The sequence below is a fragment of the Streptomyces sp. NPDC052079 genome (genome assembly GCF_040680275.1).
In the GTDB taxonomy this organism is placed as follows: domain Bacteria; phylum Actinomycetota; class Actinomycetes; order Streptomycetales; family Streptomycetaceae; genus Streptomyces.
In genome coordinates this window covers 1-57,671 of record NZ_JBFAWL010000011.1, presented here as the reverse complement: position 1 = coordinate 57,671, position 57,671 = coordinate 1, and the positions used below count along the sequence as shown (strand labels likewise).

At 71.0% G+C, this 57,671-nt stretch carries 46 protein-coding genes, 2 tRNA genes and 2 pseudogenes (1 of these 50 running past the window's edge); 9 read left to right on the top strand and 41 right to left on the bottom strand.

Features of this window, described 5'->3' with window-relative positions:
* From AB0L56_RS18265 to leuS, 8 genes are all read right to left on the bottom strand, one after another.
* A protein-coding gene (locus tag AB0L56_RS18265) for a DUF6415 family natural product biosynthesis protein (protein ID WP_365424468.1) crosses the window boundary here: on the bottom strand, positions 1-119 show its 5' portion. It extends 289 nt beyond the left edge of the window; the window shows 119 of its 408 coding nt (coding positions 1-119); the start codon lies at positions 117-119; the stop codon falls past the left edge of the window.
* Positions 116-310: a hypothetical protein gene (locus AB0L56_RS18260; protein WP_365424466.1), complete on the bottom strand. Its 195-nt coding sequence runs from the start codon at positions 308-310 to the stop codon at positions 116-118. Before AB0L56_RS18260 ends, AB0L56_RS18265 begins: the two co-directional genes overlap by 4 nt.
* A 147-nt stretch (positions 311-457) precedes the next feature.
* The gene (locus AB0L56_RS18255; RefSeq protein WP_365424464.1) at positions 458-1,642 is read right to left on the bottom strand and encodes a helix-turn-helix transcriptional regulator; all 1,185 of its coding nucleotides are present in this window, start codon (positions 1,640-1,642) and stop codon (positions 458-460) included.
* Positions 1,643-1,724: 82 nt separating this feature from the next.
* Complete coding sequence (locus tag AB0L56_RS18250; protein ID WP_365424462.1) at positions 1,725-4,295, bottom strand: ComEC/Rec2 family competence protein; 2,571 nt, start codon at positions 4,293-4,295, stop codon at positions 1,725-1,727.
* The gene (locus AB0L56_RS18245; RefSeq protein WP_365424460.1) at positions 4,292-5,560 is read right to left on the bottom strand and encodes a ComEA family DNA-binding protein; all 1,269 of its coding nucleotides are present in this window, start codon (positions 5,558-5,560) and stop codon (positions 4,292-4,294) included. Before AB0L56_RS18245 ends, AB0L56_RS18250 begins: the two co-directional genes overlap by 4 nt.
* 130 nt (positions 5,561-5,690) lie before the next feature.
* On the bottom strand, positions 5,691-6,536 hold the full coding sequence (locus AB0L56_RS18240; protein ID WP_361023105.1) for a DegV family protein: 846 nt from the start codon (positions 6,534-6,536) through the stop codon (positions 5,691-5,693).
* A gap of 92 nt (positions 6,537-6,628) precedes the next feature.
* Positions 6,629-7,384: a hypothetical protein gene (locus AB0L56_RS18235; protein ID WP_365424458.1), complete on the bottom strand. Its 756-nt coding sequence runs from the start codon at positions 7,382-7,384 to the stop codon at positions 6,629-6,631.
* 176 nt (positions 7,385-7,560) lie between these two features.
* Complete coding sequence (leuS, locus tag AB0L56_RS18230; protein WP_365424456.1) at positions 7,561-10,443, bottom strand: leucine--tRNA ligase; 2,883 nt, start codon at positions 10,441-10,443, stop codon at positions 7,561-7,563.
* 481 nt (positions 10,444-10,924) lie between these two features.
* Here leuS and AB0L56_RS18225 point away from each other — a divergent pair, with 481 nt between their 5' ends.
* The gene (locus AB0L56_RS18225; protein ID WP_361023114.1) at positions 10,925-12,175 is read left to right on the top strand and encodes a cytochrome b/b6 domain-containing protein; all 1,251 of its coding nucleotides are present in this window, start codon (positions 10,925-10,927) and stop codon (positions 12,173-12,175) included.
* Positions 12,172-13,782, top strand: coding sequence for an NADH-ubiquinone oxidoreductase-F iron-sulfur binding region domain-containing protein (locus tag AB0L56_RS18220; protein WP_365424454.1), 1,611 nt, complete (start codon positions 12,172-12,174; stop codon positions 13,780-13,782). The genes AB0L56_RS18225 and AB0L56_RS18220 overlap by 4 nt, the downstream gene beginning before the upstream one ends.
* A gap of 115 nt (positions 13,783-13,897) precedes the next feature.
* On the opposite strand, the gene AB0L56_RS18215 is transcribed toward AB0L56_RS18220, so the two are convergent.
* The 9 genes from AB0L56_RS18215 to AB0L56_RS18175 form a co-directional block, all read right to left on the bottom strand.
* A tRNA-Ala gene (locus tag AB0L56_RS18215) sits at positions 13,898-13,970 on the bottom strand.
* Between the two features lie 115 nt (positions 13,971-14,085).
* Positions 14,086-14,319, bottom strand: a complete 234-nt coding sequence (locus AB0L56_RS18210) for a hypothetical protein (RefSeq protein ID WP_019523121.1) — start codon at positions 14,317-14,319, stop codon at positions 14,086-14,088.
* 3 nt (positions 14,320-14,322) lie between these two features.
* Positions 14,323-14,496 (bottom strand): hypothetical protein, encoded by a 174-nt coding sequence (locus AB0L56_RS18205; protein ID WP_365424451.1) that lies wholly within the window; start codon positions 14,494-14,496, stop codon positions 14,323-14,325.
* Positions 14,497-14,698: 202 nt separating this feature from the next.
* A tRNA-Ala gene (locus tag AB0L56_RS18200) sits at positions 14,699-14,771 on the bottom strand.
* Between the two features lie 159 nt (positions 14,772-14,930).
* Positions 14,931-15,605 carry a histidine phosphatase family protein gene (locus AB0L56_RS18195; RefSeq protein ID WP_361023418.1) on the bottom strand — a complete coding sequence of 225 codons (675 nt, stop codon included), beginning with the start codon at positions 15,603-15,605 and terminating at the stop codon, positions 14,931-14,933.
* Positions 15,596-16,042, bottom strand: coding sequence for a ribosome silencing factor (gene rsfS / locus AB0L56_RS18190; RefSeq protein ID WP_361023123.1), 447 nt, complete (start codon positions 16,040-16,042; stop codon positions 15,596-15,598). The genes AB0L56_RS18195 and rsfS overlap by 10 nt, the downstream gene beginning before the upstream one ends.
* Before the next feature lie 91 nt (positions 16,043-16,133).
* A complete protein-coding gene (locus tag AB0L56_RS18185) occupies positions 16,134-17,873 on the bottom strand; it encodes an LCP family protein (protein ID WP_365424449.1) in 1,740 nt (579 codons plus the stop codon).
* Positions 17,874-17,889: 16 nt separating this feature from the next.
* Positions 17,890-18,528 carry a nicotinate-nucleotide adenylyltransferase gene (nadD, locus tag AB0L56_RS18180; RefSeq protein WP_361023129.1) on the bottom strand — a complete coding sequence of 213 codons (639 nt, stop codon included), beginning with the start codon at positions 18,526-18,528 and terminating at the stop codon, positions 17,890-17,892.
* Between the two features lie 64 nt (positions 18,529-18,592).
* Positions 18,593-18,757, bottom strand: a complete 165-nt coding sequence (locus AB0L56_RS18175; RefSeq protein WP_361023132.1) for a hypothetical protein — start codon at positions 18,755-18,757, stop codon at positions 18,593-18,595.
* A 271-nt stretch (positions 18,758-19,028) separates the two neighbouring features.
* Here AB0L56_RS18175 and AB0L56_RS18170 point away from each other — a divergent pair, with 271 nt between their 5' ends.
* Positions 19,029-20,144 carry a M48 family metallopeptidase gene (locus tag AB0L56_RS18170; RefSeq protein ID WP_361023135.1) on the top strand — a complete coding sequence of 372 codons (1,116 nt, stop codon included), beginning with the start codon at positions 19,029-19,031 and terminating at the stop codon, positions 20,142-20,144.
* A gap of 21 nt (positions 20,145-20,165) precedes the next feature.
* On the opposite strand, the gene AB0L56_RS18165 is transcribed toward AB0L56_RS18170, so the two are convergent.
* The 5 genes from AB0L56_RS18165 to proB all read right to left on the bottom strand — a co-directional run bounded on the left by AB0L56_RS18165 (position 20,166) and on the right by proB (position 25,057).
* Positions 20,166-21,239: a hypothetical protein gene (locus AB0L56_RS18165; RefSeq protein ID WP_365424446.1), complete on the bottom strand. Its 1,074-nt coding sequence runs from the start codon at positions 21,237-21,239 to the stop codon at positions 20,166-20,168.
* Positions 21,240-21,326: 87 nt separating this feature from the next.
* The gene (locus AB0L56_RS18160) at positions 21,327-21,914 is read right to left on the bottom strand and encodes a hypothetical protein (protein ID WP_365424444.1); all 588 of its coding nucleotides are present in this window, start codon (positions 21,912-21,914) and stop codon (positions 21,327-21,329) included.
* Positions 21,915-21,981: 67 nt separating this feature from the next.
* Positions 21,982-23,268 carry a glutamate-5-semialdehyde dehydrogenase gene (locus AB0L56_RS18155; protein WP_365424442.1) on the bottom strand — a complete coding sequence of 429 codons (1,287 nt, stop codon included), beginning with the start codon at positions 23,266-23,268 and terminating at the stop codon, positions 21,982-21,984.
* Positions 23,269-23,330: 62 nt separating this feature from the next.
* Positions 23,331-23,789, bottom strand: a complete 459-nt coding sequence (locus tag AB0L56_RS18150) for a hypothetical protein (RefSeq protein WP_361023421.1) — start codon at positions 23,787-23,789, stop codon at positions 23,331-23,333.
* A gap of 140 nt (positions 23,790-23,929) precedes the next feature.
* A complete protein-coding gene (proB, locus tag AB0L56_RS18145) occupies positions 23,930-25,057 on the bottom strand; it encodes a glutamate 5-kinase (protein ID WP_365424440.1) in 1,128 nt (375 codons plus the stop codon).
* A 313-nt stretch (positions 25,058-25,370) separates the two neighbouring features.
* Here proB and AB0L56_RS18140 point away from each other — a divergent pair, with 313 nt between their 5' ends.
* A complete protein-coding gene (locus AB0L56_RS18140) occupies positions 25,371-27,389 on the top strand; it encodes a hypothetical protein (RefSeq protein WP_365424644.1) in 2,019 nt (672 codons plus the stop codon).
* A 69-nt stretch (positions 27,390-27,458) separates the two neighbouring features.
* Here the strand turns inward: AB0L56_RS18140 and galE are convergent, their stop codons facing one another.
* Positions 27,459-28,427: a UDP-glucose 4-epimerase GalE gene (gene galE / locus AB0L56_RS18135; RefSeq protein ID WP_365424642.1), complete on the bottom strand. Its 969-nt coding sequence runs from the start codon at positions 28,425-28,427 to the stop codon at positions 27,459-27,461.
* 333 nt (positions 28,428-28,760) lie between these two features.
* Here galE and AB0L56_RS18130 point away from each other — a divergent pair, with 333 nt between their 5' ends.
* Positions 28,761-30,992 carry a CDP-glycerol glycerophosphotransferase family protein gene (locus AB0L56_RS18130; protein ID WP_365424438.1) on the top strand — a complete coding sequence of 744 codons (2,232 nt, stop codon included), beginning with the start codon at positions 28,761-28,763 and terminating at the stop codon, positions 30,990-30,992.
* A 25-nt stretch (positions 30,993-31,017) separates the two neighbouring features.
* Positions 31,018-34,581, top strand: coding sequence for a bifunctional glycosyltransferase family 2 protein/CDP-glycerol:glycerophosphate glycerophosphotransferase (locus AB0L56_RS18125; protein WP_365424436.1), 3,564 nt, complete (start codon positions 31,018-31,020; stop codon positions 34,579-34,581).
* An 88-nt stretch (positions 34,582-34,669) separates the two neighbouring features.
* On the opposite strand, the gene AB0L56_RS18120 is transcribed toward AB0L56_RS18125, so the two are convergent.
* From AB0L56_RS18120 to AB0L56_RS18080, 9 genes are all read right to left on the bottom strand, one after another.
* On the bottom strand, positions 34,670-35,782 hold the full coding sequence (locus tag AB0L56_RS18120; protein WP_365424434.1) for a glycosyltransferase family 2 protein: 1,113 nt from the start codon (positions 35,780-35,782) through the stop codon (positions 34,670-34,672).
* Between the two features lie 196 nt (positions 35,783-35,978).
* A complete protein-coding gene (gene obgE / locus AB0L56_RS18115) occupies positions 35,979-37,424 on the bottom strand; it encodes a GTPase ObgE (RefSeq protein WP_361023158.1) in 1,446 nt (481 codons plus the stop codon).
* Positions 37,425-37,565: 141 nt separating this feature from the next.
* Positions 37,566-37,820, bottom strand: a complete 255-nt coding sequence (rpmA, locus tag AB0L56_RS18110; RefSeq protein WP_006132816.1) for a 50S ribosomal protein L27 — start codon at positions 37,818-37,820, stop codon at positions 37,566-37,568.
* Between the two features lie 14 nt (positions 37,821-37,834).
* Complete coding sequence (gene rplU / locus AB0L56_RS18105) at positions 37,835-38,155, bottom strand: 50S ribosomal protein L21 (RefSeq protein WP_010041937.1); 321 nt, start codon at positions 38,153-38,155, stop codon at positions 37,835-37,837.
* Positions 38,156-38,349: 194 nt separating this feature from the next.
* Positions 38,350-39,411: an iron-containing alcohol dehydrogenase family protein gene (locus AB0L56_RS18100; protein WP_365424431.1), complete on the bottom strand. Its 1,062-nt coding sequence runs from the start codon at positions 39,409-39,411 to the stop codon at positions 38,350-38,352.
* Positions 39,399-40,151, bottom strand: a complete 753-nt coding sequence (locus AB0L56_RS18095; protein WP_361023165.1) for a phosphocholine cytidylyltransferase family protein — start codon at positions 40,149-40,151, stop codon at positions 39,399-39,401. The genes AB0L56_RS18100 and AB0L56_RS18095 overlap by 13 nt, the downstream gene beginning before the upstream one ends.
* 174 nt (positions 40,152-40,325) lie before the next feature.
* Positions 40,326-44,540 carry an Rne/Rng family ribonuclease gene (locus AB0L56_RS18090; RefSeq protein WP_365424429.1) on the bottom strand — a complete coding sequence of 1,405 codons (4,215 nt, stop codon included), beginning with the start codon at positions 44,538-44,540 and terminating at the stop codon, positions 40,326-40,328.
* Between the two features lie 262 nt (positions 44,541-44,802).
* Positions 44,803-45,579, bottom strand: coding sequence for a TIGR03936 family radical SAM-associated protein (locus tag AB0L56_RS18085; protein WP_361023171.1), 777 nt, complete (start codon positions 45,577-45,579; stop codon positions 44,803-44,805).
* Between the two features lie 48 nt (positions 45,580-45,627).
* Positions 45,628-46,674, bottom strand: coding sequence for a hypothetical protein (locus tag AB0L56_RS18080; protein ID WP_361023174.1), 1,047 nt, complete (start codon positions 46,672-46,674; stop codon positions 45,628-45,630).
* A gap of 265 nt (positions 46,675-46,939) precedes the next feature.
* Here AB0L56_RS18080 and AB0L56_RS18075 point away from each other — a divergent pair, with 265 nt between their 5' ends.
* Complete coding sequence (locus AB0L56_RS18075) at positions 46,940-47,719, top strand: DUF2637 domain-containing protein (protein ID WP_365424426.1); 780 nt, start codon at positions 46,940-46,942, stop codon at positions 47,717-47,719.
* Between the two features lie 237 nt (positions 47,720-47,956).
* Positions 47,957-49,570: a recombinase family protein gene (locus tag AB0L56_RS18070; protein WP_365424424.1), complete on the top strand. Its 1,614-nt coding sequence runs from the start codon at positions 47,957-47,959 to the stop codon at positions 49,568-49,570.
* Between the two features lie 189 nt (positions 49,571-49,759).
* Here the strand turns inward: AB0L56_RS18070 and AB0L56_RS18065 are convergent.
* The 4 genes and pseudogenes from AB0L56_RS18065 to AB0L56_RS18050 all read right to left on the bottom strand — a co-directional run bounded on the left by AB0L56_RS18065 (position 49,760) and on the right by AB0L56_RS18050 (position 53,236).
* Positions 49,760-51,272, bottom strand: a pseudogene (locus tag AB0L56_RS18065) (replication initiator).
* Between the two features lie 126 nt (positions 51,273-51,398).
* Positions 51,399-51,588: pseudogene (locus AB0L56_RS18060) on the bottom strand (hypothetical protein).
* Positions 51,585-52,886, bottom strand: coding sequence for an FtsK/SpoIIIE domain-containing protein (locus tag AB0L56_RS18055; protein WP_365424640.1), 1,302 nt, complete (start codon positions 52,884-52,886; stop codon positions 51,585-51,587). Before AB0L56_RS18055 ends, AB0L56_RS18060 begins: the two are co-directional and overlap by 4 nt.
* Entirely contained in the window at positions 52,886-53,236 is a 351-nt protein-coding gene (locus tag AB0L56_RS18050) for a hypothetical protein (protein WP_365424422.1), read from the bottom strand. The genes AB0L56_RS18055 and AB0L56_RS18050 overlap by 1 nt, the downstream gene beginning before the upstream one ends.
* 164 nt (positions 53,237-53,400) lie before the next feature.
* Between AB0L56_RS18050 and AB0L56_RS18045 the strand changes: the two genes are divergently transcribed.
* Positions 53,401-54,180: a GntR family transcriptional regulator gene (locus AB0L56_RS18045; protein ID WP_365424420.1), complete on the top strand. Its 780-nt coding sequence runs from the start codon at positions 53,401-53,403 to the stop codon at positions 54,178-54,180.
* Between the two features lie 222 nt (positions 54,181-54,402).
* Here AB0L56_RS18045 and AB0L56_RS18040 read toward each other — a convergent pair whose 3' ends face one another.
* The 5 genes from AB0L56_RS18040 to AB0L56_RS18020 form a co-directional block, all read right to left on the bottom strand.
* On the bottom strand, positions 54,403-54,702 hold the full coding sequence (locus AB0L56_RS18040; protein ID WP_365424418.1) for a hypothetical protein: 300 nt from the start codon (positions 54,700-54,702) through the stop codon (positions 54,403-54,405).
* Positions 54,703-55,025: 323 nt separating this feature from the next.
* The gene (locus tag AB0L56_RS18035) at positions 55,026-55,583 is read right to left on the bottom strand and encodes an ATP-binding protein (RefSeq protein WP_365424416.1); all 558 of its coding nucleotides are present in this window, start codon (positions 55,581-55,583) and stop codon (positions 55,026-55,028) included.
* A gap of 173 nt (positions 55,584-55,756) precedes the next feature.
* A complete protein-coding gene (locus AB0L56_RS18030; RefSeq protein WP_365424414.1) occupies positions 55,757-56,032 on the bottom strand; it encodes a hypothetical protein in 276 nt (91 codons plus the stop codon).
* Between the two features lie 119 nt (positions 56,033-56,151).
* Positions 56,152-56,562 carry an IS110 family transposase gene (locus tag AB0L56_RS18025; RefSeq protein ID WP_365424412.1) on the bottom strand — a complete coding sequence of 137 codons (411 nt, stop codon included), beginning with the start codon at positions 56,560-56,562 and terminating at the stop codon, positions 56,152-56,154.
* Positions 56,459-57,223 carry a transposase gene (locus AB0L56_RS18020; protein ID WP_365424639.1) on the bottom strand — a complete coding sequence of 255 codons (765 nt, stop codon included), beginning with the start codon at positions 57,221-57,223 and terminating at the stop codon, positions 56,459-56,461. The genes AB0L56_RS18025 and AB0L56_RS18020 overlap by 104 nt, the downstream gene beginning before the upstream one ends.
* Positions 57,224-57,671: the final 448 nt, after the last annotated feature.

The window sequence follows — 57,671 nt, the reverse complement described above, 5'->3', positions numbered from 1 at the left end:
AAGCGGGCGACGTCGCCGTGACGCGGGAGGGTGGGCCGGTCGATGAACCAGGAGGCGACGGCGCGCATGGAGCCGATGCCGGCCGGTCCGGCCTCCGTGCCCGGGTGGTTGGTGTTCACCGGGTCACCGCCTGCCCGGCACGGTGGCGGGGGCATGCGCAGGGCGGCCAGTTGTGTCCGAGAGGGATGGGCCCTCGGCCGTTCGTGACGCACACGGTCCCCCGGTCCTCGATCACCCGGCCGCACTGGTTCACGGTGAAGACCTCGATGGTCATCTTGACGCCGAGTTTTCTGCGGGCTGTAGCGTTCATGGTGTCGACGCTCCTATGCAGCGTTGGCCACCCCCCGGGGCCGCTCGCAGCGCGGTCGCCGGGGTGCCTTCGTAGCCAGAGTGCCGACGCGAGGAGGCCCTAACTATCAGTCTTGGCTGATAGTTAGGGCCAGTAGCTAACGGTCCGTCACATACCGAGCCAAGAGCCGAAGTTGCCGAAGCTGTCCGGCATCTGCCGCCTTGCCGCGTCCAGGCCGGCGTACGTCTCCCGGACAGTCGGGTGGTAACGGGTCTGTTGGGGTGCCAGCTTCCGCGCGGCCAGCAGGCTCTTGAATGCCGCGTCGGTCTGGCCGGTCCACATCTGGGCCCGCGCGACCTCCGCCTGGTGGTGGGCGAGTCGTGAGGGCGGCCACCCGTCGGGGAGGGTCATGCTCTGCGCCTGGCGGACAGCCTCCGAGTACAGGTCCAGCTCCGCCAGCACGCTGACTCGGTGCACCTTAACGTTCGTCGGCCCGAAGCTCAGCCAGTGCGTCTTCTCCGCCGGCCCGGTGCGCTCCGCGATCCGGGCCGCCTCGCTGAGGTGCCCTTCCGCTTCGTCCTTGTTCTTGTCCCGGCCGGCGAGGACGGCAGCCCCCAGGTGCAGTTGCCCAGTGACGACATCCAGGACGCGCCCGGACTCCGCCTGCTCCAGAGCGGCCATGCCCAGCACTATCAGTCGCTTGCCGGTCTTGTAGTCGCTGGCCCGCAGGTAAGCGAGTGCCCGCAGGTACTGGCGCATGCCGGACAGCACGGGGTCGGACGCCCGCCGGGCTGCCCAGTCCATGCGGTCCAGGGCGACGGTGCACAGGTCCGGGTAGCCCAATTTGGTCGTGACGTCGTACGCGGTCCGATAGGTGCTGGCGAGCAACTGCCAACTGCGGTCGTCCGCCGCCAGGTGCGCGTTCGTGGTCACCTCGTGGATGAGGCCGGGGAGGTCGGCGGCGACCTGCTTGATGTTCGTGGCGCGGACCAAGGCACAGAGCCGCTCCGCGTGCTCCTCCAGCTCGCCGACCGGGCGGGGGCTCACGTCCGGGTCGGGGCCGAGGTCGTAGATGTTCAGCGCTTCCCGGATCGGGTTGATCAAGCCGTCGAGCTGGTCCTGGCGCAGCTCGTCGAGATACGGCTGCCCGGTGAGGTCCGTGACGGGCAGCGACAGGGTCCGGGCGAGCGCTCCGAGGACGGAAGGGCTGGCAGGCATGATGCCCTGCTCAACCTTCGTCAAGGTGCTGTAGGAGACATGCGACAGGTCGGCCAGCTCGCGCTGCGTCAGTCGGCGGAGTTTGCGGGCATGCGCGATGCGTGCACCCGCGCGTTCTTCAGTGGACGGGGGCATACGGAGCTCCGTTCTGAACTCGACACTCGGAACGGTACCCCCCCGACCACGTCCCGGAGGCCCGCTCAGCGGCGCTAGCCCCTTACGGGCGACGGCTGTTGCCGTGTCGGGTCACCGCCAGGTGGTCCTTTCCGGTGCCGGTTACCGCCAGGGCGCCGTCCTGGTCCGTGCGTAGGACCGTCGCGCCGTCGGTTGTCAATGCGGTGATCGTGGCCGGGGACGGGTGGCCATAGGTGTTGTCCTTTCCTGTGCTGATCAGGGCCAGTCGGGGGGATGCGCGGCGGATGAGGTCCGGGGACTGGTACGAAGAGCCGTGGTGGGGGACCTTGAGGACGTCCACGTCGGTCAGGCGGTCGGATGCCGGGGATCTTGCCAGGGCGCTTTGGGACGGGGGTTCCAGGTCGCCGAGGAGCAGCAGGCGGAGGCCCGCCGTGCGGACCAGCATGGCCACGCTGGAGTCGTTCGGGCCCTCCGCCGCCGGATGGGCGCCCGGCGGCGGCCACACCACCTCCCAGGACAGCCCGCCCGTGCGTCGCTCCTCGCCGGCGACGGCGTGCGTCACCGGGATGTGGTGGGCGGCCGCGAGTCTTCGTACGAACGCGGCCTGGTCGGCGGGCTCTTCGAACGCCGTGATCCCGATGCCGCCCACCTCCCGTCCGCGCAGGACCCCCGGCAGGCCCGCCACGTGGTCGGCGTGGAAGTGGGTCAGGACGACGAGCGGGACGCGGGTGATGCCCAGGGAGCGCAGGCAGCCGTCCACGAGGGCCGGGTCGGGACCGGCGTCCACGACCACGCCGGAGTCCTCGCCGGCCGCCAGCACCAACGCGTCGCCCTGACCGACATCGCACATCACCATGCGCCAGCCGGGCGGCGGCCAGCCCGTGACGGCCCGGGTCAGGGGCCGTGGCTGCACCACCAGGAGGAGCAGGAGCAGTGCGCCGGCAGCGCACCACCAGGGGTGGCGCAGCAGACGGCGGCCCAGGAGCAGTGCGACCACGGTGACGGCGCCGAGGGCCGCCGCTCCGGTCCAGCTCGCGGGCCAGTCCACGCCCGCGCCGGGCAGCGCGGCCCCGGTCCTGGCGACCTGCGCGATCCACTCCACGGGCCAGCTCGCGCACCAGGCCAGTGCCTTCGCCGCCGGCATCGCGACGGGCGCGGTGGCCAGGGCCAGAAAGCCGAGCACCGTGGCGGGTGCGAGCGCGAACTCCGCGAGCAGGTTGCACGGGATCGCCACCAGGCTCACCCGCGCGGCGAGCACGACCACCACCGGCGCGCACAGTGCCTGCGCGGCCCCTGCGGCGGCCAGCGCCTCCGCGAGACGGGGCGGGACGCCGCGCCGGCGCAGGCCCGCGCTCCAGCGCGGCGCGAGGGTGAGCAGGGCGCCGGTGGCCAGCACGGAGAGCAGGAAGCCGTAACTGCGGGCCAGCCAGGGGTCGTACAGCACCAGGAGCAGTACGGCCGTCGCCAGGGCCGGGATGAGGGATCTGCGGCGGCCGGTGGCGAGGGCGAGCAGGGCGACCGATCCGCAGGCGGCGGCCCGCAGCACGCTGGGGTCGGGCCGGCACACGACGACGAAGGCGAGGGAGAGCACGGCTCCCAGGAGGGCCGTCGCGCGTAGGGAGATGCCCAGGTGGGGGGCCAGGCCGCGGCGCTCGGCGTGCTGGGCCAGGCCGGGAGGGCCGAGGAGCAGGGCGAGGAGAATGGTGAAGTTCGCGCCGGAGACGGCGAGCGTGTGCGTGAGGTCGGTCTCCCTGAACGCCTCGTCCAGCTCCGGAGTGAGGCGCGCGGTGTCGCCCACGACCAGGCCGGGCAGCAGGGCACGCGCGTCCTCCGGCAGTCCGTCGGTCGCCTCCCGCAGTCCGGCCCGCAGCCGGCCCGCCAGCCGCTGGGGGTCGGACGGCCCGTGCACCGTCTGCGGTCCGTCCTCGCCCTTCACCCGCAGGACGGCCGCGAACCGGTCGCCGCCCGCCCTCGCCGGGGCCAGCCGTGCCTCGACCCGCAGTCGGGTGGAGGGCAGCAGGCCCAGCCAGGGCGAACTCCCTTGGTTCGTCGACGCGCTCGTCCGTCCGAGCGGATGCGCGTCGATGATCAGGAGGACGGGGGCCCGAGTCGTCCGCGCCGCTCCGTCAGGCCCCTCCACCCGTCGCACGTCCGCCTCGATCAGCACGGACGGCCGGGCCATGTGGTTTCCGCTGACCCTGGGCCGGCTGAGCCGGGGATCGACCGTGATCTCGACCTCGGCGGTGGCCTGGGCGTACTCCCGCGCCAGCTCGGGCACCGGGCCGCGCCGCAGGTCCGCGCCGTGCAGCCCCGCCGAGCCGGCGGCAGCGGCGGCGCAAAGCAGCGCGGCGGCTGCGGCGTGGGCCGTGGCGCGTCCCCGGCGCGTCAGGCGGCTCCGTGTCCCGAGGAGTGCGGCCGCGGTCAGCAGGGGCAGGATCACGGCGCCCGCCACCAGGGAGGGCGGTGCGTGCAGTATCAGCGCCGCCGTGGCCCACGCGATCAGTGCGGGCGGGACCAGCCGGAGGTCCGTGGGTCCTTCCTGTCTCGGATGCGCGGCGCCGAGCCGTTTGCCGGACGCAGCGTGCACGGGCCGGCGGGCGATGGCTTCCGGGGGTGGTGGGGCCTGCGCCTGGTCCGTCGTGCCGGTGCTCATGGCCGTACGAGGTTCCGCAGATCCGCGAAGCGGCGGTCGCCGATGCCATTGACGTCGCGCAGTTCGTCCACCGAGCGGAAGCCGCCGGTGCGGGTGCGGTGGTCGACGATGTGCTGGGCCAGCACGGGGCCGACTCCCGGGAGGGCGTCGAGCTGGTCCAGGGTGGCGGTGTTCAAGGACACCGGGGTCGGGGGGCCGGCCGCCGCCGTGCCGGTGCCGGGGGCGGGTGCGGGGGCTTGGGACGCCCCGGCGGGGGCCGGGCCTCCTACGACCAGTTGTTCGCCGTCGACGAGGAAACGGGCGCGGTTGAGGGTGTCGGTCTTCGTGCCGGGACGCACTCCGCCCGCCGCCCGCAGCGCGTCCTCGACGCGTGAACCGGCGGGCAGGCGATGGATGCCGGGGTCGCGCACCTTGCCGCTGACGTCGACGACGATCTCGGGCGCCGCCGAAGCGCCGGTCTTGGCCGCGCCGGCCGGTGCGGCGGGGAAGCTGTCCTTCTCGGCTGCCCGCTCACCGTGAGGGACGGCCGCCCGCACCACCTCCGGGGCCTTCACGGGCTGGGTCCGGCCTGCCCAGAAGTGCTGCACGGCGAAGCCGAGGACGAGTACGAGCAGTGCCGACAGTGCGATCACGCTGCGTCGTTCCAGACCGCAATGGATCTGCACCCATAGAGGGAGGCGCTCCCGGAGTGCGAGGGCGGCGCGGTTCGGTCGTCGGTCCGGGGGAGGTTCTGGGTCGTGCGTGGTGGGAGGCACGTCGGTGGCTCCGGATGCGGGCTCCTTGCGGCCTGGCGGCGGGTGGTGCGAGTCGGCCACTTGGGCGGCGGCAGGCGTGCGGCCGGGTGTGAGTGAGCGCACGACGATCGTTCGGCTGCCGGTCACCGGGCGGTACGTGGTTGCGGCGGTCCGCCGGCTCGTGTCGGCCGTCGTCGAATGGTTCACGGCCGCTAATGGGGCGGCTCGCCCCGCCGGGTTCGTTGCCCAGCTCGGTACTCGCCCGGCGCGCCTGTCGCCGGCGGGCGTCGGCGCCTGCGGGGTGCCGGCGTGCCCGCCCGTGCCGCCCGACTGCCCGCGGATCGCCTCGCTTTCGCCGAACAAGGTGTCCGCCCGGCGCCGGAGTTCCTCCGCCGAAGGGGGACGCTCCCGCTCCCGGGCCCGGTAACGGGGCCTGCCCGGGCGGCGGTGGCGGACGCGGTGGTCGGAGGCGGGGGCGCGGCCCGGGCCGCTGGTCGCGTGTGCGGTGCGTGAGCGTGATCGAAGTGCCATGCGATGAGGATCGGGGACTGCGGCCGATCCGCAATGATCATGGTCGAATTCCGGGGATTACTGGCCGGTTGTGGACAACTTCGTCACCCTTCCGAGCGGCGCCCCCTGATCCCACCGCCCCGACCCCGCCTCATCGAGCCGAGACCACAACCCCCAGCAGCCCCGGCCCCGTATGCGCCCCGATCACCGCACCCACCTCGCTGACGTGCAGCTCCGCCAGTTTCGGCAGCCGGGTCCGCAGTCGTTCCGCGAGGGCCGACGCGCGTTCGTGGGCGGCGAGATGGTGAACGGCGACATCGACCTCCGCGCCGCCCGCCCGGTCGGCCGCGATCTCCTCCAGCCGGGCGATCGCCTTCGACGCCGTCCGCACCTTCTCCAGCGGTTCGATACGGCCGCCGGCCAGCTGGAGCAGCGGCTTCACCGCGAGGGCCGAGCCCAGCAGGGCCTGGGCGGCGCCGATCCGGCCGCCCCGGCGCAGATAGTCGAGCGTGTCGACGTAGAAGTAGGCCGATGTGCCCGCCGCCCGCTTCTCCGCGGCCGTGACCGCCTCGTCCACGGTGCCGCCCGCCTCCGCGGTCTCCGCCGCCGCCAGCGCGCAGAAACCGAGCGCCATGGCGATCATGCCGGTGTCCACCACCCGCACCGGCACCGGCGCCCCGCGGGAGGCGACGACCGCCGCGTCGTAGGTGCCGGAGAGCTCGGCGGACAGATGCAGGGAGACGATGCCGGTGGCGCCGGACTCGGCGACCTTGCGGTAGGTCTCGGCGAAGACCTCGGGGCCGGGCCGTGACGTCGTGACCGGGCGCCGCTTCTGCAAAGCCTGGGCCAGGGACCGGGTGGAGATCTCGGTGCCCTCTTCGAGCGCGCGGTCGCCGAGGACCACGGTCAGGGGTACCGCCGTGATGCGGTGCCGCTCCATCGTCGGGGCCGGAAGGTAGGCCGTTGAATCGGTGACGATCGCGACATGGCGGGACATGAGCTGGAGGTTACCTGGCGTAGTGTCCGTGCGGCAGCCCGGGCCCGCGGGCCGCGTCGGGCCGCGGCCGGATCAGGCGGTCCGGGCCGTGCTCACGTGGTGCTCTCCGGACGCGGCTTCTTCTCCCAGGAGTACGCCTGCCGAGGCGCGGGCGGGTCGAGGGCGGCGCGCTCGGGGTCCTGTTCCGGCTTCCGCCCGGAGGCCGGAGCCGGCGATTCCGGCCAGGTCTGGCCGGCCGACGGGGCGTCGGCGGCGGGGGCCTCGGGCCAGGGCGGGGGTGCGGGCTGCGCTTCCGTCGCGGTCCAGTGCCGCAGCGCTCCGGCCTCCATGTCGATCTGGCCGCTCAGGGAGTCCAGATCATCGTCGGCGAAGCGGCGGGTGCGGTCGCGGACCGCCCAGCGCAGGGAGTCGGCGGAGCCTGTGATGCGCTCGGTGCGCTCCCGCAGCTCGGGCAGCCGCGCGGCGAGGGTGGTGCGGTCCGGTTCGGACTCCAGGCGCCTGAGTTCGCCGTCCAGGTCATGGCCGTGCGTGCTGAGCCGCCGGAACAGGTCGAGGGACTCCTTGAGGGAGGCATCCTCGGTGGCGGCGGCCTCCAGCGCATCCTGTGTGGCCCGCATGGAGGTGCGCAGCGTGAGCCGCAGCTGGGCGATCTCACCGGCCGGGCCGGACTGGGCGAATGCCTTGGCCCTCAGGGTGTGGTCCTCGACGGTGCGGCGGGCCTGGGTGAGGTGACGGTCCGCGCTGCGCTTGGCAGCGCCGACGACCTTCACCGTGGCGTAGACGCCGAGCGCCACGAAGAGCACGAAGAGCACGAAGAGCAGGGCGATCACTGCGAACACCGCTTCCACGAGGCTCCTCCTCCAGGCTTTTCGGCCTGTCCCGGCAACGTCCCGGCACGCTCCGCGCCGCTCTTCAACGGTAAACGCAACGGGCAGGTCAGGAGTTCCGAGAGAACCCCGAACCTGCCCGTAGGGGACTACCCGGAGCCCCTGTTCCGGCCTCCGGCTACGCCCCCGTTCTCACCTCACGCCGGGACGATGTTCACCAGCTTCGGTGCCCGCACGATGACCTTGCGGATCCCGGCCCCGTCCAGCGCCGCGACGACCCTGTCGTCGGCCAGCGCGACCTTCTCCAGTTCGTCCTCGGAGATATCCGGGGACACCTCCAGCCGCGCCTTGACCTTGCCCTTGATCTGCACGACGCAGGTGACGGTCTCGTCGACCACGTACGCCGGGTCGGCGACCGGGAAGTCCTGGTGCACCACCGAGTCGGTGTGCCCCAGCTTGCGCCACAGCTCCTCGGCGATGTGCGGGGCCAGCGGCGCCACCAGCAGCACCAGGGACTCCGCGACCGGGCGCGGCAGCGCGCCCGACCGCTTGGTCAGGTGGTTGTTCAGCTCGGTGACCTTGGCGATGGCGGTGTTGAAGCGCATGCCCTCCAGGTCGCCGCGCACCCCGTCGATCGCCTTGTGCAGGGCGCGCAGCGTGTCCTCGTCGATGTCGGCGGCCTCGGTGTCGACGACGGTCACCTCTCCGGTCGCCTCGTCGACGATGTTGCGCCACAGCCGCTGCAGCAGCCGGAACTGGCCGACCACCGCGCGGGTGTCCCACGGGCGGGACACGTCCAGCGGGCCCATGGCCAGCTCGTACAGGCGCAGCGTGTCGGCACCGTACTCGGCGCAGATCTCGTCCGGAGTGACCGCGTTCTTCAGGGACTTGCCCATCTTGCCCAGCAGCCGGGTGACACGCTCGCCCTGGTACCAGTAGCCGCCGTCGTGCTCCTCCACCTCGGCGGCCGGTACGGCGATGCCCCGGCTGTCGCGGTAGACGTAGGCCTGGATCATGCCCTGGTTGTACAGCTTGTGGAACGGCTCGGACGAGGACACGTGGCCCAGGTCGTACAGCACCTTGGACCAGAAGCGCGCGTACAGCAGGTGCAGCACGGCGTGTTCGGCGCCGCCGACGTACAGGTCGACGCCGCCGTGCGGCATGCCCTCGCGCGGGCCCATCCAGTACCGCTCGATCTCCGGGTCGACCAGCTTCTCGCTGTTGTGCGGGTCCAGGTATCGCAGCTCGTACCAGCAGGAACCGGCCCAGTTGGGCATGGTGTTGGTCTCGCGGCGGTACCGGCGCGGGCCGCGGCCGTCGCCCAGGTCCAGGGTGACGTTCACCCAGTCCTCGTTGCGGGACAGCGGCGTCTCGGGCTCGGTGTCGGCGTCGTCGGGGTCGAAGGTGCGGGGGCTGTAGTCCTCGACCTCGGGCAGCTCCAGCGGCAGCATCGACTCGGGCAGGGCGTGGGCGACGCCGTCCTCGTCGTAGACGATCGGGAAGGGCTCGCCCCAGTAGCGCTGACGGCTGAACAGCCAGTCGCGCAGGCGGAAGTTGACGGTGCCCTCGCCGTGGCCCTCGCGCTCCAGCCACTCGGTGATGCGGGCCTTGGCCTCGGCGACGCCCAGGCCGTCCAGGGAGACGCCGGGGCCGGTCGAGTTCATGATCTTCGCGTCGTAGGAGACGAAGGCGTCGTCCCACGTCGCGGGGTCGGCGCCGCGGCCGTCGGTCGGTTCGACCACGCAGACCATGGGCAGCTCGAAGGCGCGCGCGAACGCGAAGTCGCGCGTGTCGTGGGCGGGGACGGCCATGATCGCGCCGGTGCCGTAGCCCATCAGGACGTAGTCGGCGATGAAGACGGGCACCTTGGCACCGTTGACCGGGTTGGTCGCGTACGCGCCGATGAAGACGCCGGTCTTGTCCTTGGCCTCGGCCTGCCGCTCGACGTCGGACTTCGAGGCGGCCTGCGCGCGGTAGGCGGCGACGGCCTCGGTGGGTGTCGCGTGGCCGCCGGTCCACACCTCGTGGGTGCCCTCGGGCCAGGCGTCCGGGGTGAACTTCTCGACCAGCGGATGCTCGGGCGCCAGCACCATGTACGTGGCGCCGAACAGGGTGTCGGGGCGCGTGGTGAAGACGGTGATGTTCTCGCCGTCGATGGGGAAGTCGACGCGGGCGCCCTCGGAGCGGCCGATCCAGTTGCGCTGCTGCAGCTTGATGGCCTCGGGCCAGTCCAGGTCGTCCAGGTCGTCCAGCAGACGGTCGGCGTAGGCGGTGATGCGCATGTTCCACTGGCGCAGCTTGGCCTTGAAGACGGGGAAGTTGCCACGCTCGGAGCGGCCCTCGGCGGTGACCTCCTCGTTGGCCAGCACGGTGCCCAGGCCCGGGCACCAGTTGACGGGCGCGTCGGAGGCGTAGGCCAGGCGGAACTCGCCCAGGACGTCGGCGCGCTCGGCCTCGGTCAGCTCGCTCCACGGGCGCGTGTGGCCGGGGACGGGGCGCTCACCGGACTCGAACTGGGCGATCAGCTCGGAGATCGGGCGGGCCTTCTTCGCCTCCTCGTCGTACCAGGAGTTGAAGATCTGCAGGAAGATCCACTGGGTCCACTTGTAGTAGTCCGGGTCGATCGTGGCGACCGACCGGCGCTTGTCGTGGCCCAGGCCCAGCCGGCGCAGCTGGCTCTGCATGTTCTTGATGTTGGCCTCGGTGGACACGCGCGGGTGCGTGCCGGTCTGCACGGCGTACTGCTCGGCGGGCAGGCCGAAGGCGTCGAAGCCCAGGGTGTGCAGGACGTTGTGCCCGGTCATGCGCTGGAAGCGGGCGAAGACGTCGGTGGCGATGTAGCCCAGGGGGTGACCGACGTGCAGGCCCGCCCCGGAGGGGTACGGGAACATGTCCATGATGTACTTCTTGGGCCGGGCGACCAGCTCCGGGTCGCCCGCCAGGTCGCCCTTGGGGTTGGGCGCGGCGTACGTCCCCTCGGCGTCCCAGACGTCCTGCCAGCGTGCCTCGATCTCGGCGGCCAGGGCGGCCGTGTAGCGGTGCGGCGCGGCCTCCGCGGCTGCGGGGTTCGTCTCGCTCATGATCCTCAAAGCTCCATCGATCGTCTCTGCCTGCTGCTGCGACTGCCGGAAATGAAAAATCCCCTCGCACAGGAGGGGACGCCGCGCCGATTCCGACCCACCGGTCACCGGCGGTCGGGACTGATCAGCGCGGCTCGCTAAGCAGAAGGCGTACGGCACGCATGGCGACAGGGTACCGCATGCCATGGATCCGACCGCGACGCTTCCCCGCCACGTTGACCGAAGGTCAAAGGTTACTTCGCGTAACGACCACTAAGGGACATCACAACGGGCTCATTGTCTTTTGATAACAGCGCAATAACTCAAACCTGGTACTGATCCGTACGACGCCCCTTAGAGTTCGGCAGCGGGACCGCTTTACCGAACCGTTCGGAGTTGCCCCCATGAACCCTCGTCCAGACAGCAGCCCACCCCCCGCTCGGGGCCGGTCGGCTGCGACTCCGTCGTGCCCGCTCCACGTCGTGATGTCGGGAGGTAGGTCGTGAGGCCGGACGACAGCACGGCGGACGACTGGTTCCTCGAGTTCCTCAACTTCGGCGTCGGCGTGCTCTCACTCGTCTGCCTCAGCTGCTCGGTGATCTGGGGACTCGTCGCCCAGGACCGCATCCTGCTCGGCCCCCGCCAGCGGATCCTGGCGCAGGCGGTGCACCGCAGCACCGCGGTCGCCTCGATCGTCTTCCTGGTCATCCACATCGTCATCAAGCTGGCCCTCGACCACACCACGTGGATCGCCGCGGTGATCCCCTTCGGGCTGGCCCTCACCGACGACGAGGCCGTCGCCGGCCGGTCCTTCCTGATCGGCCTGGGCACGCTCGCCGGCATGCTGATGATCTTCGTGGGCATCACCGGGATCCTGCGCAACCGCTTCGCCTCCCCGGCCCCCGTAGCGGCCCGCTGGCGGGCGATGCACATGCTGGCCTATCCGGCCTGGTGTGCCGCGCTCGTGCACGGCCTCTACGCGGGTCGCGCGGCGAAGCCGATCTTTCTGATCCTCTACGGGCTGTCGCTGCTCGGCGTCCTCACGGCCCTGGTGGTGCGGGCCTCCCCGCCCCGGGTCAAGCGCAGAATCGCCGAGCGGATCACCGCGCTGATCGGCACCGACCAGCAGCGGGAACGGGAGGAGAAGCTGGAGGAGAGCCGGGCCCGGACGGCCGAGGCGTCCCTGCCCGGCTACGGCAGGCGCGGCACCGCCCGGGGCGACGGCCGGCCGGGCGGCGAACGCCCGCTGTACGAGAGCGCCGAGCGCGCCCCTGCCCCGGAACCGGCGAACGGCTTCGCGGCCGCCTACCGCGCGGTGTCGGCACCCGGCCGGCCCGCGGCCGGATCGCCGCCCCTCGCTGCCGACGCGACCGCCCGCATGGAGCTGCCGCTGGACATGCAGCCCACCGAGGCCATGCCACGCGTGGACGGCCCCGCCGGCACCTCGGGCAGTTGGCCGGTCCCGTCGCCGCCGCCGGTCGGCGAGGCCCCGCCGTCGTCGTACGACCCGCTCAACGACACCGGATACAACATCCCGGCCTACGACAATTCGGTCGGCGCCGGCTATGGCTCAAGTGATGTGTACGACACCGGTGAGACGAACAGCCTCTACGGCACGTACAACCCGAGTGACACGTACAACAGCGGTCCCACCCCTGAAACACCCTCCGGTGCGTCGCCGTCGTCGACCTACGACTTCGGCGCACCGGGTTCGGGCGAACCTTGGAACATGCCGTCCGGAGGCTATAAGTGAACGAGGCTCTGCCCGACGTACCCGAAGTCCGCGTGGTCGGGCTTCCCCAGCTGACGTCGGGCTTCGACCTTGTCGACCGGCTCGATCTGCCCATGCACCTCAAGGTGCACGGGCCGCTCGAGCCATTGGGCGGTGAGCAGCTCGCGCAGCTCGCCGAACGCATCAATCTCAGGGGCCGCGGCGGCGCGGGCTTCCCCTTCCACAAGAAGCTGCGCTCGGTCGCCGAAGCGGCGATCAAGCGCGGCGTCCGGCCGGTCGTCGTCGTCAACGGCAGCGAGGACGAGCCGGCCTGCCGCAAGGACACGGTGCTCATCAACCGGGCCCCGCATCTCATCCTGGACGGCGCGCTGCTGTGCGCCGAGGCCATGGGTGCCCGCACGCTCGTGGTGGGAGTCACCCGTGAGTCCACCCAGCGCTCGATGGAACAGGCGCTCGCCGAGCGCGGCCTGAGCAACGGCCGCCGCTCCGCGCTGCGCGCCCGCGTGCAGCGCAACCCGGTCCGCATGGTGACGGGGGCCGCGGCCTCCCTGATCCGGTCCATCGACGGCGGCCCGGCCATCCCGCCGGGCCGCAAGGTCAGCGCCTCGAGGAACGGCGTCGGCGGCGCGCCCACACTGCTGTCCAACGCCGAGACCTTCGCCCAGCTCGCCATCGCCGCCCGCATCGGCCCGGAGCGCTACGGCAACACGGGCCTGTACGACGAGCCGGGCACCGTGATGCTCACGGTGTCCGGGGCGGTGACCCGCCCCATGGTGATCGAGGTGCCGACGGGTGTGCCGCTGCGCTACGTCCTGCAGCTCGCCGGCGGCCCGCCGGTGCCGCAGGGGGTGCTGACGGGCGGTTATCACGGCAAGTGGATCGACGCGGCGACCGTCAACGAGGCGATCGTCTCCCGCAACTCCCTGGACGCGGTGGGCGGTTCGCTGGGCGCGGGCGCGATCCTGCCGATCAGTCAGGACACCTGCCCGCTGGGCGAGTCGCTGATGGTGGCGAAGTGGCTGGCCGAGGAGAGCGCCGGCCAGTGCGGCCCCTGCTACCTGGGTCTGCCGGCCGCCGCGCGCGGTCTGGAGGACATCCTCAACGGCGGCGGTCCGGCCGCCCTGGAGGCCGTCAAGCAGGTCGCCAAGAACGTGAAGCGGCGCGGCGCCTGTTCGCACCCGGACGGCTCCGCGATGTTCCTGGAGTCGACCGTCAAGGCGTTCACCGACGACCTGGCCGCCCATGTCCTCGGCAACGGCTGCGGACGGCCCGTGGCGGGCGTTCTGCCGCTCTTCGAGGGAGGCAGGGCCCCTACGGGCATCCCGGGCGGCGGAGGCGAGGAGAACGGCCCCAGCCGTCAGAAGATCTACGTCGACTGGACGCTGTGCCGGGGCCACGGTCTGTGCGCGGACATCCTCCCCGAGGTCTTCCAGCTCGGCGCGGACGGTTTCCCGACGGTGGCTCAGGCGCAGGTGCCGCGCTTCGCGGAGGCCAAGGCGCTGCGCGCGGTGCGCCGCTGTCCGGCGCTGGCCCTGCGCATCGAGGACGAGTCGCCCCAGGCCAAGGCGCCCTCGCGCAATCTGCCGGTGCTCTCCCAGGGACGCGGCCGGCGCGCCCTGGGACGCTGACGGCGACCGCCCGGGGCGGCCTTCGGGCCGCCCCGGCGCGGACGACCCTCACCACCCGCGCCGTACAACCAGCGAAGGCGGACCATCCGTTCGGATGATCCGCCCTCGACTTCAGTGGAGCTAAGGAGAATTGAACTCCTGACCTCCTGCATGCCATGCAGGCGCTCTACCAACTGAGCTATAGCCCCTTGCCGTGCTCCGCCCGGTTTCCCCGGCGGCGTCGCCAACTTTACACGGTCGACCCGGCCCAACACCAAATCGGTTTCGCTTCGCTCGGGCCCTGTCCGGTTTGCCCGCACGGGGTCATGCGGTCACGAACGAGTAGAAGCGCTTGAGGGTGCAGTGTTCCTCCAGGAGCCGCCCGTAGATCGGCTCGCCCTCGAGTTCGCGGTACGTCTCGATGGGGTCGCCTTTTATGATCAGCGCCCGCGCGCACTCCTCGCACCAGTACTGGTAGTCGGGATTGAGCGGCTCCATGTCACGGACGATCGGCGTGCCGCTGCCGCACCAGTCGCACTTCCGCCTGTGTGCACCCATCGGTCAGCTCCAGCTGTGGCCGCAGGCCGTGCACACGAAGGAGATCCCGCCGTTGTCGCCGAGTACCTGGGCGACGTGCGCGGAACCGCAGGAAGGGCAGCTGAGCCGGGTCGAGGTCCGTCGGGTCGACACCGCTCCGAGAAGGTGGTCGACCTCCTCGAGGATGCTCGCAGGCATCACAACTCCCTCCCGTCGGGCCGCGCCCCCTTCCGGTCGTTTGATTCTGCCACGACCGGGCCAATACGGTCAGCGACGCCGGGGTACCGGTCGGGACACGGCTCGGCGCCTCGCAGACGTATACGCCTCGGGGACCCGTCCTGCTCATCTGCGGACAACGAAAAATCCCGCCTCCCTGAGGGGAGGCGGGATCTTCGTCATGTGGAGCTAAGGAGAATTGAACTCCTGACCTCCTGCATGCCATGCAGGCGCTCTACCAACTGAGCTATAGCCCCGAACCACACGGCGTAGCCGTTTGGTGTTCCGTCCCGCTCGGCGGGGCGAACAAGAGGAACTTTAGCCTGCGACCTGCCAGAAAGTGAAATCCGGGTCCCGGGGCGGTCCCGGCCCGGGACCCGCGGCTCCCGCCCGCCGGAGCCGGGGCCCTCGGGCCCTCAGTCGTCGTCGCCGAGCACGGGTTCCGGCAGGGTGCCGGCGTTGTGCTCCAGCAGGCGCCAGCCCCGGGCGCCCTCGCCGAGGACCGACCAGCAGCAGTTGGTGAGGCCGCCCAGGCTCTCCCAGTTGTGCGGGTCGAGGCCGAGCAGCCGGCCGATGGTGGTGCGGATGGTGCCGCCGTGGCTGACCACGACGAGCGTGCCGTCCTCCGGAAGCTTCTCGGCGTGCCGCAGCACCACGGGGGCGGCGCGGTCGGCGACCTCGGTCTCCAGCTCGCCGCCGCCCCGGCGAACCGGCTCACCGCGCTTCCACGCGGCGTACTGGTCGCCGTACCTGGCGATGATCTCGTCGTGCGTCAGGCCCTGCCAGACGCCCGCGTAGGTCTCCCGCAGGGCCTCGTCGTGGGTGACGTGCAGGCCGGTGAGCGCGGCGAGCTCCGCGGCGGTGTCGGCGGCCCGCTTCAGGTCGGAGGAGATGATCGCGTCGGGCCGCAGGCCGGCCAGGAGCCGGGCGGACCGGCGGGCCTGGGCGATGCCGGTCTCGGTGAGCTCGACGTCCGTGGAGCCCTGGAAGCGGCGCTCCACGTTCCAGGAGGTCTGGCCGTGCCGCCACAGGATGACGCGGCGGCCCCGGCCTCCGGAGCCGCGCACCTCACCCGTGGCACTCACCGCCAGTCACCGCCCGCCTGCGCCGCCTCCTCGGCCTCCTGCTGTTCGGCGTGCTCGGCGGCCTTGCCGCGGGTGGCCACGGCGTCCTCCGGCAGCTCCAGCACGGGGCAGTCCTTCCACAGCCGCTCCAGGGCGTAGAAGACGCGCTCCTCGCTGTGCTGGACGTGGACGACGATGTCGACGTAGTCGAGCAGCACCCAGCGGGCCTCGCGGTCGCCCTCGCGGCGGACCGGCTTGGCGCCGAGCTCCTTGTTCAGCCGCTCCTCGATCTCGTCGACGATCGACTTGACCTGTCGGTCGCTGGGCGCGGACGCCAGCAGGAAGGCGTCGGTGATGGACAGCACGTCACTGACGTCGTAGGCGACGATGTCGTGCGCGAGCTTGTCGGCGGCCGCCTGCGCGGCGGTGCGGACGAGTTCGAGGGAACGGTCGGTTGCGGTCACTGCGAGGCTTTCGGTCGGCGGTCACTTACCCTCCAGGGTCTCACGACAGCCGGGCGCACCCCACCTGATGACTCGGGGTGCGCCGGTCCCCTTACGAAGCGGGGTCGTAGTCCTGGCCGAGGACGACCGAGACGCGGGCGTTCGCGGAGGTTCTGCCCTTGCTGACGGAGTCGGCGTCCAGACCCAGGGTCTTGGCGACCTCGGCGGCGTTCTCCTTGTCGGCGGCGTCCGCGTAGACGACCTTCGAGGTCGCCTCCGGGGCGGCGGCGGTGCCGGCCCCCCGGAAGGTGAAGCCGCCGTTGAGCAGGACCACGCGGGCCTTGTCGGTGCGGTTGTCGACACCGGTCGCGTTGCGTACGGAGACGCTGACCGCGGCGTTGGGGTCGGGGCTCTTGGCGGTGCCGCCGAGGACGTCCTTGACCACACTGTCGCTCGCCTCGGCGGTGAGCGTGCCGTCCTGCTGCACGGGCAGCAGCGCGGTCTTGTGGTCGCCGCCCTTGGCGAGGTCGGAGAGCCCGGCGAGGAAGGCGCCGAGGTCCTTGTCGGTGAGCGGCGGCTCGATGATCTGGCCGAGGGTCTGGATGGTGGTCGTGGCGGCGTCCGGTTCGGAGGTCAGCTTGCGCAGGACACCGTGCAGCACCTGCCCGAACCGTTCCAGCTGGGCGTTCTGGGCCTCGCCCGAGCCACGGTGGGTGGCGTAGGCGACGGCCATCTTGCCGCTGAGGGTCTGGCCCTTGCCCTTCCTGACCAGGGGCGCCTCGCCCTTCTTCTTGGCGTCCGGGTCGGGCACGTCGGTGTCGGTGTCGATCTCGATGGTGCCGACGAGGTCGACGAGGGTGAGCAGGAAGGGGGTGTCCAGCCGCCAGGTGCCCTCGATGTCGGTGCCGAGGACGGTGTCGAGCGCGGTCCTGGTGCCCGCGGAGCCGTCGTCCTCGACGGACTTGGCGAGCGTGGTGGTGGTGCCGTCCTCGGCGGTGAGGGCGAGGGAGTTCGGGAGCAGGACGGTGGTGCCCTGCTGGGTGGTGGTGTTGTCGACGAGCAGGGCGGTGGCGGTACCGCCCCGCTCGGTGTCGTGCAGATGGACGACGATCACGTCCCGCTTCTGCGCGCCGGCGGCCGTCGTGGTGCCCGTCTCCGGGCCGGAGGACAGTCCGGGGAGCTTCCCGGCGTACCAGAGGTAGCCGACGCCGCCGGCCGCGACCAGGGCGAGGACCACCACGAGGGCGACGATCCGGCTGCGGGCGCGGCGCCGGGCCTCCTCGCGCCGCTCGGTGCGGTTCTCGGTGAACTTCAGCCAGTCGATGACGTCCTCGGAGTCGTCGTCGGGGTCCTCGACGAAGGCGAACTGCTCGGTGCGGTACTCCCGGCCGCCGGGCCCGTCGGGGTCGGCGGGGTCGTAGGGGTCGTCGGCCTCGTCGACGGGGCCCGCCTGCTGCGGGATGTGCGCGGTCTGCTCGGCGACGCGGGGCTGCTGTCCGGTGCCGGGGGCGGCGGCGCCCGGGTGCTGCCCGTAGGGGTCGTAGGGGTCGTACGGGGCGTTCCGGCCGGTCTGCTGGGTGCCATAGGGGTCGTAGGAGCCGTACGAGGGGGCCTGGGGCTGCTGCGGGGCCGCGCGGCCGGGCGTCCCGTACGGGTCGTACGACGGCTGCTGGTGCCCGCCGGTGGCGTACGGGTCGTAGCCGTAGCCCTGCTGCTGGTAGCCGTCGTACTGCTGGGCCTGCTGAGCCTGCTGGTCCGTGGCCTGGCGGTAGACAGGCCGGCCGTACTCGTCGTAGCCGACGAGCTCGTACGGGGCGCCGCCCTCGTATCCCGCGTCGTATCGGTCGTTCACCGGTGCCCCTCTCGGATCACTCGCCGCGGTACAGCTGGCGCTTGTCGATGTACCGCACGACTCCGTCCGGCACCAGGTACCAGACGGGTTCTCCCTTGGAGACTCTCGCACGGCAGTCCGTGGAGGAGATGGCGAGGGCGGGAACCTCCACCAGGGAGACACCGCCTTCGGGGAGGCCGGGGTCGGTCAGGTGGTGGCCGGGCCGGGTCACGCCGATGAAGTGTGCCAGGGAGAAGAGTTCGTCGCTGTCGCGCCAGGTGAGGATCTGGGCGAGGGCGTCGGCGCCGGTGATGAAGAAGAGGTCCGTGTCCGGGTTGAGCGCGCGCAGGTCGCGCAGGGTGTCCACGGTGTAGGTGGGTCCGCCGCGGTCGATGTCGATGCGGCTGACCGAGAACTGCGGGTTCTCCACGGTGGCGATGACCGTCATCAGATAGCGGTCCTCGGCGGCGGAGACCGTGCGGTGGTTCTTCTGCCACGGCTGCCCGGTGGGGACGAACACCACCTCGTCCAGGTGGAACTGCGCCGCGACCTCGCTGGCCGCCACCAGGTGCCCGTGGTGGATCGGGTCGAAGGTGCCGCCCATCACACCCAGACGGCGCTTGCCGTGCTTGGCCGGGCCGCTGCCGGGACCGGTAGGCATGTCCTGCTCTCCCATGCGTGCAGACCCTACCGGCCCGGCCCGAGCGCCCCTCCGCCAGTGCCCTGCCGGGCAGCCGGGATCAGCGGTCGCGGTTGAAGCGGGTGGTGATCCACAGCAGGAGGAGCAGGACGAACAGGGCCCCGCCACCGGTCAGGTAGGGGCTCAGGCTCTCGTGGTTGCCGCCGTGCTCTCCGCCCTCGGCGGCAAGGGTGACCAACTGGGCAGCGGTGCTGGGGAAGCTCATCTTCGGCAGAACCTATCGCGTGTGGGCGGGATAAAGACGTCCGCTCATCGTAAGCGGGGGCCTTGGCGGCGCTCACGCCGACTCCGCCGTTACGGCCGCGAGCGGCCACGGCACTCCGGCGGGCAACCTCGTACGGCCCTTGGCCGTCCTTCCCGCTGTACCGTCCGCACTGCCCGTCCGGCGCTGTCCGCGCCTAGGCTGGTCCTGCCGCGGGAGAGCACAGGGCCGGTTACGGCCCGCGAAGGTCACTTCAGACGCCCATGGGGGAAACATGTCCGACGGCCAACAGCACAACGGGCACGAGAACGTGCCGAGCAGGCAGCGCAGGCGGTTCCCCGGAATCTCCTCGCGTGCGTACGAACATCCGGCCGACCGCTCCGCGCTGGTGTCGCTGCGGAGGCTGAGCGGCTTCGACACGGTCTTCAAGGCGCTGAGCGGTCTGCTGCCCGAGCGCAGTCTGCGATTGCTGTTCCTGTCCGATTCGGTGCGGGTCTCCGACCGGCAGTTCGCGCACCTCAACGACATGCTGCGGGACGCCTGCTACATCCTGGACCTGGAGAAGGTCCCGCCGATGTACGTCAACCAGGACGCGAATCCGAATGCCATGTGCATCGGCCTGGACGAGCCGATCATCGTGGTGACCACGGGTCTGGTGGAGCTGCTCGACGAGGAGGAGATGCGGGCGGTCATCGGGCACGAGGTCGGGCACGCGCTGTCCGGGCACTCGGTGTACCGGACGATCCTGCTGTTCCTGACGTCGCTGGCGGTCCGGGTCGCGTGGATCCCGCTGGGCAACTTCGCGATCACGGCGATCGTGACGGCGCTGCGCGAGTGGTTCCGCAAGTCGGAGCTGTCCGCGGACCGGGCCGGACTGCTGGTCGGGCAGGACCTGACGGCATCGATGCGCGGCCTGATGAAGATCGCGGGCGGCAACCATCTGCACGAGATGAACGTGGACGCCTTCCTGGAGCAGGCCGAGGAGTACGAGGCCGGGGGCGATCTGCGCGACTCGGTGCTGAAGATCCTGAACGTGCTGCCCCGCTCGCACCCGTTCACCACGGTGCGCGCCGCCGAGCTGAAGATGTGGCAGGCCTCCCGCGACTACCAGCGGATCATGGACGGCCATTACCCGCACCGTGACGAGGACACGGACGCCTCGGTGCGGGACTCCTGGCGGCAGTCGGCGAGCAGCTACGCCGGTGACGTGAGGAACTCCAAGGACCCGCTGATGAAGCTGGTCAGCGATATCGCGGGCGGCGCTGGTGATCTGGGGGACCGGGTGCGTCGCGGCTTCGGCGGCTTCACGTCGGCGCCGAAGCCGGGGCCGCGGGAGCCGGGTGCGCCGTCGGACACCGACGACGGGGAGTCCCCGCGCGACGGCGCCTGAGGTCCGCCTGCGGGACGTCGTTCACAGGGTCGGCTGCGCGTCCTTCGCCAGCGTGCCGCACAGGGCCGGGGCGCTGTCCGTGGCGTAGGGGTCGGTGCCGGCCGGTCCGCCCTTCTCGGCCGTCTGGCCGGCGAGCAGCGGGCGCAGCCGGGCGGCGGCGTCCTGTGCACAGGACAGGGGTCCGGCCTGGATGTGGGCGGTGACGAGTTCGGCCTGGTGCAGGCGCAGGTCGTCGCGGTCGAAGCGGAAGTGCAGCTCGCGGCGGACCGTGAACAGTGACGCCTCGGCGTCCTGTCCGGCGCCCGCCGGGCGCAGTGCGTAGACGAAGGTGTGGTCGGTGGTGACGTCAAGGGTGGCGGAGTCGGACTCGGCGGCCTGCATGGTGCCGTGCGCGCGGATCTGGTCGTCGGCCAGTTCCACGCGGGCGGGGTCGAAGCGGACCAGCCATCCGGTGGGTGCGTGCCGGCCGTCGCCGGCGGGCCGGTCGAAGCTCCGGTCGAACTGGTCCAGCTGGCCGGAGTCGAGCAGCACCCGCACGGGGCGTGTCTCGCCGCCGGTGAGCACGTCCGGGTCGAGGGAGGACCGTACGAGGTAGTCCTTGGCGGTGAGCAGGGCGGTGACCACCTGGGTGTCGGAGAAGTGCGTGGTGCGCCGGGACAGGGGGAGCGGCACCCCCTCGGCACCGGTGCGGAACTGCGCCGCCGGGCTGTGCGCGTACAGCTGTTCTACGTCCGCGGTGCCGGGTACCTCGTTCTGCGGGGCGAGCGGGACGACGGTCATCCGCAGGGGCTCGGCGGGCGCGTCGGCGGCCGGGGTCCGGTAGGACGGCCGGATGCCCAGGTAGAGGGCGGTGCCGAGGGCCACGGCGATGAGCAGGACCAGGACCAGCACCTGCCGGGAGATGCCTCCCCTGCGCCGGGGCGGGCGGCGGCGTACGGCCGGGGCGTGGTCGGTGATGCGCTCCTGGGCGGAGTACTCCTGGAGCCGGGCAGCACGGACGAAGGACTCGTCGAAGACGACGGACCTGTACTCGTCCTCTCCGCCTCCGGGGGCTCCCTCGGGCGTCCCCTCGGGCGGGTCCGGAGGCCCTCCCATATCTTCAGGGTAGGTTCGGGGACGGCCCGGTAAACGCCCGGCCGGACCGGAACTTGTGACAGGTCCTCACCAAACGGACGGCCGCTCTCAGGGGGTGCCGCGCGGGATCACCGGGACGGTCGGCCGGGAGTAGTCGGCCGACGCGGAGGGGGTCGCCGCACCGCCCCGGTCCACGCCGGTCGTGGCCGGCGGCACCGGCTCCTGACGGTGGGAGGAGCCCCGGTAGACCGCCGAGAAGGCGAGCGCGACCATGCCGATGCCCATCACCAGGGCGAGTATCCAGGCGACGGGGCGGTGCCAGCGGACCGGCCCGCCGTACGCGCCCGGGGTGCCGTGCTCGTCCTCCAGGACGTCGGCGTCGTCGTCCGGGTCGTCGTAGCAGGGGTCGTGCCGGTAGCCGCGGTACCCGTCGTCGTAGCGCTCACCGCGCGCACGGGAGCGGCGGGCCTCGGCCTCGGAGGCCTCGGCTCTCGCCTGGGCGGCGGCCAGGAGGCGCTCGACGGCGGTCGGCTCGTGCACCTGGGCCGCGCTCACGAAGGCCTCGTCGAAGACCACGGAGGCGAACTCTTCGTCCGACACCCCGCGGTCGTGGTCGTCGTCGGGCTCCCAGCCGTCAGGGAACGGCGTGCCCCCCACGTCCTCCGGCACGGATCCAGAGTAGACCTGGGGGGTCATTTTGGGCAGACGGTATGGAAATTCATCCGTCTGCTGAGACGCGCCCGGCCGCCGGGTGTGCGTTTCCTCAGCGCCGTACGTGGCCGTCGCCGGTGACGATGTACTTCGTGCTGGTCAGCTCGGGCAGGCCCATCGGGCCGCGGGCGTGCAGCTTCTGTGTGGAGATGCCGATCTCCGCGCCGAAGCCGAACTGGCCGCCGTCGGTGAAGCGGGTGGAGGCGTTCACGGCGACCGTGGTGGAGTCCACCAACTGGGTGAAGCGGCGGGCGGCCTGCTGGGACGTGGTGACGATGGCCTCGGTGTGCCCGGACGTCCACAGCCGGATGTGCTCGACGGCCCGGTCGAGGGAGTCGACGACGGCGGCGGCGATGTCGTGGGAGAGGTACTCGGTCTCCCAGTCCTCCGTGGTCGCCTCCACGACGGTGGCACGGGAGTCCTTCGCGTACGCCATCACGCGCTCGTCGGCGTGCACGGTCACCCCGGCGTCGGCGAGGGCGTCCAGGGCGAGCGGCAGGAACTGCGCGGCGATGTCCTGGTGGACCAGGAGGGTCTCGGCGGCGTTGCACACCCCGACCCGCTGGGCCTTGGAGTTGACCAGGATCTCGACGGCCGTCTCCAGGTCGGCCGCCGCGTCGACGTAGACATGGCAGTTGCCGGTGCCGGTCTCGATGACCGGGACGACGGACTCCTGGACGACCGTGTTGATCAGGGAGGCCCCGCCGCGCGGGATGAGCACGTCGACCAGGCCCCGGGCGCGCATCAGCTCGCGCACGCTGTCGCGGCCCTCGCCGGGGACCAGCTGGACGGCGTCGGCGGGCAGGCCCGCGCCGTGCACGGCGTCGCGCAGCACCCGCACCAGCGCGGTGTTCGACCGGTACGCCGAGGAGGAGCCGCGCAGCAGGACCGCGTTGCCGGACTTCAGGCAGAGGGCGGCGGCGTCGACGGTCACGTTCGGCCGGCCCTCGTAGATGATCCCGACGACACCGAGCGGCACCCGGACCTGGCGCAGGTCGATGCCGTTGGGCAGCGTGGAGCCGCGGACCACCTCGCCGACCGGGTCCGGCAGCGCGGCCACGTCCCGTACGTCGGCCGCGATGGCGCGCACCCGCTCCGGGGTGAGGGTGAGCCGGTCGATCATGCCCTCGCTGGTGCCGGCCTCACGGGCCTTGGCCACGTCCTGGGCATTGGCCTCGACGATCTCGCTCGCGCGGACCTCCAGCGCGTCCGCGATGGCGAGCAGCGCGTCGTCCTTGGCGGCACGCGGCAGCGGCGCGAGGGTGGCGGCGGCGCCCTTGGCCCGGTAGGCGGCCTGGTTGACCGGGGACATCGAGTCGTACGGCGAGAGCGTGGTCATGGGGGAAGGGTAGTGCGGCCGGCGGGGACCACCGGCCGTCATCCCGCACCATGAGACACGGTTCAGAACGGGTGGACACCGACAGGGGAGGCCAGGACCGGCCCGTATCCCGCGGCGACGCGCTGGTGATAGGTGCGCCGGTCGATCACCTCCAGGCCGACGATCTCCCAGGGCGGCAGCCCCGCGGTCTGCCGGTGCTCGCCCCACAGGCGCAGCGCCACGGCGGCCGCGTCGTGCAGGTCGCGGGCCTCCTCCCAGTAGCGGATCTCCGCGTGGTCGTCGGCGTAGCGGCTGGTGAGCAGGAAGGGGTGGTCGTGGGCGAGCTGCTCCAGGGCCCGCCGGACCTCGGTGACCGGGGCCGGCGCCCCGGAGACGCTGAGAGTGACATGCCACAGGCGCGGGAGGTCCCCGGGGTCGCCGCCCGGGAAGCGGTCGCCGGCCGGGACACTGGCCAGGGCGCGCTCGTCGCCCGCCGCACGGGAGCCGGAACCACCGTGAGACGCCGTCGTACCGGGGCGCACTCGTCTCACGAGGCCTCCTCCACACGCGGACCGCCCGGGGGTCGGGCGGGCTTGTCCCTGCGACAAAGTGGAGCAGGCCGCCGGGGATCGCGGGGCGATTTTGCGGAACGTCCACCACCGAGGACGGACGTTTCGCCACATTACGGATGCAGGACCACCAGATCGTCCCTGTGTACGACCTCGCGTTCGTACTCCGGTCCGAGATCCCGGGCGAGCTCATGGGTGGAGCGGCCGATCAGAAGGGGGATCTCCTTGGCGTCGAAGTTGACCAGCCCCCGCGCCACCGCCCGTCCCTCACGGTCCCGCAGCTCCACCGGGTCGCCCGCGCTGAACTCCCCCTCGACGCCGGCGATCCCGGCCGGCAGCAGGGACTTGCGGCCCTCGACGACCGCGCGCACGGCACCGTCGTCCAGGGTGAGCGAGCCCTGCGGGGTGGAGGCGTGCTGGAGCCAGAGCAGGCGGTCGGCGGAGCGGCGGCCGGTGGGGTGGAAATAGGTGCCCGTGTCGCCGCCGGAGAGGGCTTCCGCCGCGTGGACCGCGCTGGTCAGCACCACCTGGATTCCGGCGGCGGCGGCGATCCGGGCCGCCTCGACCTTGGTGACCATGCCGCCGGTGCCGACGCCCGCCTTGCCGGCGCTGCCGATCTCGACGTGGGCGAGGTCCTCGGGCCGCCTCACCTCCGCGATGCGCGAGGTGCCGGGGCGGGAGGGGTCGCCGTCGTAGACGCCATCCACGTCGGACAGCAGCACCAGCAGGTCGGCGCGGACCAGGTGGGCGACGAGGGCGGCGAGCCGGTCGTTGTCACCGAAGCGGATCTCGTCGGTGGCGACGGTGTCGTTCTCGTTGACGATCGGGAAGGCGCCCATCGCCAGCAGCTTGTCGAGGGTGCGTGAGGCGTTGCGGTGGTGGGCGCGGCGGCTCATGTCGTCGCTGGTCAGCAGCACCTGGCCGACCCGCACGCCGTAGCGGGCGAAGGAGGCGGTGTAGCGCGCGACCAGCAGCCCCTGCCCCACGCTGGCGGCCGCCTGCTGACGGGCGAGGTCCCTGGGGCGGCGGCGCAGCCCCAGCGGGGCGAGCCCGGCGGCGATGGCGCCGGACGAGACGAGCACGACCTCGCGCTCCCCCCCGCTGCGCACCTTGGCCAGCACGTCGACGAGGGCGTCCACCCGGTCGGCGTCCAGACCGCCCGCCGCGGTGGTCAGCGACGAGGAGCCGACCTTGACGACGATCCTGCGTGCCTCGCCCACGGCCTGCCTCGCGCCTGCCACCTTGCCGCCCGTCCCCTCGTGCCGATCACTTCACCCGTCAGGCAATCTACGCGAAGCAGAGCGAAGGACGCTCGGCCGTCCAGGGTCCGGGACGGGGGCCGCGGCACATAGCAGATCCGCGCGCCGGGGCTTCCCGGACACGCGCGTGTCGTACGGAGGCCGGTGGGCGTTAACCCGGGCGCACGCCCACGACGACCCTGGAGTGACCGCAGTGCCCGATCCCACGTCCCGTCGGCGGTTCAGGGCGGGAGTCCGCCGCCACCGCTCCCCACTGCTCCGTCCGCCCGGCGGTACCGTCCTCGCCCACGCCCTGGTGGCGGCCGTCCTCGTCGGCGCCTGCGCCGTCCAGGCCGTCGCGGCCCTGTCCCCGCATGTGCCGCTGCTGGTCGCCGCGACCGCCCTGTCCCTGGTCGTCGAGGGTGTGCTGTACCGCTGGCAGCGGGGCGTGCTGTCGGTGTTCGCGAAGGCGCACGCGGACATCACCGTGCGCCATGTGCTGCGCGATCTGCTGCTGGTCGTGGGTCTGCTGCGGCTCGGGGAACACGACCGGGAGACGCGGTACGCGGCCGTCGTCGCGGGGCTGCTCGCGTTCTACGCCCTGCACTGCGCGGTCCAGGCGGTGTCCGTACTGGTCCGCCGTACCCGCACGCTGCCCGTGGTGACCCGGAACATCGACGCCTCCGCGCTGCGGCTCTCCCCCGCCCCGCCGCTGCTGCTGCGCCGCCCGGGACACCGGCTGCTGGTGTTCGGCCTGCCCGCGACGGCCGGACTGGCGGCGACGGCGGTGAGCGACGACACCCGCTGCGCGGCGGCCGGGGTGGCGCTGTCGCTGGTCCTGGCCCTGGCCGGGCTGGGCGCCCTGCTGCTGCGGCTGCTGCCCGGGCGGCGCCCGGCCGGCGAGCAGGAGGTGCTCGACTGGTTCGACGCGTGGCTGGCGGAGTACCGGCCGACGGTCGGTCTGTACTTCTCGGGCGGGGTGTCCTCCGCCTACCAGGCCGACATGTGGCTGGAGCCGCTGGCCCGGCTGGACGCCCGGCCGGTGATCATCCTGCGGGAGCGGTTCATGGTGCCGAGGATCGCGGCGACCGACATCCCGATCGTGTGCCTGCCGAAGGTGCCCACGCTGATGCGGCTCGAGCACTCCACGCTGCAGGTGCTCCTGCACCCCTCCAACTCCGGCAAGACCTCGCAGGTGCTGCGGATCCCCACGATCAAGCACGCCTTCGTCAACCACGGAGAGAGCGACAAGCTGTCGTCCTGCAATCCGTACGCGAAGGCGTACGACGAGGTGTGGGTGGCCGGTCCGGCGGCGCGCGAGCGGTACGCGCTGGCCGAGGTGGGGGTCGAGGACAAGGACGTGGTCGAGATCGGCCGGCCCCAACTGGAGACCGTGCGCCCGTACGCGGGCCCGCCCGCCGGGCGCCCCACGACCGTGCTGTACGCGCCGACCTGGGAGGGCTGGGACGGCAACCCGGGCAACACCTCGGTGATCGCGGCCGGTGAGAACCTCGTGCGGGCGCTGCTCTCGGTCCCGGACGTGCGGCTGCTGTACAAGCCGCACCCGCTGACCGGCTCGGTGGACCCGCGGGCGGGCGCCGCGGACCGCCGCATCCGGGAGCTGATCCGGGCGGCGAACCGCTTCCGTTGCTCCGCGCCGTCGGCGGAACTCGCCCGTCTCACGGCGGAGTTGGACCGTCTCACCAGCGCCGAGTTCCGGGCGGCCGCCGACCAGGCCGAGCGGATGCTGGCCCAGTGCGCGCCCACGCCGGGCCGGGCGGAGGCGGTGGCGCGGGTGAGGGCGGCCTGGGAGGAGGCCTACTGGGCGTCGTGCCCTCAGGACGAACACCGGATCATCGACGACGCCCGCCCCTCGCTCTACGCCTGCTTCAACGTCGCCGACCTGCTGATCAGCGATGTGTCCAGCGTCATCACCGACTTCCTGGCCGGCGGCAAGCCCTACGCGGTCGCCAACACCGGCGACCTCCCCGAACCGGCGTTCCGCGCGGCCTTCCCCACGGTGGCGGCGGCAACGGTCCTGACCCCGGACGCGACGGGGCTCCCGGCGCTGCTGGAGTCGGTGCGCGACCCGGAGAAGGACACCCTCTCCGAGGCCCGCGCGCAGTTGAAACTGCGGCTGCTGGGGCCGGCGGAGCCCACGTCCCAGCAGCGCTTCGCAGCGGCGGTGCGGGCGCTGTGTGCAGCCGCCGAGGGACACCGCGGGCGGATGGCGGTGCGCCAGGACGCCGAAGTCCCGGGCCAGCGGCGGGAGTACGAGCCGCACGTCACGGCTCCGCCCGCGGGTCTGCCGTCCGGGGCGGCGTCACGGGGATAGGGCCTGTCCGGCGGATCATGCCCCGCGTCTGCGGCGTGATCCGAACGACAGACCCTGAGCCCGTTCCGACTACCGCCGGTGCCGCCAGCCCCGCCAGGCCGACTCGATCATCTCGTCCAGGCCGTGCTGGGCCGTCCAGCCCAGTTCCTCGCGGATGCGGTCCGCCGAGGCCACCACACGGGCCGGGTCCCCGGCGCGGCGGGGCGTCACCTCGGGGGCGACGTTCTCGTTGCCGGTGGCCTTGAGAATGCGGTCGACCATCTCACGTACCGAACTGCCCTCGCCGCGGCCGATGTTCAGGGTGAGTGCGGTGCCCTTCGGGGCCTCGTCGAGGCGGCGGGCGGCGGCGAGGTGGGCGGAGGCGATGTCCTGGACGTGGATGTAGTCGCGGACGCAGGTGCCGTCGGGGGTCGGGTAGTCGTCGCCGAAGATGCGGGGCGCCTCGCCGGCCTCCAGCCGCTCGAAGACCATGGGGACGAGGTTGAAGACCCCGGCGTCGGACAGCTCCGGGGAGGCCGCGCCCGCCACGTTGAAGTAGCGCAGGGAGGCGCCGCGGATGCCGTACGCGGTGGCCGCGGCCTTGATCAGCCACTCGCCGATGAGCTTGGTCTCTCCGTACGGGCTCATCGGCGCGCAGGGGGTGTCCTCCGTGACGAGGTCCACATCGGGCATGCCGTAGACGGCGGCGGAGGACGAGAAGACGACCTTGTCGACGCCGGTGGCGGACATGGCCTCCAGGAGCGTCTGCAGCCCGGTGACGTTCTCGCGGTAGTAGTGGAGCGGTCGCTCCACGGATTCGCCGACCTGCTTCTTGGCGGCGATGTGCACGACCCCTGTCACAGCATGGTCACGAATTGCCTGCTCCAGCAGGTCACGGTCCCCGACGCTGCCGACGACCAGAGGCACTCCGTCGGGCACCCGGTCCCTGCTGCCCGTGGACAGGTCGTCGTAGACGACCACGGACTCGCCGCCGTCGCGCAGGGCACGCACCACATGCGCGCCGATATATCCGGCCCCACCGGTGACCAGCCAGCTCATGCTCATGCCTCCAAGGTCGCAGTCACTGCATGCAGAGTGTTCCGCGGGCCCCGGAAAATCGAATCCGGCCATTGGTGCGGAACGGAATCAACGGGTTGGACCGGACACCGGCGTGCGGGCACAGTCTGCCCACCGGCGGCGAACAAAAAGCGCCTGGAATCGGTCGATTCCGTCATGGGCCGGTCGTCGGGCGGCGGGCCACCTCCCCCACGGAAACCCCGCGTGAATCCTTTACGCTGATGCGGCGACGCCCTCCAGGTCCATGCATGCCCGGAGCGCGGCCAGGCCCCAAGCCCAAGCGCACGCGGTCAGTTCTCGGAACAGGTTGTAAGGATGCCCAGACTCTCCCTCGTTGTCCCTGTGTACAAGGTGCAGGGCTATCTGCCCGAGTGCCTGGATTCCCTCCTCGGGCAGGACTACACGGACTTCGAGATCATCGCCGTCGACGACTGCTCGCCGGACGGATCGGGCGCCATTCTGGACCAGTACGCCGCGAGAGACCCGCGCATTCATGTGATTCACCTCACCGAGAACGTGGGGTTGGGCCGCGCGCGCAACGCGGGCCTGGAGCGCGCCGAGGGCGACTATGTCCTGTTCCTGGACAGTGACGACACGCTGTCCGACGGTGCGCTGGCGGCGATATCCGACCGCCTCGACGCCACCGGGGACCCCGAGATACTCGTCTACGACTACGCGCGCACCTACTGGGACGGAGAGGTCCGCCCCAACCAGCGGGCGGACCTGCTCAGCAGCGAGGGCCCGGACGTCTTCCGCCTCGCCGACCGCCCCGAGCTGCTCAATCTGCTCCAGATCGTCTGGAACAAGGCCTACCGCCGCGACTTCATCGCCCGCACCGGCCTCACCTTCCCGGCGGGGTACTACGAGGACGCCCCCTGGACGTTCTGCTCGATGATCAGCGCCGAGAGCATCGCCGTACTGGACCGCGTCTGCGTTCTGTACCGGCAGCGCCGCGAGGGCGGCAACATCCTGAAGACGGTCAGCCGGAAGCACTTCGACGTCTTCGACCAGTACGGCCGGGTCTTCGACTTCATCGCGGCGCACCCGGAACTCGACGAGTGGCGCGGCCCGTTGTTCCGCAAGATGGTCGACCACTATCTGACCGTGCTGGAGCGTCCGGGCCGGCTGCCGCAGTCCGCCCGCGCGGAGTTCTTCCACCGCGCCTCGGCCGACTACCGCGCCCACCGGCCCGAGGGCTTCCAGCGTCCGGCCGGCGGCCGCGGCCACAAGTACGCGCTGCTCGAGCGTGACGCGTACGCGGCCTTGGCCGGTGCCACCGCCGCCGTGAAGTTCCGCCGGAGGGTCAGGAATCGTGCGGCGGCCGCGCTCAGCCGGTCCAAGCGCAGCGCGGTCGGCATGTTCTACCAGTCGCAGCTGCGGCTCCCCCTCGACGAGAACCTCGCACTGTTCTCCGCCTACTGGAGCCGCAGCGTCTCCTGCAATCCCGCGGCGATCGACGCCGAGCTGGCCCGGCTCGCCCCCGGGATCCGCCGTGTGTGGGCCGTCCGGCCGGACGCGGTGGACAGCGTGCCCGAGGGCGTGGAGTACGTCCGGGTCGGCTCGCGCGAGTACTGGGCGGCCGTGGCACGTGCCAAGTACCTCGTCAACAACGTGAACTTCGCGGACTCGGTGGTGAAGCGGCAGGGCCAGATCCATCTGCAGACGCACCACGGCACCCCGCTGAAGACGATGGGCCTGGACCAGCAGAAGTACCCGGCGTCCACCCACATGAACTTCGCCAAGCTCCTCCAGCGCTGCGACCGCTGGGACTTCAGCCTCAGCTCCAACCGCTTCTCCACCGCCGTGTGGGAGCGGGTGTACCCCTGCTCGTACACCAGCCTGGAGACCGGCTACCCGCGCAACGACTTCCTGGTGAACGCCAAGGCCGAGGACGTGCGCCGGGCCCGTGCCGCGCTGGGACTGACCGCCGGCACCCGGGCCCTGCTGTACATGCCCACCCACCGCGAGTACCAGCCGGGATTCACCCCGGCCCTCGACCTCGCGCGGCTCGCCGACGAGCTGGGCCCCGACGTGACGCTGCTGATCCGCGGCCACTACTTCTACGGCAGCTCCCCCCACGTCGACGAACTGCGCCGCAGCGGCCGTATCGTCGACGTGTCGGGCCACGGCCGGGTGGAGGAGCTGTACCTGGCCGCGGACGCGCTCATCACGGACTACTCGTCGGCGATGTTCGACTACGCGGTCCTCGACCGGCCGATCATCATCTACGCCCCCGACTGGGACATCTACTCCGCGGTCCGCGGCACCTACTTCAACCTGCTGGAGGAGCCGCCCGGTTCGGTGGCCACCACCCAGGCCGAGCTGATCAGGCTGCTCGGCTCGCGGGAGTACGAAGGACCGGACGCCGCCGAGCGCCGCGCGGAGTTCCGGCTCCGTTTCTGTGAGTTCGACGACGGTCACGCAGCCGAAAGGGTGGTGCGGCGCGTCTTCCTCGGTGAGGAGAGCACGCTGCCGTTCGTCCCGTTCACCGAACGCCCCCACGCACCGACCCCCGACCAGGCGCTCGAACTGGTCGAGCGGGCCTGACCCCCCGGAAGGAGACCACCAAGCCATGGCCCCTCGGCTCAGTGTCATCGTCCCCATCTACAACGTCGAGCGCTATCTGCCCGCGTGCCTGGACTCGCTCGCCGCGCAGACCTTCCGGGACCTCGAGGTCCTGATGGTCGACGACGGCTCCCCCGACGGCTCCGCGGCCATCGCCGAGACGTACGCGAGCCGCGACGAGCGCTTCAAGCTGATCCGCAAGGAGAACGCCGGACTCGGCGCGGCCCGCAACACCGGCATCCAGCACATGTCGGACGCCTCGGAGTACCTCACCTTCGTCGACAGTGACGACCTCATCCCGCCGGACGCCTACCGGCAGATGATCGGCAGCCTGGACGATTCCGGCTCGGACTTCGCCACCGGCAACGTCTTCCACCTCAAGGGCGAGAAGACGTGGCAGGTGCCGTTGCTGAAGATGCTCGCCGGTGAGGCCCGCAAGGGCACCCACATATCCAAGTACCCGAAGCTCATAGCCGACCGCATCGCCTGCAACAAGATCTTCCGGCGGAGCTTCTGGGAGAAGGAGAGCTTCGTCTTCCCCGAGGGGATCCTCCACGAGGACATCCCCGTCGTGCTGCCCGCCCACTACCGGGCGGCGGCCGTCGACATCATCGGTGAGCCGACGTACTTCTGGCGGCTGCGCGAGGGCGAGTCGGCCCCCTCGATCACCCAGCGCCGCAAGGAGCCCCAGGCCATCCGCGACCGGGTCACCGCGGTGAGCATGGTCAGCGACTACCTGGCCCAGCAGTCGGGCCCCGAGTTCGCCGAGTACAAGCGCCAGTACGACGACCGGGTGCTCCGCGACGACCTGCGGCTGTTCATGCGGGTGCTGCCTGACGCCACCGCCGAGTTCCACGAGGCGTTCCTCGAGGCCGCCAACCGCTACCTCGACATGGTGGACCCGAAGATCGTCATGGCGCTGCCGACGGATCTGCGGGTGCAGTGGCTGCTGGTCCGCAAGCACGCCATGCCGGAGCTGATCGCCCTGCTGGCCTCGCAGCGCCGCAAGGAGCCGGTGGAGGTCTCCGGCACCTTCCGCAAGTACGCGAGCTTCCGCACGCTGGAGGAGAGCGGCTTCGACCTGCCGAAGGCGGCGCTGCGCATCGACGGCGACCTGGACCTGCGCGCCCCGCTGCGCTCGGTGACCTGGCAGGACGGCAAGCTGGTGCTGTCCGGCGACGCCTACATCGACAAGATCGACGTGTCGACCAAGCGGAGCAGCGTCAAGATCGTCCAGCTGAAGCGCAACGGCTCGCGCCGGCGCGTCTTCCTGCCGGCCAAGAACGTCCACCGGCCCGAGTGCACCACCGACTCCGGTCAGCAGCGCTACAACTACGACTGGGCGGGCTGGGAACTGGCCCTCGACCCGGCGAAGCTGCGCAAGGGCGGCACCTGGCAGGAGGGCCTCTGGCACGTCGGCATCAATGTCTACGCCTCCGGTCTGGTGCGGCGCAGCGGCGTCTGGGCCCGCGGCGGTTCGGCCGCCAACTTCCCGCCGTACCAGTGGCTCGACGAGGACTTCCGGCTGCTGCCGACCGTCGAGCGCAGCGCGCTCAAGCTGCGCATCGAGAAGGTGCGCGCCCTGATCACCGACCGCCGACTGGACGGCGACGCGGTGGAGATCAGCGGTGACATCCGCGTTCCGCTGCAGTCCGGGGAGACGGTGACGTTCCGTCTGAGCCACGGCAAGAGCGGCGAGGTGCGCACGTACCCCGTCGAGGTGGCGCAGCAGGGCAGCACGGCGACCTTCGTGACGAGGGTGCCGCTGGCGGACGTGGCCCTGCTGAGCACCAGCACGGTCGACGACCAGGCCCAGCCGGACCGCCGCCGGTGGAGCACGGTGCTGGTGGCCACCGCCGGGGACGGCACGGAGCGCCAGTTCAGCAGTGTCGTCCGGGAGGGCCTGGAGGACCTCTCCTTCGACCTGCCGGCCTCCTTCGGCGAGGAGGGCGCCCACCGTGAGATCGCCCTGACGTCCGGCCACAACGGCTATCTGAAGATCACCGGTCGCACCCGCCGTGCCGTGATCACGGACGTCGGCCTGGAGGACGGCAAGCTCGTGGTGCGCGGCCGCGGCAGCCGGGAGCTCGTCGGCTCCGACCTGGTCCTCAAGGCGACCAACCGCTACGACGAGCGCACGGCGACGGCCGACTGGTCCGAGGACGGCACGTTCACCGTGGCCTTCGACCCGTCGGTGATGGGCGGTTCCGGTCAGGTGCCGCTGAAGGCGGGCCGCTGGAACCTGCTGCTCCGCTCCTCCAACCCGGACGTCCCGGACGCCCAGTTCGTCATCGACCGGCTGGCCCTGCCTCGGTTCCCGCTGCACAGCGTGCTGGGCGGCCGCCGCTACTGGTTCGAGAACCGCTGGAGCGACTACCCGCAGCTCAACTGCCGCTCCGAGCTGAGCGACCTGGAGCGCGGCCCGTACCGCCAGCTCCAGCTGCGCCGCGAGGTGTACGAGCCCGGCCGCCGCCAGCCGTTGCGCGACCAGGTGTTCTTCCTCAGCTACAACGGCAAGCAGTACTCCGACAGCCCTCGGGCGATGCACGAGGAACTGCTGCGCCGCGGCAGCGACATGAAGTTCCTGTGGGCCGTGCGCGACGGCCAGGTGGTCCTGCCGCCCACCGCGGACAAGGTGCGCATGTGGGGCCGTGAGTGGTTCGAGGCGCTGGCCACCTCCCGGTACATCGTCACCAACGGGCACCTGCCCGAGTGGGTGGAGCGCCGGCCCGGCCAGGTCATCGTGCAGACCTGGCACGGCACGATGCTGAAGAAGATCGGCCACGACATCGAGACGCTGTACTTCGACCGCGAGTACCAGAACCGTCTGGCGCTCGAGGCGAAGAACTGGAGCCTGCTGGTCTCCTCCAACCGGTTCTCCACGCCGATCCTCAAGCGGGCCTTCTCCTACGACGGGGAGATCCAGGAGGCCGGTTACCCGCGCAACGACTACCTGTACTCGCCCGACCGCGACAAGATCGCGGAGAAGGTGAAGGAGACGCTCGGGATCCCGAGCGGCAAGAAGGTCGTGCTGTACGCGCCGACCTGGCGGGACGACCAGTCGCACAGCGCCGGCCAGTACCTGTTCGATCTGCGGATCGACCTGGACGACGCCCGTCGCCGTCTGGGTGACGACCATGTGCTGCTGATCCGGCGTCACTCCAACGTCGTCGACGCCGTGCCCGGCGCCGGCAACGGCTTCGTGTGGGACGCGTCGGAGTACCCGGACATCGCCGACCTGTATCTGGCGGCGGACATCATGATCACGGACTACTCGTCGGTGATGTTCGACTACGCCCACCTGAAGCGGCCGATGCTGTTCTTCACGTACGACCTGGAGCACTACCGGGACACGCTGCGCGGCTTCTACTTCGACTTCGAGAAGGACTCGCCCGGACCGCTGATCTCCACCTCCGGGGAGCTGGTCACGGCGATCCGCGACATCGACAAGGTGTCGGCGGAGTACAAGGAGCGCTTCGCGCGGTTCCACCACCTGTTCTGCGACCTCGACGACGGCGAGGCCTCGAAGCGGGTCGTGGACCGGATGCTCGAGCAGGCCAAGGAGGTCTGAGCGGGCCCGCTCCGGAGCAGATAAGGGCGACGGCCGGACGCGATGCGTCCGGCCGTCGCCCTTTCGCGCTTCCCCGGCCGCTGTCGTCTCAGCGCCCGGCCTTCCCGGCCAGGGCCACGGTCAGGGCGCGGATCCGGCCCCGCAGACGCGGGCGCGGGCGCGCGTGCGGTACCGGCGGGGCGGACGGGATCTCCGGCGTCGGCCGCGGTCGGGGCACCAGGGCGCACAGCGCGGTGAGCTCCTCCTCCGCCCCCTGGGAGAGCAGCAGGCAGCGCAGCCGGGAGAGCGGCGGCAGCTCGGCCACCAGTTCCGGTGGGGCGTAGTCGCGCAGCAGCTGCCCGGCGAGCTGCACATGCAGGGCCCGTGTCGCGTCCGGCAGCTCCGCGAAGGGCTCCTTGAAACGACCGAGTATCTCCAGGGTGACCCAGCGGTACACCAGGCTGTTGCGCCGGCTGCCGGGCGGCACATAATCCACGACCACGCCCAGTACGTCCCGCAGGTTGGCGTAGAAGGGGCCGGGCTCGGGAGCCTCGTGGGTCAGATGGGGGAAGCCGTCCCGGTGGATCAGGTGGTAGCAGTCGTAGTCGGCCACCACGGACATCGACCGGGCGTGCAGATAGGCCGGGACAACGAACATCTGCTCCTCGGCCAGCCGGACCCCCTCGGCGAAGCGCAGCCGGTGCTCCTCGACGAGGGAGCGCCGGAACAGCTTGTGCGCGGTGAGGGTCCACACGGCCTTGCAGGAGAAGACGTCCCCGCCCTCGACGTTCTTGCGGAACGGTGTGATGGGCGCCTTGCGGCCCACTCCCCTGATGCGTCCGAGCACCACGTCCGAGCCGTCACGCCGGGCGGCCCCCACCATCCGTTCCAGCGCCTCGGTGCCGAGGCGGTCGTCGGGATCCGCGAAGAACAGGAACTCGCCGGTGGCCGTCTCGATGCCGCGGTTGCGCGGCCCGCCCGGGGCGCCGGTGTTCTCCTCCAGACGCACGACGCGGACGCGCCCGGGGTGACGTGCCGCCCAGGCGTCCAGTAAGTCCGCGCTGCCGTCCGTGGACGCGTCGTCCACGGCGACGATCTCGAGGCGGTCGAATCCTAGGGACTGGTCCGCGATCGACTGCAGACATTCCTCGAGATAGTCACCCGCGTTGTAGACCGGGATGACCACGGATACGGTGGGCTTCGGTACGGGCTCGGTGTTCACAGTGCTCCCCCCCATGAGCAGCGTTTCTGATCACCGTAACTCCCGATTTTTCCCGTCCCGTTTCGAGAACCCGTCGGACAATGCAAGATCTCGTAACAGCTGACGCTCGGTCAATTCCCGCGGACGGGGGAGGACATGGCGGTGCCCCGGGCCGATGACTCGGCCCGGGGCACCTCCCGCATAGAGCGTCCGGGACCTAGAACGGCTCGAAGTCGTCGTACTCCCGCTCGGCCTCGTCCCGTTCCGCCTGGCGGTCGCGGCGGCGCTGCGCGGCCGGGCGGGGCGCCTCGAACCGGTGGTCCTCGCCGCGGCGGCCGAGCATCTCCGCACCGGCGGTGAGGGTCGGCTCCCAGTCGAAGACGACGGCGTTCTCCTCGGGTCCGATGGCCACGGCGTCGCCGACGCGGGCACCGGCCTTCACCAGCTCCTCCTCGATACCGAGGCGGCTCAGCCGGTCGGCGAGGTAGCCGACGGCCTCGTCGTTGTTGAAGTCGGTCTGGCGGACCCAGCGTTCGGGCTTCTCGCCGCGCACCCGGAACAGCGGCTCCCCGCCGACCTCCTCGCGGGTGACGGTGAAACCGGCGTCGTCGACGGCCTTGGGCCGGATGACGATCCGCGTCGCCTCCTCCTTCGGCTTGGCGGCACGCGCCGCCGCCACCAGCTCGGCGAGGGCGAAGGACAGCTCGCGCAGCCCGGTGTGGGCCGCGGCGGACACCTCGAAGACGCGGTATCCGCGCGCCTCCAGGTCCGGCCGCACCATCTCGGCGAGGTCCTTGCCGTCGGGTACGTCGATCTTGTTGAGGACGACGATCCGCGGCCGGTTGTCGAGACCGCCGTACTGCCGCAGCTCCTCCTCGATGATGTCGAGATCGGAGACGGGGTCACGGTCGGACTCCAGGGTGGCGGTGTCCAGCACATGCACCAGCACGCTGCACCGCTCGACGTGCCGCAGGAACTCCAGGCCCAGCCCCTTGCCCTGGCTGGCGCCCGGGATCAGCCCCGGCACGTCGGCGATGGTGTACACGGTCGAACCGGCGGTGACGACACCGAGGTTGGGCACGAGCGTGGTGAAGGGGTAGTCGGCGATCTTCGGCTTGGCGGCGCTGAGCACGGAGATCAGGGACGACTTGCCGGCGCTCGGATAGCCCACGAGCGCCACGTCCGCGACGGTCTTCAGCTCCAGCACGATGTCCTGGACGTCCCCCGGCTCACCGAGGAGCGCAAAGCCGGGCGCCTTGCGCCGCGCCGAGGCGAGGGCGGCGTTCCCGAGCCCGCCGCGTCCGCCCTGGGCGGCGACGTACGAGGTGCCGTGCCCGACCAGGTCGGCGAGGACGTTACCCGCCTTGTCGAGCACCACGGTGCCGTCCGGCACGGGGAGCACCAGGTCCTGGCCGTCCTTGCCGCTGCGGTTACCGCCCTCGCCGGGCTTGCCGTTGGTCGCCTTGCGGTGCGGCGAGTGGTGGTAGTCGAGCAGCGTGGTCACGGACTGGTCGACGGTGAGGATCACATCGCCGCCGCGTCCGCCGTTGCCGCCGTCGGGGCCGCCGAGCGGCTTGAACTTCTCGCGATGGACGGAGGCACAGCCGTGGCCTCCGTTACCCGCGGCGACATGCAGTTCGACGCGGTCCACGAAGGTGGTCATGGTGGGATGCCTCCATCAGAGGGTGAGACGTACAGGTGCGCACGTATTTCTGTGCTCTTTGGTTAACACGCGAAAGGCGGACCCGCCTTCCCGACCGGGAAGTGAGGTCCGCCTCGCGAAACGAACGGTCTAAAGCCTGGATCAGGCGACCGGAACGATGTTCACGACCTTACGGCCACGGCTGGTGCCGAACTGCACCGAACCGGCCTGCAGCGCGAACAGCGTGTCGTCGCCGCCACGGCCGACGCCGGCGCCCGGGTGGAAGTGGGTGCCGCGCTGGCGGACCAGGATCTCGCCCGCGTTGACGACCTGACCGCCGAAGCGCTTCACGCCGAGGCGCTGAGCGTTGGAGTCACGACCGTTACGGGTGGACGATGCGCCCTTCTTGTGTGCCATCTCTTCTCAGTCCCTTACTTCGCAGCCGCGGGGATCTCAGTGACCTTGATCGCCGTGTACTGCTGGCGGTGGCCCTGACGACGGCGGTAGCCGGTCTTGTTCTTGTAGCGCAGAATGTCGATCTTCTGGCCCTTGTGGTGGTCCACGACCTCGGCCTGGACCTTGATGCCGGCCAGCACCCACGGGTCGCTGGTCACGGAGTCGCCGTCGACGACGAGCAGGGTCGAGAGCTCGACCGTGTCGCCGACCTGGGCGGTGGAAATCTTGTCAACCTCGACGATGTCGCCGACAGCAACCTTGTGCTGGCGACCACCGCTGCGCACGATGGCGTACACGCGGATCTCACTCTCTCACTCGAAGAACGGCACCCCCGCAGGCCAGCCGCCCACGCACACACGCGGACGACCTCTCCCGGTCGCGGCCCGCGTCCGGGAGGAAGAGGTTTACGGGGATGTGGCGGTCCCGATGGACACGCCGACGATCCAGGTTACGGGGCCCGGCCCAGCAGGGTCAAACCGGACCCCCACCGTCAGCCGCCGACCGACGCGACGTAGTCCGCGTAGGCGCCCTTGATCTGCGCCGGCGACAGCTCCAGATGCTCCAGGATCGTGTAGCGGCCCGGGCGGGTCTCCGGGGCGAAGCCGACGGCGCGGACGAACTCCTCGTCGTCGAAACCGATCTCCCCTGCGACGACCGGCAGCCCGTGCCGGCGCAGCGCGTCGGCCATCATCCGGGAGCTCTCATGGTCGCCCCGCAGATGCATCGCGAACGCCGCGCCGATGCCGACCTGCTCGCCGTGACTGGCGGCACGCCGGGGATACAGCAGGTCGAGCGCGTGGCTGATCTCGTGGCAGGCCCCGGAGGAGGGCCGGGTGTGCCCCGCGATCGACATGGCGATCCCCGACAGCACCAGCCCCTCGGACAGCACGGTGAGGAAGCCGTCGTCGCCGCAGCCGCCGGGGTGGCGCAGCACCGCCTCACCGGCCTGCCGCGCCATGGCGGCGGCGAGGCCGTCGACCTTCTCGCCGTTCACGCGGTGGGACAGTTCCCAGTCGGCGACCGCGGAGATGTTGGACAGCGCGTCCCCGATCCCCGACCGCACGAACCGGATCGGCGCCTCGCGTACCACCGCGAGGTCGATGAGCAGCGCGATGGGCGTGGGCACACCGTACGAGCCGCGGCCCGCGTCGTTGTCCAGGATGGAGACGGGCGAGCAGATGCCGTCGTGCGAGAGGTTGGTGGCCACGGCGACCATGGGCAGCCCGATGCGCGCGGCGGAGTACTTCGCGCAGTCGATGACCTTGCCGCCGCCGAGTCCGACGACGGCGTCGTAGCGGCCGGACTTCATCTTGTCGGCCAGCCGGACCGCGTCGTCGATGGTGCCGCCGCCGACCTCGAACCAGTCGGCCCCCGGCAGGGCGGGCGACAGCCGCTCCCGCAGCCGGGCCCCGGAGCCGCCGCTGATCGCCACCGCGAGTCTGCCCGACTGCGAGATCCGCTGGTCCGCGAGGACGGTCGCCAGGTCGTCTAGGGCACCCGGGCGGATGTCGACGACGACCGGCGAGGGAATGAGCCGGGTCAGTACTGGCACGCGATCTCCCGTCCACGGGCGAGGTCGTCGTGGTTGTCGATCTCGACCCACTTGACGTCACCGATCGGCGCCACGTCGATCCGGAAGCCGCGGTTCACCAGCTCCTGGTAGCCGTCCTCGTAGTACAGCTGCGGGTCGCGCTCGAAGGTGGCCTTCAGCGCGTCGGCCAGCTCCCCGGCCGCCTCGCCCTCGATGAGCGTGACACCGATGTACTCACCGGTCGCCTCGGAGGGGTCCATCAGCTTGGTGATCCTCGTCATCCCCTTCTCCGGGTCGACGACGACCTTCATCTCCTCGTCCGCGAGCTTCTTCACCGTGTCCAGCGCGAGGATGATCTTCTTGCCGTCACCGCGCGCGGCGAGCAGGGTCTTCTCCACCGAGACCGGGTGCACGGTGTCGCCGTTGGCGAGGATCACACCGTCCTTGAGGGCGTCACGGCCGCACCACAGCGAGTAGGCGTTGTTCCACTCCTCGGCCTTGTCGTTGTCGATGAGCGTCAGCTTCAGCCCGTACTTCGCCTCCAGGGCCGCCTTGCGCTCGTACACGGCCTCCTTGCGGTAGCCGACGATGACACCGGCCTCCGTCAGCCCGATCTCGGCGAAGTTGGCGAGGGTCAGGTCCAGGACCGTCGCCCCGTCCGGGTCGCCGTCCGCGCCCACCGGCACCAGCGCCTTGGGAAGCGTATCGGTGTAGGGGCGCAGACGGCGTCCGGCACCGGCCGCAAGCACGAGGCCTATCATCGCGGTTTTTCTCCTTACGTTCCCCGGATCCGACCGAGTCGGGGATGTGTCATCTCGGCGGCAGAACTGTCTCACGGGCGCGTCCGCGCGCGGTCGGGCGCAGGGGGGCGCTGCCCTTGGGAAAGGGTGTGGTCCTGTCCACGGGGGACAGGACCACACAGGGTAGACGGCCGGTCAGCCCTCGTCGGTCACGGCCGTGACCGAGGACTGCGGCTGCTGGTCCGCGGCCGCGGTCTTCTTCGGCGCCGCCTTCTTGGCGGTCGTCTTTGCGGTCGTCTTGGCGGCGGCCGCCTTGGTGGTCTTCGCCGCCTTCTTGGCCGTCGTCTTCTTGGCGGCGGTCTTCTTCTCGGCCGTCTTCTCGGCCGTCTTCTTGGCCGTCGTCGCCTTCTTGGCGGCGGTCTTCTTCGCCGGGGCCTTCTTCGCCGGGGCCTTCTTGGCCGCCTTGCGGGCGGTCTTCTTGGCCGGAGCGGCTTCCTCGGCGGCCTCGCCCTCCGCCTCGGCGGCGGGCTCCTCCGAGGGCTTCCCGGCGGGCTCGGCGGACGGCTCCTGCGCCGGGGCCGACGGGACGACCGTCACGGCCGCGTCCTCGGAAGCGGTGGAGGTGCTCGGCTTTCGCACCGCGCGACGGCGCGGACGGGCCGGGGCCTCGGGCTCCGCCTGGGCGGCAGCCTCGGTCGGGGCGGCAGACTCCGCCGGGGCGGGAGCCTCCGCCGGGGCCTCCTCGGCCTTCGGCGCCTCCTCCGCCTTCGCGGTCTCGGCGACCGTCACCACCGCGGCCTCCGCTCCCGCCGGGGAACCGGCCGGCGCGGACACCTTGCGGGTGGCCCGGCGACGACCACGGCCCTTGGGGGCGGCTTCCTCGACGGCCGGCTCAGGAACCACCGCGTCCTCCACGGCCGCGGGCTCGGCCAGCGCTTCGGCGGCCGACTCCGGCTGCACCGGACGCTCCACCTCCTGCGCCGCGGTCACGTCCTGGGCCGTCGGGGCGGCCTCGGCCGCGGGCTCCTGCGCCTTCTGCCGGCCGGCCTTCTCGGCCTCCCGCTTCGGGGCACCCGCGGGAGCGGACGCCCGCCGGCTCGCCCGGCGGCGCGTACGCCCACGGGTGGCCGCGGCCTCCGCCTCGGCGGCGCTGCTGTACAGCTCCTCGTCCGGGACGAACTCGGGCGCCGGGAGCGCGACCGGCTCCGCCGCCTCGGCGGCGACCTCGGCCGCCGACTCCGCCTCCGCCTCCTGCTCGGGCGTCGCGACGACCACGGCGACCTCGTGCTCGTGCTCGTGCGGCTGCTCCGCCGCACCGGCCCGCGCCCGCTTCCTGCGCTTGCCGCCACCGGCGGCGGCCGGCTGGTCGAGGTGCACGATGACACCGCGCCCGTTGCAGTGGACGCAGGTCTCCGAGAACGACTCCAGCAGACCCTGGCCGACCCGCTTGCGGGTCATCTGGACCAGGCCCAGCGACGTCACCTCGGCGACCTGGTGCTTCGTACGGTCCCGGCCCAGGCACTCCAGCAGGCGCCGCAGCACCAGGTCCCGGTTGGACTCCAGCACCATGTCGATGAAGTCGATGACGATGATGCCGCCGAGGTCGCGCAGCCGCAGCTGACGCACGATCTCCTCGGCCGCCTCCAGGTTGTTCCTGGTGACCGTCTCCTCGAGGTTGCCGCCCTGCCCGGTGAACTTGCCGGTGTTGACGTCGATGACGATCATCGCCTCGGTCCGGTCGATCACCAGCGAACCGCCGCTGGGCAGCCAGACCTTGCGGTCCAGCGCCTTGGCGAGCTGCTCGTCGATCCGGTACGTGGCGAAGACGTCGACCTCGCTGGTCCACCGGGACAGCCGCTCGGCCAGGTCGGGCGCCACGTGCGACACATACCCGTGGATGGTCTCCCAGGCCTCGTCACCGCTGACGACGACCTTGGAGAAGTCCTCGTTGAAGATGTCCCGCACGACCCGGACGGTCATGTCCGGCTCGCCGTACAGCAGCGTGGGCGCGCTGCCGCCGTTCTTGGACTTCTTCTTGATCTCCTCCCACTGCGCCTGGAGGCGTTCGACGTCGCGGCGCAGTTCGTCCTCGCTCGCGCCCTCGGCGGCGGTGCGCACGATGACGCCCGCGTCCTCGGGGACGATCTTCTTGAGGATGGTCTTCAGCCGGGACCGCTCGGTGTCGGGCAGCTTGCGGCTGATGCCGGTCATCGAGCCCTCGGGCACGTACACGAGGTAGCGGCCCGGGAGGGAGACCTGGCTGGTGAGACGGGCGCCCTTGTGACCGATCGGGTCCTTGGTCACCTGGACCAGCACCGACTGGCCGGACTTCAGCGCGGACTCGATGCGGCGCGGGCCGCCCGACATGCCGAGCGTCTCGAAGTTGACCTCACCGGCGTAGAGCACCGCGTTGCGGCCCTTGCCGATGTCGATGAAGGCGGCCTCCATCGACGGCAGCACGTTCTGCACCTTGCCGAGGTAGACGTTGCCGACGTACGACGTCGCCTGCTCCTTGTTGACGTAGTGCTCGACGAGCACCCCGTCCTCCAGGACGCCGATCTGCGTACGGTCGCCCTGCTGGCGCACCACCATGACGCGCTCGACGGCCTCACGGCGGGCCAGGAACTCGGCCTCGGTGATGATCGGCACACGGCGGCGGCCCTGCTCGCGGCCCTCGCGGCGGCGCTGCTTCTTCGCCTCCAGACGCGTGGAGCCCTTGATGGACTGCACCTCGTCCGACGGCTCGGACGCCTTGCGCGGCTCGCGCACCTTGACGACCGTGCGCTCCGGGTCGTCACCGGAGGACTCGCCCTCACCGGCTCCGTCACCGGCCCGGCGACGGCGGCGGCGACGGCGACGGCTGCTGCTGGAGCCGCCGGAATCCTCGCGGTCCTCGGCGTCCTCCGCCGCCTGCTCGGCGGTGTCCTCGGCGTCCTGGGCGGCCTGCTCCGCGGAGAGGCGCTCGGTGTCGGCGTCCCCTTCCCCGGATTCCCCGGATTCCGCGGACTCGTCGCCCTCGGCCTCCGTCTCGGCGGACTCGCCGCGCCGGCGGCGACGGCCACCGCGGCGGCGGCGACGGCGGGAACCGGAGGACTCGTTGTCGTCCTGGTCCTCGGTGTCGGCGTCCGCGTGGTCCTCGGCCGGCTCCTCGGCCTCCTCCTCGTCGGTCGCCGGAGCGGCCTGCGCGGTCTCCTCCGCGTCGCCCGCACCCCGGCGCCGGCGACGGCGGCGGGAGGCTGCGGGCTGCTCCTCCGGGAACTCCTCGGTCTCCTCCGGCTCGGCGGCCTCGGCCGCCGCCTCGGCGGCGGCGCGCTCGGGGGTCTGGAAACGGGGCTCGGTGAACACCGGCGGCTGGAACACGGCGACGGCGGGGCGCGCGGGGCGCCGCGGCGAGCTCTCCGCCTCCTCGCTTTCGGCGGCGCGGGCGTCCCGCGCGGGCTCGGCGAATCCGGCGGCGGCCTTGCGGGCGGCGCGACGGCGGCGGCGCGGGCCGGCCTCCTCGGCGGGTGCCTGCTCGGCGGGTGCCTGCTCGGCCTCGGGAGCCTGGGCGGCGAACGCCTCTACGGGGGTCTCGTCCTGCTTGTCGTTCTCGGTCACCGGGGCCTCCTCGGCGGTCGGGGCGGCCTGCTCGGTCTCGTCTGCGTCGCCCTCCGCCGTCGCGGCGGTCACCGGCGTACCGGCCGGAGCGGACGCACTGCGCGCGGCGCGGCGCCGGGTGCGGCGGGGAGCGGCGTCCTCGCCGGCCTCGGGGGCTTCAGCGGCGGGGGCTTCGGGTGCTTCGGGTGTCTCGGCGGGCGCGGTTGGCGCCTCCGCCGGGGATGTCACGGTGCGGGTGGCACGGCGGCGGGTGCGGCGCGGGGCGGCGTCCTCGTCGGCCTCGGGGGCCTCAGGCGTCGCGGCCGTCTCGGCGGTCCCGGTGGCCTCAGCGGTCTCGGCGGCCTCGGCGGGCTCCGTCGGCGAGGTCACGGAGCGCGTCGCCCGGCGACGGGTGCGGCGGGGAGCCGCGTCCTCGGCGGCGGGTTCAGGGGCGGGCTCGTCGGCCGGAGCGGTCCCGGACGCGGCCGGAGTCGCCGGCACGACCGTCTCGGCGGCCTCCGCGGACGCCGGTGCCCCTGCGGGCGCGGCCGCACGGCGGACCACACGACGACGCCGAGGCGCGGCGGCCTCGGTCTCCTTCTCCGCGGTCTCCCGGTCCTCCACGAGCTCAGCGGGCTGAGCGGGCTCGGGCGACTCAGGGACGTCGGCGCTCTCGGTGGTCGGTATGGCGGGCGCGACGGTCTCGGCCGTCGCGCCGACCGTGGCGGCGGGCGGGCCCGCCGGGCGGGAAGCGGCACGGCGCCGCCTCGGCGGCAGGGTGTCGCTCGGAGTGTTCGGTTCGGAGCCCTCGATGGGCTCGATCGGTTCGAGCATGCGGGCGTTTCTCCCGTCAGGCTCCCGGGCGCCGCAACCTGGTCCGGCGATGCCGGTGACGTCCGCGGCTCGCGCGATGCGCGGTTGCCGCCGTCCGGGGCGCGGGCGCCGCTCGGGAGCTCTCTGTGTCCTGTCTCGCCGGTTCCGTACGCCCAATGCGTACGGCCTGGCGAAAGTCTTCTGGTCGGTGCGCTGCCCGACCCAGGTGGCTCCCGAGTTCGAGGGCGGCGCTTACGACGTACGTCCCTGCGCGGGACCTTCCTTACGCCGGCGCCGTCGCGGCGGCAGTGGCGCCGGCCGGATGCGGCTCGGTCGCTGCTGCCTCGCGGTCGGGCGCGAGCGGGTCGGTCACCGTGCCGGTCTCTTCATCGAACAGCCCCTGCGCCAGCCTGGTCACCGCTGCGGGGACCGGCGGCGCCAGGTCGGCCACGGCGCGGAGACCGGACAGGACGTCGTCGGGTCGTACGGCAGGCGTCACGTGCCGAACAACCAGGCGCAGTATCGCACAGGCCTGGTCGGTCGGCCTATCAGCCGGCGACGAGTGCGTTTCCGCGCTCTCCAGGTGTGCCACCGCCGAGCGGGCGTCGAAGGTGCGGACGCCGTTCTTGGTGCGGCGCTGGACCTCCACGGTCCCGGCCGCGTTGAAGACGTCCACCGCGCGGCGGGCGTCCTCGGGGGCGATGCCGTCCAGCCGCAGCTCCCACACGGAAGCCGTCAGCCGGTCGGCGAGACTCGACGAGCGGGCCTCGACCGCCTCGACGATGTCGAGCCCGGCGGGCAGTGACTCGTCGAGAAGGGCCCGCAGCCGCTCGGGGTCGCGCGGCTCGGTGAGCGCGATCTCCAGGTATTCCGCCTCACTGCCCGTGCCGGTGGGTGCGGCATTGGCATACGACACCTTCGGATGCGGCGTGAACCCCGCCGAGTACGCCATCGGCACCTCGGCGCGGCGCAGCGCGCGCTCGAAAGCACGCTGGAAGTCACGGTGGCTGGTGAACCGGAGGCGGCCGCGCTTGGTGTAACGCAGTCGGATGCGCTGCACCGCGGGTGCGGGCGGCGGGCCTTCGGGCTGTCGCTTGCCCAGTGTTCTTCAGTCCTTCGTGAGAGCGGTCGTACTGCTACCAAGAGTACGTGCCTCCCGGCCGGTAGGTTCCCGCCGGGGCGTGAGCTGCGGATCCTTCGGTCCGCCCAGCAGCATCCGGCGGACGTCGGCACGGGCCCGGCGGACTGAGGCGCGGGCGGACTCGAGCGCCTGCCGGGTGGCCCGGCCCACGGCACGCGCGGCGTGGCCGGCGGGCCGCAGCACGGCGTCGCGCACCACATGTCCCACCGGAGTCAGCACACTGCGGTACACCCACCGCGCCGGCTCCACGAAGATCCACCGGAAGAGGGTCCCGAGGGCCCTCCCCACGGCGAGCGAGATGTACCCGGCGACCCGCCAGGCGTGCCCGAGCGCGGCGCCGATCTCCCGCGCGACGACACCGAGCACCCGCCCGGCCGGCGCCAGCACCCAGCGCCACACCGCGAGCGCGGGCAGCACCAGCAGGATCCGGGTGATCCAGTACAGCCCCGTGCCGATCCCGGCGGCGATCACCGTCACCAGCCACACGCATCCCCGGCCGCACCAGGCAAGCGCGTGCCCCACCGGCGTCAGCACCCACCGGTACACCCACACCGACGGCACGACGAGGAGATGCCTCCCCAGCCACACGACCCTCGCCCACAGCCCGGCACCGGCGGCGGCGAGCGCGTGCCCGACTGGCGTCAGCACCCGCGCGTACACCCAGGCCGACGCATGCCCGAGGGGAGTCAGCACATATCGGTAGCACCACACGGCCGGAAGGACGAGAAGCACCCTCCCCAGCCACGCCGCTCCCCTGCCCAGCGGCACGAGCACATACCGCCACAGCCCCACGAACGGCCACACGAACACCGCACGCCCCATCCACAGCAGCGCCCGCCCGACCGGCCGCAGCACCGTGTCGTTCAGGAACCGCCCGGCGACCACCAGCGCGTCCCACAGCATCCGCACCGGTACGACCAGCACCAGAACCACGATCCGCACGGGGACACGGATCGCCACGACAAGGCACCCCTCGCCGCCCGCGGGCCGCTCCGGCGACTTCTCCAGCTCCATACCCGCAAGGACGCCGTAGCCGCCCGCACGGATCCCACAAGGCCGAAAAAAATATTGCTAATACGCTGAGCGCCAGTCGGAGAACCGGAATGCCGAGACTTACACAAAACAATTATCACCACGGCCGTTCACTCATTCGCCGCGCATCCAAGTGAAACAGCCGCCGTTAGTCGCTGTATGAAGGAAAGCAGGTCAGGGCCGCTCCAACTGCACGTCACAGAACCGCTGTTGACCGCCGCCACCGGCCCGATGAATCAATCCTGACATGAATGATGAACGCTACGACCATCTCTGGTACGGCGCCGACGTCCCGGACCAATACCCCGAAGCGGGCACCGGACGGCACCGGGCCGGAGCCGTCTACGCGGAGCCCGTGGAACCGGCCGTGCCCCCCTGGGACCCGGCCGAGGAACTGGCCTATCTGCTCCAGGAGGCCCGCAGCGAGGAGTACGGCAGAACCGTGCCGCCCCCGCGCGAGGAGGCCTCGGTCACCGCGCCCCCCATCGGCAGCCCCATGGGCAATCTGCAGGAGATCACGGCCGAACTGCCACCCCTGCGCGCCCCGCGCGGACACCGCAGACCCCCGCGCAAACGCCCCGATGCAGTGCGCGTCGCCAGCTATGTCATCGCCGCCATGGCAGCGGTCACCGTGTCGATGGTGAGCGTCTTCAGCGGCGTGGTCACCTACGAACCCCTGCTGCTCGTCACCACGGCACACAGCACCGGCAGTTCATCGGCCTGGTGGCCCATCCTGGTCTACGGCCCCTGGCTCGCCGGATCACTCTCCATCCTCCGCGCGGCACTCCACCAACGCCGCGCTCTGCACTCCTGGTTCGTCGTCCTGCTCTTCTCCTCCGTCGCGGTTCTCCTCTGCGTGGCCCAGGCCCCCCGCACCATCACCGACACGGCCGCGGCGGCCCTGCCGGGCGTCGCCGCCCTGGCCTGCTTCCAGCAACTGGTCCGCCAGATCACCCTCACCCGCCCGCCCCGCCGCACGGTCACCCCCCGCCACCGCATCCGCCCCTACGGCCGCGAGACCCCTTAGCACGGGCCACGACCACACAGACAACGAAGAAGCGGCCCCCACCGACGGCGGGGGCCGCTTCCTTGCAGCCGGAGGGCTCACCTCACGTCAGTGGGAGTGACCACTCGACGCGGGCGTGGGACCGCTGTTCTTGACCGTGAGAGGCAGCAGCTTCTTGCCGGTCGGGCCGATCTGGATGCTGGTGTCCATCTGCGGACATATGGAAAAACACTCAAAACCAGCTCTACGCTGCCCGACATGAGTAAACGAGGACAGCGGCGGCTCGCGGCGGAGCGAGCGGCCTACAACGTGAAAGCCGAGTGGACCGCAGCCGATCTCGCGCTCCTGGAGGAGCTGAAGCAGGCTGAGGCGCCGCTCCCCGAGGACGCTCCCCGGGCACTCCTGTCGATCCGCTTATCCGTACTGACGGACGAGACGACGTCGCCGGTACGCCAGGAACTCGATCTCCGCATCCTGGCCAGGGAGCGGGGTTGCCGAGTCGTCGGCGTCGCTTCGGACCTGAACGTGTCGGCGACGAAGGTCCCGCCGTGGAAGCGGAAGGAACTCGGGGACTGGCTGAACAACCGCTCCCCCGAGTTCGACGAGATCCTTTTCTGGAAGCTCGATCGCTTCGTGCGCCGACTCTCCGACCTCTCCACGATGATCGAGTGGAGCCTGAAGCGCGGGAAGAACCTGGTCTCGAAGAACGACAGCCTCGACCTCGCGACGACCGCCGGGAAGATCATGGTCACGATCATCGGCGGTATCGCCGAGGTCGAGGCGGCCAACACCTCCACCCGTGTCACGAGCCTGTGGGACTACGCGAAGTCCCAGGAGGAATGGCTCATCGGGAAGCCGGCGTACGGCTACGTCACCGACGAGGACGACACGGGGAGGGTCGTTCTCGTCATCGATCCTGAGGCACACAAGGCACTGCACTGGGCACGCCGCATGGCACTTCGCGGACGCTCCGCCCGTTTCATGGTGCGCTGCCTCAAGCGGGCCGGGCTCATGAGTCAGGGGCTCACCGTGGTGACGCTCCTTCGCCGGCTCCGTAACCCGGCTCTCCTCGGCTACCGCGTGGAGGAGGACAAGAACGGCGGACAGCGTCGCTCGAAGCCGGTCCTCGGCAAGGACGGCAAGCCGATCAGGGTCGCTTCTCCGATCTTCACCGAGGAGGAGTTCGAGACTCTCGGCGCAGCGCTGGACAAGCGGATGAAGAAGCAGCCGCCGCGCCGTCCCGGCGGAGCCACGCAGTTCCTCGGCGTGCTCCTGTGCGCCGACTGCAAGACGAACATGACCGTGCAGGTCACGAGGAACGGGTTCGGTACCTATCCCTACCTTCGGTGCCGCAACTGCAAGAGCGGGGGACACGGGGCGCCCAACCCGGAGCGGGTCTACGAGCGCCTGGTGGAGGACGTACTCAAGGTCCTCGGAGACTTCCCCGTACAGGTTCGTCAGTACGCGGAGGGCGCCGAGGCGCGACGGGAGATCAAGCGCCTTCAGGAGTCCGTCGCGCTCTACATGAGGGAACTCGAACCCGGAGGCCGGTACACGAAGACGCGGTTCACGAAGGAGCAGGCAGAGACGACACTGGACAAGCTCATTGGGGAGCTCCAAGCGATCGACCCCGAGACGGCGAAGGACCGATGGGTCAACGTCCACGGCGGCAAGACGTTCCGTGAGCACTGGCAGGAAGGCGGCATGGAGGCCATGTCCGCAGACCTGTACCGCGTCGGGATCCGCTGTGAGGTTACCCGCACGAAGGTACCGGGGGTCCGGGCTCCGAAGGTGCACCTTCGCCTTCTGATCCCGAAGGACGTACGCGAACGGCTCGTGATCCGCGAAGACGACTTCGCGCAAGCCTTCTGATCCCAGGCCACACAAGGACGAAGCCGCCTTCCCGTCACACAGGGAGGCGGCTTCACGTCTCACTCGACCCAAGTAGTGGCGTCGAACGGTTCTTCCGTGCCGTCCTCATCCACGATCACGATCTCACTTTCGATCAGTTGTGGCACTGTCGTTCGCAGACTCAAGTTCGGGTAGAGGAGTGATCAGCCTTCACCTCCCCGTGCTGGCATCAGCGCTGAGCCGCCGACACTCCGCGAGGTCTTCGGCGACTCCGGCCGCGATCAGAGCGGCGCCAGGGGTGTGACCGGAGCCGACGTAACGCCAGTGCGCATCCGTGATCGCTTCCGGGGTGTCGGCATGGCCGATGTGGTGGGCACGTTCGGCGCGTAAGGCCGCGTAGGTGGTGGAGTAGGCCCGCGATTTGGTGAGGCTGTGGCCGCGGTAGCCGAGGGTGTGGGTCCAGGTGCGCAGGTGCAGGGGTGCGTACTCGGGAAGACCGCCGAGGCGCCAACAGGTGCGCATCAGGGTGCTGGCGTGCCCGCTCACGGGTGCCGCATTGGTGTCGTCCCAGGTGGTGACCTTGTGGTCGGTGCCGGCGCCTGTCTCGCTCGCTCCCTTGGTGACGTACTTCGCGACATACGCGGCCACCGCGTCATCACCGGGCCCGTCACCGTCGGCGTACAGCGGACGGATGTCGAGTTGGGCACCCCAGCGAAGGAGCAGTTCGCCCACGGCCAGGCTGTACGGAGTGCGGACCAGGACCCTCCCGGCGGAGGCGCGAACAGCGTTGGTGAGTCGGTCGGCCGTGCCCCAGGACGGGGGTTCGTCGGCCGGTCCATCGGGGCCGTCGAGGCGGACGACGGCGTGCACGTGGACGGCCGCCCGTTTCTGGTACTCGGCGACGCGCGCGAAGGACAGTTGGGCGTGGTGGGCGAAGTGGGACTGTACGAGGCCGGCGGAGGAGGCGAGGCGCCGTCGGACGTCGATGGCGAAGCGGTCCCACAGCTTGGAGGCGTGCGCGTGCCAGAGGACGTGTCCGGTGTAGTCGTAGCAGTCGGGGCACAGGGGTTGGCCGACGAGGGGATTTCGCAGTGTGCTCGGCGCCGCAGCCGAGAGGACGGCCATGTTCGCACGTGCCGCCGTTACGGCGAGGGCGGCAGCGTTCCCCGGTCCGGTGCACGGGGCCGAAGGACGGTGCGGTCAGGGTGACGAAGAGCCGTGGGCGGTCGCGGACGGTGGTGGGGACGTTCTTGCCGCCGATCAGGCCTGCGCGGACGAGGTGGAAGGTGTCGCCCGCGTGGAGGCGCGAGCAGGGGGCGCAGACGGTTGCCCGGCGGTTGCGGCAGCGGACGAGGAGGCGTTCGCCGGGTTCGTTGCGGGTGTCGTACTGGCGGAGGATCTCGCCGGTTGTGCCGTCCAGGGTGGTGGTGGAGCCGGAGAGGTGGACGGGGTGGGAGCAGCCGCCGGTAGCGGTGATCTGCTCCAGCCAGCGGGAGAAGTGCGGATCTTGGGCGATACGGATGGCGTCGCGGTCCGTTTCGGGGAGCTGACGCAGGCGCACCGCGCGGTCGAGGACGGCGCGCCTGTCAGCGGGGGTGAAGTCCGGGGTGATGGTGGTGACCTTCCGGGGTGGGCCGCCGCAGCGGAACGGAGGATGGTGGGTGGCGCGTGGTCGGTCATGGGGATCACCTCTCTTGCTCGGCCGGTGGGCGGGTGGGGTCATCGGATGTTTCCGGTGCCCCGGCAGACGCGGCAGCGGCGCAGCCGTCCGGTCCAGGTCTTGCGGGCCCCGTCGCCCTTGCAGTGCGCCTCACGCGAGGCATGGGCATGGTGGTGTGTCCTTCCTGTCTCAGGTGTGGGAGAAGCCGCTGATGAACCAGGTGATGAGGCCGTGCACGGTGTAGACCACGGGGGTCTGGCCGAGGTAGACGCCGAAGAGGCCGACGCAGACCGCTTCCCAGGCCGCGGGAGCGGACGAGAAGAACGGTGATGATCCCGAAGATCACCGCGAACGTGAACGCCGTACCTTCGCTGATCACTTGTTGTCTCCTTCCAGCGCCGCCAGGGCGCGGGCGACGGTGGGCAGTTCCGGGGTCATGGCGGAGTACTGCCGGGCCGTGGCAATGGCCTCATCAGTGGGAGTCAGGTTCGAGCGGGCACGGCTCCAACCGCCGTCCGGTCCGGTGCACACGGCGACGCCCCGTTCCTCGGGTGTGATCGCTTGCGCGACGGCCACGGCGTCCTTGTTGAGATCACCCAAGGTCATCTCTGCCGTGCCAGGGTCGTTGACCCGGTGGCAGATACGGCCGCCAAGCTGTGCCCGCAGGGCGGTGACGCCGGGGCCGAGGTCGGAGCCGACGCGTTGCCCGGCGACGACCAGGTGCAGGCCGAGCGCGGCCCCGAGCTGGGCCAGCCGGAGCAGGAGTGTGGAGCACTGTTCGGCTTCCGCCTTGCTCTCACGGGTGCCGTCGGACAGGTACAGTTCCGCGATCTCGTCGACCAGGACGACGACCGGCACGGGCCGCAACTTGTCGGGCAGTTCCCAGATAGAGCGCACTCCGGCCGTACGGCAGGCGTTCATCCATTCCTGCATGTCGACCACGAGCGCGGAGAGCACGGCGACCGCTTCGCGCCGGCAGGTCGCGAGGGCGCTCAGCCGTCCGGCGAACAGGCCGAGTTCCATGCCGCCCTTGCAGTCGATGCCGACCAGGGCGACACGTTGCGGAGCAAGCTGGGCGATCAGCCTGGCCAGCAGGGTGGACTTGCCGGAGCGGGTGGCCCCGGCGATGAGCCAGTGCGGGACGAGCCTCAGATTCATCACCCAGGCGCCGCCGCTCTCCAGTGCGCCGATGAGCGCGGACAGCAGTTCGGCCGGGGCAGTTACTAAGCCGGGCCGCTGGAGTGGGTCAGTGGCCATCGCGGACAGCAGGATGAGGCCGCGTTCCGGGCAGGTGACCCGCACTACGTGGACCCGCCATGCGTGAACCAGGGCATCTGCCGCCTTCATGTACGTCGCCGGGGTCTGGCCCGCGTGCAGCCGCACGGTCACCGTCAGCCCCATGCGGGTGGCGCGCGGGAACGAGGCCCTTGGAGCGATCGGCCGGACCGGATCGCCCTTGACCACCAGGTCCCCGAGCAGCCCGCGGGGCGGACGACGGGAGACGGCGAAGTCGTTGAGCATGGCGACCTTGCGCCAGGTGAGGACCACCCGGCACGCGGTGACGGGGTAACCGATGAGGTACCACTGCCAGACCGGGCGGTGCCGGCGTACCAGGTCACCGACGACGAGCACCCAGGCCAGCACCGCGAGCGCGAAGGCGAGCAGGATCGGCCCCATCACGCGTCACCGCCCTTGCGATGTGCGGCAGCGCCGCTGTGCACGGGCGTGATCGCGTCCGCCCGGAAGCTGACGCCGTGCCGGTCGCCCATGGCCCACATGAACGGCGTCAGTCCGGTGACCGTGACGATCTGCCCTTCCTCGATGCCCTTGGGCTCACCGGTCACCGCGATCTCGATAACGGATATCCGCCGCCGGTCCTGCCGCACGGTGACGGCCACGGTGAACACCGGATTGCCGTCCGGGTCCTTCTTCACCTCCTGTGTCTCGGGGTTGCTGATCTTCGCTTCCGGCGCGATGGCGCACCGCAGTACACCGAGCCGCGCCGTGTCCACGGGAATGGACTGCATGTTCTTCGGCCTCCCTGGCCAGTCAGGACGCCCGACACATTCGGACGTCACTTGTCCTTACGAGTTACGACTATGGAGCGCTGTACAACAGGGCGCAACTACTTATGCTGACGAGTGATGACGCGCGTGCGACGTGCCTACGACACCGAACCGGAGAAGCCGAGATGACGGAGATCCAGCGCCCCGGAGCCCTCTACCAGCAGGTGGCCGCCGCCATCCGAGAGGCGATCCTTTCCGGCGAGTTCGCACCGGACTCCCCCTTGCCGTCGGAGTCCCAACTGATCAACCGTTACGGGGTCTCCCGACCCACCGTGCGCAACGCGATCGCCGCACTGCGCGCGGAAGGGCTGATCGATGTACGGCACGGCAAGGGCAGCTTCGTACGCTCCGACGGCCAGCCCGCCCTCACCATCGAACGCCGCATCAACCGCACCAGCGACGACCGGTTCACCATGCCCAACAGTGACGCATGGGAGGAGACCGAGGAGCCGACCACCTACCGCACCCGCACCACCAAGCCCACCGGCCACTTGCTCCAACTCGCCGAAGAGGAAGCGCTCTTCGGCTGTGACCGACTGCTGAACGACCCCGGCACCGGCACCCGCGCCATGCACCGCACCCTGATCCCCTTCGAGGTGGCCGAAGCCGTCCCGCCGCTCGGAAAGGAGCCGGGCCAGCAACCGGCAGAGATCTACCGACTGCTCACCCAAGACGGCCACACCCTGTGGTGGTCGGAGACAGTCCGCGCCCGTATGCCGCTGCCCGACGAACGCGCCACCCTCCAACTCCCGGATGCGACCCCGATCCTGCACCTGTCCCGCGTTACACACGGCACCGACGACCGCCCGCTGATCCTCGAAGAACTGCGCGTCGGTGCGGACCGTGCCGAGGTCGCCTACCGGATCACCGCCGACAAGCAGCCCGCCCGACGCCGCAAGGCATGAGGAACGAGGAGCATCGGTCGAAACCGCCTTCAGGCAGCTCCCATGGGGCGAGCCTCGAAGAACAGGGTGCCCATCGGGCACAAACGCGGGCAGGACCAGCGCCTGCCCGATTCGCCGGGCCAGCGTAGGGCCCCCTGTCCACTCGCCCCATGGCAGCTACCGCCCAAAGTCTCTCCGGCAGGCGACATGCCCACGCGCGCCGCTCACCGGCGAGAAGGCCCTTCATGACGCACCGCCGCTGCCATCGGCGAGTTGCTCCAGGAGCCCGGCGAGCAGCTCAGCCGCTTCCGGCCGGCCCGCCAGCCGCACGACCCCGCGCCCGTCCCTGTCCGTCGAGGCGACAGCCCGCACGGCGGACAGCTCGAAGCTCGCACCGAGGAGCGCGCGGTTCAACCGGTCCGCAGCCTCACGCGCCGTGCGCCAGCCCGAAACGTAGTCGACTCCCGGCACCCACAAGCCGCAGTCGTCCCCTGCGACATCGTCAAGCCCATCGCTCAGCCAGCTCTCGCCCGAGCCAGTCACCCTGCCCACCTCTGTCCCGATCCAGGTAACGCATCATCAAATCTCTTTGGACCAGGGCAAACACGCAGCACGGCGGCCCCGGTACCATCAGGCACCGGGAACCGCCGCGTTCCCAGCCGGGCCACCCCTCGCTTTCCAGGGCTGATGGGGTGGCCCGGTCTCGGTTTGTGGTTGTCAGGCGCGGCCCTCCGGCCGGGGAGGGAAGCTCCGGAAGTCCCGGAGGAGCCGCGCCCTGGCCAAAGGGGTCAAGCTCCGACCGGTTACCGGGCCGCCCCCGCTCCCGATCGCGAAGGAGCGAAACAAGGGCAGCGGCCCGGAGATCATCAGTGCGGCACGGGCTCTTCTTCGCTGTTCAGGTCAAAGCGGGCCCAGATCGTCTTTCCGCCGCGTTCCTCCGGCGTCCACCAGACCGCCGCCGCCAGTCGCTGAGCAATGAACAGCCCCCGACCGCTGTCGGGCACCATCGCTTCAGGCAACTCTCCGAGCAGGCCCGAGGAGAACGCCTCTCCCACCGGGAGCAGCGGAGGAGTCGAGTCCTCGTCGGCGACACCGATGAACAGCCACTTCGGCCACAGCTTGAAGATCAGTTCGATGCGTCGGCAGCCACCGGGGGTGGACAGATGCCGGTCTGGTACGGCGTGGTTCACCACGTTGCCGACCAGCTCCGAGACGACCAGCCGAGCATCGTCCACAACGGCACAGGCGCCCGCACCCCGGAGGAACACGGCCGTCATATAGCGCGCGACGCGCGCCGTGTCACTGAACTCGGCGAACAGGGTCAACGTCAGGAAGTGCCCGTCCGAGTACGGCTCCGGCGTCGCGAACCAGTGCGCGTACGCGTCCAGCTCACCCGCCAACCGTTCGGTCTTCCCCGCATCCATGACTTCCCCTTTCGAGGCTCCGCGGCGCTTGCTTCACGCACGCCAGTACACGGCGAAGCAGGCGTGACCGGGAGCGTTCACCAGGGGGTTCACGTGAACACCGGCAAAGGCAAAGGGGGTTCATCAATGAACCCCCAAGGCTGATACTGCTGTGACACGATGAACACTCGCCGTCATTCTCGGGTTGGCAGGGGAGCATGAGCCGAGAGCCGAACGCGCAGTTGATCGCCGTCATGGAACAGGCCAAGGTCTCGAACAAGGGCCTTGCGAAGCGCATGAAGGACACCGCCGCCGCACGCGGCATCACCCTTGGAACAGTGCATGTCTCCGTGCAGCGGTGGCGAGACGGCGCGGGCATCCAACCCCAGACAGCAGCGATCATGGCGGACGTACTGAGCACCAAACTCGGTCGCCGCATCAGGCCCGGCGATCTCGGCTTCTTCGACCACGCGCGGCCCGCCGCCCCCTCAGCCGGTCGGCTACCCGAACACCGTTCCCGAAGTGCTCGCCACACTGGGCAGCCTTGCAGACGAGACCGTCGGGACTCCCCCGAGGCTGCTATGTCGTGTCAAGCCGCTTGAGTGAGTTCTTCGACGTTGCCGAGTCGGTTCCGGTCGGGGCGCTCAAGGATCTTGAAGATCTGGCGGCAGATGACCCGCTTGAGGCATCGCTGCGCGTCACGGGAGGTCTTCCCTTCGGCGATCTTGCGTGCGATGTACGTCTTCGTAGAGGGATCGAGTCGCATCCGGATCAGGGTGATCGTGTGCATGGCCCGGTTGAGCTGCCGGTCGCCGCTGCGGTTGAGCCGGTGTCGGTTGGTCAGCCCTGACGAGGCAGGGATCGGCGAGACACCGGCGAAGGAGGCGAAGGCGGCTTCAGAGCGGAATCGTCCCTGGTGAGACCAGCTGACCAGTATCTGGGCGGCGGTGATCGGCCCGACTCCGAGCAGGCCGAGAAGCTCGGAGGCCTGCTGCCGCACCAGGGCGAGGATCTCGTTCTCCAGCTCCTTGGCCTCGGCCTGCAGGGCCTGAACGCGCTGTGGACCGCATGGCCCGCACCGTCATCCGGTGCTCGAGGCTCTGGGCCGGGCGGTCGCGGAACTGAGCGCAGTAGGCAATCTGGGCGGGGCGCTTGAGCTTCCGCAGCTCAGCGCGGAGGTCGTCCGGGGCGGAGACGATCAGAGCCTTGAGCTGGTTGATCGCGGCGGTGGAAGCGAGGACCGCACCGTGACGGGTGGCAAGCAGTACCCGCAGTGCCTCGCGTTCGCCGCGGAGGCGGGGCTGGATCAAGTGCTCGGTGGCCAGGGCCTCCTTGGCGGCCCGGATGGCGTCGAGCATGTCGGTTTTGCGGCCTCCACGGTTGGCCGCTCGCTTCGGGCGGCAGACCTCGACGACCTGCTCGCCGGCCTGGTCCAGGAAGGCCGCGAGGCCGGCGCCGTAGCTGCCGATACCTTCCAGGGCCCAGCAGCGGCGGCCGGGAACCTGCTGGCGGGCGAAGTCCAGCAGGCGCCGATAGCCGCGGGCGTTGGCCGGGGAATCTGTGCTGGCCAGGACGGCGCCGATGGGGCTGACGGCGGCTGCGGCGAGGGTGTCGCGGTGAGTGTCGACGCCGATGACGCCATCGACGTGTTCTGCGAGCATGGTCATGCGGTTGTTCTCCTCCAGGCGGACGACCGTGACGGCGTCGGCCTGGGTGGAGTCACCACGTGGCGGAACTGTGATGAGTCACGCCGGAAGGCGGACAAGCTGCTGATCAAGCCAACGGGTGGGCCGGGCCGACGCCCGTGTCCGGCAGACATCTCGGGGGAACGGCAGTCCCTGACGGAACGCCAGTTATGTTTCGAGTCATGCCGGATCACGAGCGCCGAGCCTGGCAGCAACCCATCCCGGGCCGCAGAAGAACTCTCACAGTTATGTTTTTCGCGGTCCTGCAAGAGGGCCGCTGGCCTCCGGGCCCGGCATGACTGTTGCCCCCCTGTCGAAGGCATGACCTGGGGGGTGGTGTCACCGGGCCCGAGAGGCGCCGTTGGAGACGCTGATGAGAGGTCCGACCACCGCCTGGCCTGGCGCAATGCCCGGCATCTCGCGG

Bases quoted from the DNA above. Each gene is read 5' to 3' on its own strand.
- AB0L56_RS18260 (WP_365424466.1), bottom strand. From the start codon at position 310: ATGAACGCTACAGCCCGCAGAAAACTCGGCGTCAAGATGACCATCGAG.
- AB0L56_RS18255 (WP_365424464.1), bottom strand. From the start codon at position 1,642: ATGCCCCCGTCCACTGAAGAACGCGCGGGTGCACGCATCGCGCATGCC.
- AB0L56_RS18250 (WP_365424462.1), bottom strand. From the start codon at position 4,295: ATGAGCACCGGCACGACGGACCAGGCGCAGGCCCCACCACCCCCGGAA.
- AB0L56_RS18245 (WP_365424460.1), bottom strand. From the start codon at position 5,560: ATGGCACTTCGATCACGCTCACGCACCGCACACGCGACCAGCGGCCCG.
- AB0L56_RS18240 (WP_361023105.1), bottom strand. From the start codon at position 6,536: ATGTCCCGCCATGTCGCGATCGTCACCGATTCAACGGCCTACCTTCCG.
- leuS (WP_365424456.1), bottom strand. From the start codon at position 10,443: ATGAGCGAGACGAACCCCGCAGCCGCGGAGGCCGCGCCGCACCGCTAC.
- AB0L56_RS18210 (WP_019523121.1), bottom strand. From the start codon at position 14,319: ATGGGTGCACACAGGCGGAAGTGCGACTGGTGCGGCAGCGGCACGCCG.
- AB0L56_RS18205 (WP_365424451.1), bottom strand. From the start codon at position 14,496: ATGCCTGCGAGCATCCTCGAGGAGGTCGACCACCTTCTCGGAGCGGTG.
- nadD (WP_361023129.1), bottom strand. From the start codon at position 18,528: ATGGGAGAGCAGGACATGCCTACCGGTCCCGGCAGCGGCCCGGCCAAG.
- AB0L56_RS18175 (WP_361023132.1), bottom strand. From the start codon at position 18,757: ATGAGCTTCCCCAGCACCGCTGCCCAGTTGGTCACCCTTGCCGCCGAG.
- AB0L56_RS18170 (WP_361023135.1), top strand. From the start codon at position 19,029: ATGTCCGACGGCCAACAGCACAACGGGCACGAGAACGTGCCGAGCAGG.
- AB0L56_RS18165 (WP_365424446.1), bottom strand. From the start codon at position 21,239: ATGGGAGGGCCTCCGGACCCGCCCGAGGGGACGCCCGAGGGAGCCCCC.
- AB0L56_RS18160 (WP_365424444.1), bottom strand. From the start codon at position 21,914: ATGACCCCCCAGGTCTACTCTGGATCCGTGCCGGAGGACGTGGGGGGC.
- AB0L56_RS18155 (WP_365424442.1), bottom strand. From the start codon at position 23,268: ATGACCACGCTCTCGCCGTACGACTCGATGTCCCCGGTCAACCAGGCC.
- galE (WP_365424642.1), bottom strand. From the start codon at position 28,427: ATGAGCTGGCTGGTCACCGGTGGGGCCGGATATATCGGCGCGCATGTG.
- AB0L56_RS18130 (WP_365424438.1), top strand. From the start codon at position 28,761: ATGCCCAGACTCTCCCTCGTTGTCCCTGTGTACAAGGTGCAGGGCTAT.
- AB0L56_RS18125 (WP_365424436.1), top strand. From the start codon at position 31,018: ATGGCCCCTCGGCTCAGTGTCATCGTCCCCATCTACAACGTCGAGCGC.
- obgE (WP_361023158.1), bottom strand. From the start codon at position 37,424: ATGACCACCTTCGTGGACCGCGTCGAACTGCATGTCGCCGCGGGTAAC.
- rpmA (WP_006132816.1), bottom strand. From the start codon at position 37,820: ATGGCACACAAGAAGGGCGCATCGTCCACCCGTAACGGTCGTGACTCC.
- AB0L56_RS18095 (WP_361023165.1), bottom strand. From the start codon at position 40,151: ATGATAGGCCTCGTGCTTGCGGCCGGTGCCGGACGCCGTCTGCGCCCC.
- AB0L56_RS18090 (WP_365424429.1), bottom strand. From the start codon at position 44,540: ATGCTCGAACCGATCGAGCCCATCGAGGGCTCCGAACCGAACACTCCG.
- AB0L56_RS18080 (WP_361023174.1), bottom strand. From the start codon at position 46,674: ATGGAGCTGGAGAAGTCGCCGGAGCGGCCCGCGGGCGGCGAGGGGTGC.
- AB0L56_RS18075 (WP_365424426.1), top strand. From the start codon at position 46,940: ATGAATGATGAACGCTACGACCATCTCTGGTACGGCGCCGACGTCCCG.
- AB0L56_RS18070 (WP_365424424.1), top strand. From the start codon at position 47,957: ATGAGTAAACGAGGACAGCGGCGGCTCGCGGCGGAGCGAGCGGCCTAC.
- AB0L56_RS18055 (WP_365424640.1), bottom strand. From the start codon at position 52,886: ATGGGGCCGATCCTGCTCGCCTTCGCGCTCGCGGTGCTGGCCTGGGTG.
- AB0L56_RS18050 (WP_365424422.1), bottom strand. From the start codon at position 53,236: ATGCAGTCCATTCCCGTGGACACGGCGCGGCTCGGTGTACTGCGGTGC.
- AB0L56_RS18045 (WP_365424420.1), top strand. From the start codon at position 53,401: ATGACGGAGATCCAGCGCCCCGGAGCCCTCTACCAGCAGGTGGCCGCC.
- AB0L56_RS18035 (WP_365424416.1), bottom strand. From the start codon at position 55,583: ATGGATGCGGGGAAGACCGAACGGTTGGCGGGTGAGCTGGACGCGTAC.
- AB0L56_RS18020 (WP_365424639.1), bottom strand. From the start codon at position 57,223: ATGCTCGCAGAACACGTCGATGGCGTCATCGGCGTCGACACTCACCGC.